The sequence below is a fragment of the Stenotrophomonas sp. ATs4 genome (genome assembly GCF_051861585.1).
In the GTDB taxonomy this organism is placed as follows: domain Bacteria; phylum Pseudomonadota; class Gammaproteobacteria; order Xanthomonadales; family Xanthomonadaceae; genus Stenotrophomonas; species Stenotrophomonas maltophilia_AS.
Genome location: NZ_JBLYPK010000005.1, coordinates 115,344 through 171,289 on the forward strand (window position 1 = coordinate 115,344; position 55,946 = coordinate 171,289).

Genomic DNA, 55,946 nt, shown 5'->3' on the forward strand with positions numbered 1-55,946 from the left:
AGTGCTGCCAACGGTATCGGCGCATCTTCGGCGAGGTGCCAGTACGGATCATCTTCGATCGCCAGCAGGCCTTCGCTTTCCAACACGCGCGCCAGCGCTTCGCGTCGCTGCAGCGGCAGGGTCAGCGCGGTCGGGTTCTGGCAGGTGGGATTGAGGTAGACCAGGCGCGCGCCGCTTTCGCGTGCCTGTCGCAGCAGCGCTTCAGGGCACATGCCGTGTTCGTCACTGTCCACCGGCAGCAACCGCCGGCCCAGTGCGGCCGCCGCCTGCAGCAGGCCCGGATAGACCAGCGTGTCACATAGGATCGCGTCGTCGTCGCGGCCCTGGCTGACCAGGATCGCGGCCAGCGCCACCTGCGCCCCTTCAGTCAGCAGCAGGCAGGCGTCGTCCACCTTTCCCAGCATCGGTTGCAGCCAGCGCGCCGCTGCGTGGCGGTCGGTCGGGTTGCCGCCGCCCAGGTGATAGGTCATCAGGTTCGGCGCGTTGCTGCGTGCAAGCACGGCGGCGGCACCGCGGCGCAGTGTCTCGGCCAGCGCATCGGCGTCGGGCACCGGCGGCACGTTCATGCTCAGGTCCACCGCCTGGTCGAAGCCTGCCTTGGGCGGTGCGATGAAACTGCCTTGTGGTCCGCGTGCTTCGATCAACCCGCGCTTGCGTGCTTCATCGAAGGCGCGGGTGACCGTGGTCAGGTCGATGCCGAGCTGCTGTGCCAACGCGCGTTGCGAGGGCAGGCGCTGGCCCGGCGCGAGGCCGCCGCGGCGCACTGTGCGCTCCAGTGAATTGACGATGCGCAGGTAGATCGGCCCGCTGTGCGCCAGCACGTCCAGCACCCATTCGCGGGCTGCGACATCCGGTCGCGGCATGTACGGAGCATGTCGGGGCGTATCGTTGCTTCCAACGGCGGGAGCCTGTCCATAACCATCGGTCGGTTCGGACAGGTGACCGCCGTTGTTGTTTGCGGCGGCCGCACCGGCCAGCGTCGGTGATGTCATTGCGCGTCCTCAGCGCTTGGCTTGCCAGGGGCAGTAGCAGCCCACGGCAAGCAGTCCTTTCGGGCGTACGGTCTCACCACGCACCAGCTTGTCCAGCAGCGGTTCGACGAAGCTGTTGGCCGAGTTGCAGACCATGCCGATGCTGTACGGGCCGGCGTAGGCCAGGTGGCCCTGGCGATCCCAGATGGCAACGGCGGGGCTGGCCGGGATGTATTCGATGCCATCGATGGTCGGCAGGTTGATCACCTTGTTGCGCAGCGGCTCGGGCAGCTCGCCCTGGGTACCCGGGCGACGGATCGCATAGAAGTCGATGCCGGCGCGGCGGTACATGCTGATCAGGTAGCTCAGGTGCGCACCGGTCTCGCGGTTGCAGACCGCACACGCCGGGTCCCAGAAATGCACCACGCGGATGCGGCCGGTATCACCGGCCAGATCGGCCGGCAGTCGCAGTTGCGAGTCGTCGAAGACGATGGCCTGTTCGGTGAAGGTGGACTGCGCGCTGTAGCCGAAGTACTGCCACAGCGCAGCCGCCACGCCGGCCATGAACAGGCAGGCGAGGGCGATCATCGTCGGCAGCAGCCAGCGGCGACGCGGCGCGGCTGCGCCCATCAGGACGCTTCTCCACCGAACTTGTGCACGTACTGCTTGCGCATCTCGCGACAGGAATCAGCCTGCGCGCGGCGCTGGATCTCGCTGCGTGACGGATCCTCGCTGCGCTGCACGCATTGCTCGATGGCGTGGCGCTCGGCGGCCTGCACGTCCACGGTCTGCGGCTGCAGGCAGACCCAGGCCAGCGCGGCCAGCATCAGCAGCACAAAGCCGCCGCACCCGGCCATCACCAGGTGGAACTTCAGTTTCTCGGCGCGCATCGATGCACATCCCTTCATCCATACATTGCATACAAAATATCATCTTGTATGGATAAGGCGCCATGCACCCGGTTCAGACGATGGCGTTGTGCCGGGCCTCCGGGGCTTCGGACAGGATCTCGTTCAGCTTGGCCAGCGCCCCGGCCAGTGCGCCCTGGTCGACCGCGCCGCCCAGCGACAGGCGGATCGCGTTGCCCGGCGGCGGCTCCTCCACGCTGAAGGCATCCGAGCTGGCGATGCCCAGGCCCTGTTCCTGTGCGGCCTGGATCAGCCGGTACTGGTCCAGCCGTGGCGGCAGCGGCAGCCACACATGCAGGCCGGCCGGATGCGCCTGTGCGCGGGACGGCAGGTACTGCGCGGCAATCGCCTGGCGCTCGCGCAGCTCCTGCTGGAAGCGCTGCACCATGTCCCGGGCCTGGCCGCTGCGGATCCACTGCGAGGCCACCGCCACCATCGACTGGGTCGGCATCAGCGCGATCGCGCGCAGAGCGTCCAGCACCGGTTCCATCGGCTCGCCGGCCGGCACCACCAGGTAGGCGGTGCGCAGGCCCGGGGCCAGGCACTTGGACAGGGTGGAGATGTAGTAGACCGGGCAGCCGGCATCGCGGTGGGCAGCCAGCGGCGGTGCGGCGTCCCCGGCCAGCAACCAGTAGGGATCGTCTTCGATCACGGTCAGATCGTGGCGCTTCGCGACCGCCAACAGGGCCTGCCGGCGCTGCGCCGACATCGTCGCCGTGGTCGGGTTCTGGATGGTCGGTACCAGGTACAACAGGCGCGGACGGCGCAGCTGGCAGGCCTCCTCCAGCGCCTCCGGCAGCATGCCTTCGGCGTCCATTGCCACCGGCACCACGCCCCGCTGCAGCACGCGCGCGGCCGCCAGCAGGCCCGGATAGGTCAGCTGTTCGGCGGCGATCAGCTCGCCCGGCTGGGTGCGGGCCAGGATCAGCGCACACAGCGCGGTCTGTGCGCCGGGGCAGATCACCACCTGGTCGGCACCCACCGTGCCCAGCATCGGCGCCAGCCACTGCACGGCGGCGGCGCGGTCCTCGCGGGTGCCGGCGCCGACGTGGTAGCTCATCAGTTCGCCCTGGCCCAGCTGCTGGCCCACGTGCTGGAGGCCAGCCTCCATGCCCTGTGCGAACGGCGCGCTGCCCAGCAGCGGCGGGATGTTCATGCTCAGGTCCACCGAGGTGCTGCGGTTGCCGGCCGACAGCGCGATGAAGGTGCCGCCAGCGCCCTGCGCATCCAGCAGGCCGGCCTGGCGCAGCTCGGCGAAGGCACGGGTAACGGTAGTCAGGTCCACGCCCACCTGCTGGGCCAGGTCGCGCTGCGGCGGAAGGCGGTCGCCTGGGCGCAGCACGCCGTCATCCACCGCCTCGCGCACCTGCTGGGCAATCTGCAGGTACAGCGGGCCGGCGCCCTCGCGGAAGGGGCGAACCCAGGTGCGATTGGGGTGTTTCAGGCGGCGGCCGGCGGCAGGTGGCGTCATCGGTCAGTTTTTTCCATACGTGCAGATGCACAAGTCCATACAATGCTGTATCTTGTATGGGCTTGATTGGAGTGGTTCGCCTGCTTGTAGGCGACCTCGTACCCACAGTGTAGCCGCTCCACGCCCGGGCGCTGCGCGCAGGCGAGCCGGTCAAGCGCGCTTCTTCAACAGGGTTGACCTCCAATGAATATCTGCTGGAACCGCATCCGCCTGGCGCTGGTCGCCCTGGCCTGCGTCGGCCTGTCGGGCTGTGACTGGGTGCTGCTGGATTCGAAGGGTATGGTCGGGATCGCACAGCGCGACCTGATCCTGATCTGCATCGGCGTGATGCTGATCGTGGTGATACCGGCCATCGTGCTGACCTTCGTGTTCGCCTGGCGCTTCCGTGCCGGCAACACCAAAGCGAAATACACGCCGGACTGGTCGCACTCCACCAAGGTGGAGATTGTGGTCTGGGGCGTGCCGCTGCTGATCATTGCCGGCCTGGCGGTGATCGTGTGGAAGTCGACCCACGAGCTGGACCCGTACAAGCCGCTGGACGTGGCCGGTGAACCGCTGCACGTGGACGTGATCGCCACCGACTGGAAGTGGGTGTTCGTGTACCCGGACCTGGGCATCGCCACGGTCAACCAGCTCAACTTCCCGGCCAACCGCCCGCTGGCGTTCAACATCACCTCCAACTCGACGATGAATACCTTCTTCATCCCGCAGCTGGGTGGGCAGATCTATGCGATGGCCGGCATGCGCACGCAGCTGCACCTGATCGCCAACGAGCCCGGCCAGTTCCGTGGCATGTCCGGCAACTACAGCGGGCACGGCTTCTCGAACATGAAGTTCATTGCCACCGCCAGCAGCAACGAAGAGTTCGATCGCTGGGTGGCCGAGGTGCGCAGCGCGCCGGACGCGCTCAGCTTCACGCAGTTCAAGGCGCTGGCAGCGCCGTCGAAGAACGCGCCGGTGCAGCACTTCTCCAGTGTTGAACCGCTGCTGTTCAAGAAGGTCATCGACCAGTTCATCGGCGTCGGTGAGAACACCGCTGCTGCTACCCCGGCGGGCGCTGCCGGCGGTGCCCAGGTTTCCCAGGAGTAACGAACATGTTGGGTAAATTGACGTGGGAGGCCGTGCCGCTGCACGAGCCGATCGTCGTGGTCACATTGGCGGCCATGGTGCTGGGCGGCCTCGCGCTGCTCGGCGCGGTGAGCTACTTCAAGTTGTGGGGCGTGCTCTGGCGCGACTGGTTCACCACCGTGGACCACAAGAAGATCGGCATCATGTACGTGGTGGTGGCGCTGGTCATGCTGGTGCGCGGCTTCGCCGATGCGCTGATGATGCGCGCGCAGCTGGCGGCGGCCGGGCCGGGCAGTGATGGCTTCCTGCCACCGGAGCACTACGACCAGATCTTCACCGCACACGGGGTGATCATGATCTTCTTCGTGGCCACCCCGTTCGTGGTCGGCCTGATGAACATCATCGTGCCGCTGCAGATCGGCGCGCGCGACATGGCGTTCCCGTTCCTCAACGCCTTCAGCTTCTGGATCTTCGTGGTCGGCGCAGCGCTGATGATGATCTCGCTCGGCGTTGGCGAGTTCGCCATGACCGGCTGGGTCGCCTATCCGCCGCTGTCAGGCATCGAGTTCAGTCCCGGCGTGGGCGTGGACTACTACATCTGGGCATTGCAGGCGTCGGGCATCGGCACGTTGCTGACCGGCGTCAACCTGTTCATCACCATCCTGCGCATGCGTGCGCCGGGCATGACCCTGATGAAGATGCCGGTGTTCACCTGGACCGTGCTGGTCACCAGCGTGATCATCATCGCCGCCTTCCCGATCCTGACCGTCGCCCTGGGTGCGCTCACCCTGGACCGCTACCTGGACTTCAACTTCTACACCAACACGTTGGGTGGCAACCCGATGATGTACGTGAACCTGGTGTGGGCCTGGGGCCATCCGGAGGTGTACATCCTGGTGCTGCCGGCGTTCGGCATCTTCTCTGAAGTCACCGCCACGTTCTCGCGCAAGAAACTGTTCGGCTACAAATCGATGGTCGGTGCCACGCTGGCGATCGGCATCCTGTCGTTCATCGTCTGGCTGCACCACTTCTTCACCATGGGCTCGGGTGCCAGCGTCAATGCCTTCTTCGGCATCATGACGATGATCATCGCCATTCCCACCGGCGTGAAGATCTTCACCTGGCTGTTCACCATGTACGGCGGCCGCGTGGAGTTCAGCGTGCCGATGCTGTGGACCATCGCGTTCCTGGTCACCTTCACCATCGGTGGCATGACCGGCGTGCTGCTGGCCATTCCGGGCGCGGACTTCCTGCTGCACAACAGCCTGTTCCTGGTTGCCCACTTCCACAACACCATCATTGGTGGCGCGCTGTTCGGCTACCTGGCCGGCTTCGTCTACTGGTTCCCGAAGGTGTTCGGCTTCACCCTCAACGAGCGCCTGGGCAAGTGGTCGTTCGCCTGCTGGGTGATCGGCTTCTACCTGGCCTTCATGCCGCTGTACATGCTCGGCTTCATGGGCATGACCCGTCGCATGAACCAGTACGACAACCCGGCGTGGACGCCGTACCTGATCGCCGCCTTCATCGGTGCACTGTTCGTGTTCGCGGGCATCATCCTGATGCTGGTGCAGATCTACGTGAGCGTGCGCGACCGCAAGCGCAACCTGGACCTCACCGGCGACCCGTGGAACGCACGCACGCTGGAGTGGGCCACGCCGTCGCCGCCGCCGTTCTACAACTTCGCCGTGGTGCCCAAGGCTGATGAGCTGGACGCCTTCCACGAAGCGAAGAAGCGTGGCCTGCCGCCGCCGCCGAAGAAGTACGCACCGATTCACATGCCGAAGAACACCGGCGTGCCGCTGATCCTCAACATCTGGATCCTGGTGCTGTGCTTCGCCCTGGTCTGGCACATCTGGTGGATGGCCGCGGCCAGCTTCATCGCGATGATCGTGACCCTGATCGTGCGGTCCTACGACGAGGACGTGGACTACCACGTCAGTTCCGAAGAGGTGGCGCGCACCGAAGCGGCCAGCCTGGCCAAGTTGAAGGAGGTACGCGCATGAACCTGTTGACCCGCCCCGAGCTGGCCAGCGACACACAGGCGCACGAGGACCACCACGAGCACGACCACGGCCACGAACAGGGCGGCATGAAAGTGTTCGGCATGTGGGTCTACCTCATGTCCGACCTGGTGCTGTTCGGTTCGCTGTTCGCCTCGTACGCGGTGCTCAGCACCGCCTACGCCGGCGGCCCCACCGGCAAGGACCTGTTCTCGCTGCCGTTCGTGATGGCCGAGACCTTCCTGCTGCTGGTCTCCAGCATCACCTATGGCCAGGCCGTACTGGCGATGCATCGTCACGATGCCTCGGCGGTGCTGCGCTGGCTGGGCGTGACCTTCGTGCTCGGTGCCTCGTTCATCGGCATGGAGATCTACGAGTTCTCGCACCTGATCCACGAAGGTGCGGGCCCGAGCACCAGTGCCTACCTGTCGGCGTTCTTCGCCCTGGTGGCCACCCACGGCCTGCACGTGGCCAGCGGCCTGATCTGGATGGCGGTGGTCATGCACCAGGTCTACAGCCGTGGCCTGACCCCGACCAACATCACCCGCGTGTCGTGCCTGAGCCTGTTCTGGCACTTCCTGGACCTGGTGTGGATCTGCGTCTTCACCTTCGTCTACCTGATCGGAGCCTTCTGACATGGCCCACGTCGAAACGTCGCGCGCCGGCAATGCGCACGGCTCCACCAAGTCCTACCTGATCGGCTTCGTGCTGTGCGCGCTGCTGACCGTGGTGCCGTTCGCGCTGGTGATGAACCCGGTACTGTCGCGGCCGCTCACGCTGTTCCTGCTGGTTGGCTTCGCGGTGGCGCAGATCCTGGTGCAGCTGGTCTATTTCCTGCACATGGATCGCAAGTCCGAAGGTGGCTGGAACCTGGCCAGCTTCGTGTTCACCCTGGTGATCCTGTTCATCGTCGTCGCGCTGTCGGTGTGGATCATCTGGAGCATGCACTACCACATGATGATCAACTGACCGTGGCCGGGGTGATCGGCACGGACCGCGCGATCACCCCGGCACCTCCGTCCTCTTTCCCCCAAGGGCAGGCCTGACCGAGACCCCGCCCGCGTCTGCGTTGGTGGTACCCGTGAAGCGTCCTGCTGCTGTTGTCCGTTCGTTGTTCTCTCCCCGTTTCCGCCTGCCGCTGCTGGCAGGCCTGGCCGTCGGCCTGCTGGCCGGCTGCAGCGCGCAGTCGCGCATGGACTTCTATTCCAAGGACATCGCCTGCGAAGCGCTTGGCCAGCAGTGGTCGATGCCCGACAGCCACGGCACCGTGCGCGGCCCGAAGGACCTGCAGGGGCAGGTGACCTATCTGTTCTTCGGTTTCACCAGCTGCCCTGATGTGTGCCCGACCACCATGGTCGAGCTGAGCCAGGTCAAGCACCTGATGGGCAAGGATGCCGACCAGCTGCAGGTGGTGTTCGTCAGCGTCGACCCGGCCCGCGACACACCAGAGGTTGCGCGCACCTATGTGGAAGCCTTCGACCCCAAGGCGATTGCACTGGTCGGCAACGAAGCACAACTGGCCGCGATGGCCAGCGACTTCAAGGCGTTCTACGAGAAGGAACCCGGCCAGGTGCCGGAGACCTACACCATGAGCCATATCGCGGGCGGCTACGTGTTCGACCGCCAGGGCCGCCTGCGCCTGTTCGCGCCCTATGGCATGCCGGTGGAGAAGCTGTTCTCCGACGTGCAGCGGCTGCTGCTGGAACCGGCCCATCCGGCCGCCGGCAACGACGCACTGGCCAGCTGCAGCCTCAAGCACAGCGACACGCTCGCCGCCCGGTAGGTGTCGACATCAGCAATCCGGTGGGTGCCGACCGTTGGTCGGCACATCCCCCAATACCAATCCCCCGGCCGGCCAGGAGAGCCAACCGGCCGGGGGCACCACTCAACGCCTTACTTGGTCTCTTCCCACTGCACCACGTCCGGCTCGGTAGCGCGGATACCGGCGGTGGACAGCAGCTTGGTGCTCGCATCCAGTGCCGCGTTCACCGACGGGTACTCCACGATGGCCTGGCCCGAAGCCTTGGATACCTTCACCACGGTACCGCCGGTAGCGGTTGCCGCGCGCTGGGCAGATGCTGTATCGGTGAAGAACACCTTGACCCGCGAGGTCGCTACCACCGGCGCTCCGTCACGTGAGACCGCCGCCGCGAACTTGCCGGTGCCGGCATCAGCAGGCGCTGCCGCTGCGCCATCCAGCGAACGCTTCGTACGGGAGCTGGTGGTCGCCGCCGCCTGCGGGGTGATCGTGAACTGACCGCCGCTGGCCTGCTTCACGGTGGTCGAGGGAGACAGCTGGAAGCGTGTGCCGCCCACGTCGAACGAGCGGCCGGTAGCGGACGCCTTCAATTCCTGCGCATCCACGGTCGACAGGGTCCTTGCCGGAGGAGTCTGCCCCGAGCTCTGTGCCCAGGCAGGGGAGGTCATCGCCGCGAAGGCGAGCGTGCTCAACAGAATGGTCGTCTTCATCATCAGTGCCCCAGAACGCGGATCTTGAAGAATTCGAGGTTGCCGCGCGATGCAGCGTTCGCGGCCTGCCCCATGTCGGTGACTTCCAGCGTCCAGGTGCCGCTGGCATTCTCATCCAGGAAGGCATTGCTGGACAGCAGGTCCCAGCTGGTGAAGTTGCTCTGCGCACCGCCCGTGCCCGAACCGATCGCGGTGAACGCCGGTTGCACTACGCTGCGGGTGCCGCTGGGCGAGACCAGCACGAACTGCAGCTGGCGCGTGTTGCGGTGGTTGACCCGCAAGCCCAACTGCACGCTTTCGATGTTGCGCGCGCCGTTGGCCAACTGGAAGGTCAGGCGTGCGGCGGCGGCCGAGGTGTTGCCGATGGCCACGGTACGCGTCGTGTTGCGCCAGCCGCTGTCGACCAGCGGTCCCAGCGACTGGAAGTTCTCGGCGACCTCTACTGCACGGGCGGCGTTGACCACACCGAAACCGTACCAGTTGCTGTAGGCACGGTTGGCGGCGTTCACCGTCCAGCCCGGCACCAGCGTGCGCCCGTCGGCCAGCGTCACCGCCGGCTGGTTCGGGTGGTTGCGGGTGGCGGTGGTGGCCAGGATGTACTTCACATCGCGATAGGACAGGTTCGGATTGGCTTCCAGCACCAATGCCGCCACGCCCGACACCATCGGTGCCGATGCCGAGGTGCCGTTCATCTTGGCGGTGTAGTTGCAGGTGCTGTCGATGGCCGACAGGTTGCTGTCCAGTGTGTTCTGGCGGTTGGTGTTCTTGTTGCTGCCCTGCGCGCACCCGGTCACGTCGGTGGTGACGATGGCCGGGTCGTACGCGCGTGCCACCAGGCCGGGGGCGTACTGGGCCTGCAGGCCGTATTCACCGCCGAAGGCCGAGACCCACAGGGCCGAGCCGGTGGAGGAGTACGACGAGCGCACGCCATCGGCGCGCACCGCCGCCACGGTGATCACGTTGAACAGGTTGTTGCGCGGATCGCGGCCGGCCGGCACGCAGCCGGTATTGCGGTTCTTGGTGTCGGTGGTGCAGACATCCTGGGTCTGGCTGATCGAGGCGTTGTTGAAGTTGTTGCCGGCCGATTTCACGTAGATGCCGCCGCGGCCACCGCGCGTACCCGACAGCGCCTGCTCATACGAACGTATCGTGTTCTCGCTGTACGCCAACGGCAGGTTCGGATTGCCCGGGCCGGCGCCCCAGCTGTTGTTGAACACCTGCACGTCGGCCGATTCTGCGCCGTCCCACCAGGCGTACTCGATGTTGCTCTGCTGGCTGCCCTGCGCCGTGCGCGAAATCGGGTTGAAGCCTTTCAGCGTTGCCGCCGGCGCCACACCACGCACGCCCAGGTTGTTGGCACCCACCGCACCGGCGATGCCGCCGACCATGGTGCCGTGATTGTCGACGTCCGGATTGGACGGGGTGGGGTTGTTCGAGCCATTGGCGAAGTTCTTGCCGGCCACTGCCGCCACGTTGGCCGCCAGGTCCGGATGCGCGATCTGCAGGCCGTCATCGACGATGCCGATGATCACGCCCTGGCCGCGGATGCCGTTGCGGTACAGGCCATCCACGTTCAGATCGTTGCCGGCTACTGGCAGCGTATCGGCCGGGACCGTCTGCCCGGTGTTGAGCAGATGCCACTGGATTCCCGCCAGTGGATCGGCCTGCTGGGCCTGGGCGGTGACGGCCAGGCTGCCCAGTACCAGGGCAGTAGCAAGGGCCAGGCGCGCGGAGCGCGGTGGCGCGGAGCGTTGCGTGTGTCGCTTCATACACGAATCCTTCTGTTGTGAATCGGCATGGCAGGACGGCGGGGCGGATCTGCCCCATCGCAACGAGCCAAACGCGACACAACGAACAACCCCCTACCTCTTCACGCCCGCAATGTGCAGATGTGCCGATTGCGTCACAAACACTTATGCCGTGGGGTAATGACGACTGCCTTGCCCCGCATCTGGTGGATGCCAACCTTGGCTGGCACCCGTATCCACGCATGGCGTGGATCTACTGGCGCCATGGCCGGCATCTGGTGGATGCCAACCTTGGTTGGCATGCCTATCCACGCATGGCGTGGATCAACCAGGTGTCATCGCGCGCCCTCACATCCCGCTGTGCTACTAAACCCCTCTGCACCCTTCCGCATCGGAGCACGATGATGGTCAACCCTCTGGCCCAGGCCCATCGCGGCCTCGGCACCACGCTGTTCAGCCTGTTGAACCCGATACCCTTCGGCTTCTTCGTCGGCGCACTGATCTTCGACGCGATCTACCTCAACAGCGCCGAGGTGATGTGGGGCAAGGCCGCGGCCTGGCTGATCACCTTCGGCCTGCTGATCGCCATCATTCCGCGCTTGATCAACCTGTTCACGGTCTGGCGCCGCAATGGCACGGCCACCCGTATCGATCGCATCGACTTCTTCCTCAACCTGATCGCAGTGGTGCTGGCCATCTGGAACGCTTTCGTGCACAGCCGCGATGCGTACGCCGTTGCGGTGCCGGGCACGATCCTGTCGGCGCTGACCGTGGCCCTGATCGCACTGGGCCTGATCTTGCTGTCACTGCAGCCGCCGGTGCTGCAGGGAGGTCGTCATGGCTAAGCACATCCTGCCCACCGTGGCCGCGCTGGCACTGGCCGTCACCCTGTCGGCCTGCGCGGGCAAGGCCGAATACCACCCCACCGACCAGTCCGGTGCGAAGCCGCCGCTGCCGGCACCGAAGAACTTCCTGATGCCACCGATGCAGGTGCCGCGCGGCGTGGGCTGGGCCGATGGCCAGTCACCCACGGTGGCCGAGGGCCTGAAGATCGAGCGCATCGCCGCCAATCTGCAGCATCCGCGGCGCCTGCTGACCCTGCCCAATGGCGATGTACTGGTGGTGGAAGGCAATGGCCCCGGCGAAGAACCGATCACCACGCCCAAGCAGTGGATTGCCGGCAAGGTGAAGGCGCGCTCGGGCAAGGCCGGAAAGGGCGGCAACCGGGTCACCCTGTTGCGCCGCACGCCGGGAACGAACACCTGGACCCAGCACGTCTACATCGAAGGCCTGCATTCGCCGTTCGGCATCCAGCTGATCGGTGACACGCTGTACGTGGCCAACACCGGCAACATCATGCAGTACCGCTACGTGCCCGGCGAAACCCGCATGTCCGACAAGGGCCGCGAGTTCACCGACCTGCCCAGCACCATCAACCACCACTGGACCAAGGAACTGCTGGCCAGTCGCGATGGCAGCAAGCTGTACGTGGGCGTGGGTTCCAACAGCAACATCACCGAAAATGGCCTGGCCGTCGAATACCGCCGTGCGGTGGTACTGGAAGTGGACGTGGCCACGCGTGGCAGTCGCATCTACGCGTCTGGCATCCGCAACCCGACCGGGCTGGACTGGGAGCCGAGCACCGGGAAGCTGTGGGCGGTGGCGAACGAACGCGACGAGATCGGTGCCGACCTGGTGCCTGATTACCTCACCTCGGTGAAGGAAGATGGCTTCTACGGCTGGCCCTACAGCTACTACGGCCAGCACGTGGACGAGCGCGTGCAGCCGCAGCGACCGGATCTGGTGGCCAAGGCGATCGTGCCGGACTACGCCATCGGCTCGCACGTGGCGCCGCTGGGCCTGCTGTTCTACACCGGCCAGGCATTGCCGGCGCAGTACCACGGTGGCGCCTTCATCGGCGAGCACGGCAGCTGGGACCGCTCACCGCTGAGCGGCTACGAAGTGGTGTATGTACCGTTCAAGGACGGCAAACCGACCGGGCGGCCGCAGACTGTGGTCAGTGGCTTTGCCTCGAAGGACGAGAAGACGCTGATGGGTGCGCCGGTGGGTATGGCGATGGATGCCGAGGGCGCATTGCTGGTGGCTGATGACGTGGGCGACGTGGTGTGGCGGGTGTCAGCCAAGTAATTCTGTAGAGCCGAGCCCATGCTCGGCTGCTCTTCGTTCGGTGCACGGAAACCCGCGCGGTGCGCGCGTAAGCCGAGCATGGGCTCGGCTCTACAGTTCCGCGGTACTGCTGCGGAACCCGCTGAACACCGACTCGGCAGCAAACCCCACGCCACCCAGCAGTACGCCGAAATACACCACCGTGGCCACCACGAAACCATATCCGGCTGCCACCGCAGCACCATCGCGCTGGATGAAGCCGATCGCAAAGGACATCAGCGCCAGCGCGGGCAGCGTGTTGCTGAAGGGAATCGGCCCGGCCGGCGCCATCAGCAGCAGGGTTGCAAACACCAGCATCAGGTTGTTCAGATGCATCATCTTCTTCGAGCGCACCATCACCGCCAGCCGCATCGGCCGCGACAGCCGCTCCATGCGGTGCACCCACTTCAGCGCACGGCCGAGGTTGGCCTTCAGCTTGTCGGTGGCGATCTCGCGGTGTGCCAGCTTCTGCGGCACCCACAGCGGGCGGTTGCGCACCCGGCTCAGGCCGATCAACAGGATCGAGGCGCCAAACACCGTACTCAGCCCGGGAATCGACACCGGAATGATGAAGATGGCCGAGAGCAGGATCACGATCAGCAGCAGGCCCTCATCGCCCAGCGCGCTGAGCAGGGTGCCGACGCTCACCTGGTCGCCGGGCAGCTCGTCGATCATCTGCTCGATCTGCAGGGCCAGGGGCGCGCTGTCATTGGTTTCTGGGGCACGGTAGGTCATGCGTCGCAAGGTTCTCCAGGGAAGGGCGGTCAATGGGCCGTCCTGCGGTGGGGGACGCACAGGCTCCTGCAGTATCCCGGCCAACGTGGGCAAAGAGGTGAACCGGGCATGAGGGGGTAAACTGGCGTGCCCCGCACGAGTTGAACGCAATGGACATGGGCCGCCGGCAATCGACCATCGAACTGGTCGCCATCGACATGGATGGCACCCTGCTGGACCCCACCCACACGCTCACAGCGCGGGCCAAGCAGGCGATCGCACAGGCGCGCGCGCTGGGCGTGCACATCGTGCTGACCAGTGGCCGCCCGGTTCCCGGCCTGGCACCGTTCCTGCACGAGCTGGGCATCACCGGCGACGACGACTACTGCATCGCCTGCAATGGCGGCCTGGTGCAGCGCATCGGCACGCGCGAAACCGTGGTCGAGTATCCGCTCAGCTTCGGTGATTTCCTGTTCTGCGAGCAGGTGGCCCGCGAACTGGGCGTGCACTTCCAGGCGCTGGACAGCCAGCGCATGTACACGCCCAACCAGGACATCAGCTACTACACCGTGGCCGACTCGCATCTTTCGCGGATGCCGCTGTCCTACCGCCGCGTGGCCGACATGGACCCGTCGATGCCCTTCATCAAGCTGATGATGATCGATGAGCCGGAGGTGCTGGACGCCGCCATCGCGCGCCTGCCCAACGAGCTGACCGAGCGCTTCGCGGTGTTGAAGAGCGCGCCCTATTTCCTTGAAGTGTTCGACCACCGCGCCGGCAAGGGCCCGAGTCTGCAGAAGCTGGCCGAGCACCTGGGCATCGACCGCGCCAACGTGATGGCCATCGGTGACCAGGAAAACGACCTGACCATGCTGCAGTACGCCGGTACCAGCGTGGCGATGGGCAACGCCATCGATGCGGTGAAGGCCGTTGCGCGGTTCGAGACCAGCAGCAATGCCGATGAAGGCGTGGCACGGGCGATCGAGCGTTTCGTCCTGCAGTAACCGCGCGTCCCTATGCCCTGGTAGGTGCCAACCTCATCCGCCCCGGTAGGTGCCAACCTTGGTTGGCACACGCAGACGGCAAGCGCCGACCAAGGTCGGCCTCTACCACGCCGGGGCTATACTCACGTATAACCCACCCATCCCCATCGCCATCGGCGCTGTACCACCGCGCAATGGCGAATGCGGCAATGCGATGCAAGAATTTCGCACGTCGAAATCACGCCATCGAATTCTGAGGCAGAGGATCGTCTTCCTCTGCTGCTGACCGGCGCGCACCGCGCCGTTGCTCCCTCAACGCAATCGCACCGCCAGCCAGAGCGCCGACACCGGTGCCGCAACGCGCTGGGCGTGCGCCTGCGCCGCTCTCCCCCTGCACCCTGGATCTGCGCCCATGAATACCCCACCCACGACGCGCCTCGCCCTGGCCATCATCGCTGCCATCGCCGCACCTGCGTATGCTGCAGAAGCGCACGATGCCGCGCACGACTCGCCTACCACCCTCAACGCCCTGCAGGTCATCGCCACACCACGCGGGGCCGCCGTTGCACCGACCCAGGTGGTCGGCCCCAACCGCTACATCATCAAGGCAGAAGACCTCGACGCGATGGTCACCGGCAACAACGGCCTGGCCATGCTGAAGCAGGTGCCCGGTGCCAGCTACACCGCCACCGACGGGCTGGGCCTGGATATCTCGGCCACCAGTCTGTTCGTGCGCGGCTTCCGCATGAATGAAATGGGCATCACCTTCGAGGGTGTGCCGCTGAACGACAACGGCTTCCTCTCGCTTACCGGCACCAGCGTGGTGAACGTGGGCGTGCCCGATGGCATCGGCGCTGTCACGGTCAGCCCCGGCGGCGCACCGGTCAGCGTGTTCTCCAGCAGCGTCAACGGCGGCAGCCTGGAATACCGCCTGCGCGAGCTGCAGGACACGCCCAGCCTGCGCGTGAAGCAGGGCGTGGGCAGCAACAATACGTTGGTCACCACCGTATCCGGGCAGAGCGGCCAGCTCGGCGAGCATGGCCCGAAAGTGCTGGTCGACCTGCAGCGCGTGTCCGCCGACAAGTACCAGGGCGAAGGCACGCAGAACTTCCTGCGCGGCGACTTGAAGCTGCAGCAGGACGTCGCCTGGGGCGATGTCACCGTGTTCCTGTCCGACAGCAAGGCCAAGGTATGGGGCTACAACAACATCTCCTTCGACATGATCCGCAAGCTGGGCTGGAAGGCTGACATCTTCTACCCGGATTATGCGTGGGCCTGGTACGTGGCCTCGCCGGAGAACGCGGACAAGTCCTGCGGCGCGTACACCTGCGGTGAGCTGTCCGAACTGATTCCGTACGACACCGGCCAGACCACCCGCGACCGCGTGTCCTCGATCAACCATCGCTTCCAGATCAGTCCGGCGCTGAGTGGCAACGTGCAGCTGTACAACGCCAACAGCCACACCCAGGCCACGCTGACCGACCCGACCGTACCGTCACCCAATGGCGCACCGTTCTCCGAACAGGTTCAGACGCCGCGCCTCAACCGGCTGGGCGGCATGGTCAACCTGCAGTTCGAGACCGGCGCGCACACCTTCACTGCCGGCTTCTGGCAGGAGAAGAGCAGGGCCGCGGCCAAGACCGAGTGGTACCAGCAGCCGCTGCTGGGCGAGGGCCCACCGCTGAAGGCCACCGGTCCGTTCGATGTGTACGGCCCCGCGTTCAAGACCGACAACGCATCGAGCTGGGTGACCCGCTCGCGCCAGTTCTACCTGCAGGACGACATCGTGCTGAACGATACGCTGAAGCTGGGTGTCGGCTTCAAGGCCGTGGACTTCCGCACCAGCGGTGGTGGCCTCGGTGACGCCAAGGACCGGCCGGTGAACGGCACGCTGCGCGCGAAGAGCAACTTCCTGCCGCATGTCTCGCTGTTCTGGAGCCCGACCGAATCCACCGATGCCTTCATCGACCTGGCCAACACCATGAACGGCTACCGCGTCGCCCAGCGCGGCAACATCGGCTACACCGCCTCTGCGTGGACCATCACCGACCAGGAAGAATTCGACCGCGTGGCCGGCACGTTGCGTCCGGAAAAGAACTGGAACCTCACGGTGGGCGCCTCGCATCGCTTCGATCGGCTGACGATCACCGGCGATGTGTTCTACAACGACATCCGCAACCGCCTGCTGTCGGCCGCCATCGGCACTCAGTTTGCGCAGATCAACACCGTGCGGCTGATGCCGAAGATGCACGTGATCGGCGCCGACCTCGGCATCACCGCCGACCTGACCGACCACCTGCAGTTCTACCAGGGCGTGGCCGTGGCCCGTTCGTACTACGACAGTGACTTCGTGGTGGGCGATACGGTGTACCCGATCAAGGGCAATGCCCAGCCGGGCTACCCGCAGATCTCGCTGGTCAGCGACCTGTCCGCCCACTTCGGTGACTGGCGTTTTGGCGCCACCAGCACCTCCTACCTGCGCCAGCCTTTCACCTACGAGAACGACATCCGCGTGCCAACCTTCTGGCAGGTCAACACCTATGCTGCCTACCGGTTCGGCGCGGACAGCGCCGTGCCCGGCCTGGAGCTGCGGCTGGACGTGAGCAATCTGTTCAACCGACACAACATCGGAACCGCCACCATCGCCGGCTCGTCGTTCTCGGGGGATTACCAGACCCTGCAGCGCAGCGCGCCACGGCAGCTGATGTTCAGCACCTCGATGGCGTTCTGAGGCAATGAGGGGCGGGGTCGGATCCCTTTGCGCAGCAAAGGGCTCTGACCCCGGCAGATCCACGTCATGCGTGGCTGCCATGCCGCCCGCGACCGACCAGTAGATCCACGCCATGCGTGGATGCTCTTCGCGGTTCCCAGGCGAATGCCGTGCCCCCTGCGACCGACCAGTAGATCCACGCCATGCGTGGATGCTCTTCGCGGTTCCCAGGCGAATGCCATGACCCCATCCGCCGTCTGCACAATCAGCACCGATTTTCTGGTACCAGCGCAAGGTTCCCACAATGTTGCTGGGTCATCCTGTTGACATGGCTCAGTACAACCCGCGATCACCGTTGTTCGGCATCCGTGGCCCAGGACGGCCCCGGCAGGCGCTGTCCGTGGCGCCTGTGATCGATCTGCGGGCCGAATACCAGTTCTGGCAGGTCTACGAACGCGTAGTCCGTCCGCTGCCCGGCGGAGGGCTGCGGCAGGCCTGGCTGGTGTGCCAGAAGGTGTACCGGGACCGGTGGCAGCACCCGGACGACAGCGACGAGGCGGCGTTGTCGCGGGTGCTGTTTGGCGGGAACATGACGGCTGACCGGGCGTCGGAGCTGGCGGAGCTGCACGCGCTGGTCAGCCGTCGGGTGGCGTTGCTGGCGAAGCGAGGGCGGGTGGATTCCGCCGCCTGAGGCGCGCCCTTGGTGGGGTCGACTGTTAGTCGACCGCTCTTCGCGCCCAACTGTAGGTAGAAGGCCGTGCGTGGTAGATGTACCTGCCGCATCCACTGCGGCGGATTGCAATGCTTGTCTCCCGTGCGGTAGCGTGGTCAGGTACACCCCGGTACCGTCTCTGTCTGTCTGGGCATGCGGCCGGGGTATTTTTTTTTTCTGATGACCGTAGCTCCAGGGCGAGCCTCGCAATCAGGCTCATGCATTTCCCCGGTCCAATTGCCGGTACCCGATCGCTTCAGCCAGATGCGCGGTCTGGATCACCTCGCAACCCGCCAGATCCGCAATCGTGCGCGCAACCCGCAGAATCCGGTGCATGGCCCGCGCGGAAAGTTGCAGGCGTTCAATCGCCTGCTCCAGCAGATCCTGATCGGCCTCGCTCAGCTTCGTGCACGCCCGCAGCGCCGCCGGGGGCAGATGGGCATTCAGCCCACCACGCGTCAGCTGCCGGGCATGCGCGGCTTCCACACGTGCACGCACCGATGCACTGGGCTCACCCAGCGGCGTGCTCTCCCGCAGCTCCACCGCGTCCATGCGCGTCACGCCGATATGCAGATCAATGCGATCCAGCAACGGGCCGGACACCCGCGCGCGGTAGCGGTTGATGCGTTCATCGCTGCACAGGCAGCGGTTGCTGCGGTCGCCAGCCCAGCCGCAGGGGCAGGGATTCATCGCCGCCACCAGCTGGAAGCGCGCGGGATACTGCACGCTGCGCGCCGCGCGGGCGATGCGGATGTGGCCGGATTCCAGCGGCTCGCGCAGGGTTTCCAGCGCGCTGCGGTTCCACTCCGGCAGCTCATCGAGGAAAAGAACACCGTGATGGGCCAGCGAGATCTCGCCGGGGCAGGGCGGATTGCCGCTGTAAGGTACACTTAACCAAGCTAACCGTGATTCCACTAAGTGCTTGATGTGTAACGAATCGAGTCATCTAAGTCCGCTACACGATTTACACGTATTGACGCAACTGGATTGCCGGAGCATGGCTAATGGCGCTAATGGATAGCAGTATCCCCGCAAGGCTTGTGGGAGTGAGGTCGCGAGGTCTTTCGGGACGGGTAGCGCTGGACCAAGGCTCTGCCGGCTTCGAGTCCAGCCTTGAGCAGGATCTGATTGAGTTGCTGGACTTCGATCCTCGCGTTTCTGAGCTTCTCACTCAGCCATTCTCGATTTACCACCAAGAAGATGGCCGTCGCCGCCGCTATACCCCGGATCTTCGAGCCACCTTTTTCGGCGACCTGCCCGAAGTAATTGTCTACGAGGTGAAGTATCAGGATGAGCTCAGAGCAGACTGGAAGAGGCTCCGCGCTCGCTTTGGCGCTGCTTACCGTCATTGCCGGCAGAACGGATGGCGGTTCAAAGTGCTCACTGAGAAGCACATTCGGACGCCCTATCTGGGCAACGTGAAGTTCCTGCGCAGGTTCATTCGGCTCCCAGAGCAAGAGCTGATCTCTGGCCAGCTCCTCTATGCCCTGAAGGCAACGGGCCCCACGACGGTTCAAGCTCTGCTAAGTGCTGCTTACATGTCATCTGAAGCACGTCTTCGGGCTATTCCAGTGCTGTGGAAGATGGTCGCCGATCGTCGTTTGGGTTGTGACCTAAACGTGCCTCTTACGATGTCCTCGACGATCTGGATGGAAAGCTAAATGGTCGGCATCTCTCGAAAATTTCTCACCGTGGCGCCAGGTGTCGAGGTGACCAGCGAGGGGCGCCGCTACGTGGTTACCAATGTTATGACCCCTAGCAGCGTGCTGGCCAAGGATCTGGGTACGGGTGAGAGCAAGACGCTGCGTGTTGAAGGCCTGTCTCGAATCATTGAGCCGTCAGAAGAAGTAGCTGCAGCTGAGCGCGACTTGGCTCTTTATTCAAGCGAAGAGTGGGCAGAGGGCCAGCGTCGCTTGGCGCTGATCAAGCCCCTGCTGGCCATGCCCTGCCGATCGCGATCTGATGTGGAATCCATCGCCAAAGATGCTGGCGTTCACTTCACCACGCTCTACAAATGGCTCAAAGCCTTCCTTCTGTCTGGTCATGTGTCGTCCTTGGTGCCGAGCAAGGCAGGTCGCCGTACCGGGATGCGCATGCTTGGTCAGGTTCTTGAGGAGGTCATCCGGGCCGTAATTGAAGAAAAGTACCTGTCCGTGGACAGGGGGACGGCGCAGGACGTAGTGGATGAGGTAAGGAAACGCTGCAGGCACATGAAGCTCAAGGCGCCTAGCCACATCACCATCAGGGCGAGAATCAATGACATCCCCAAGTCGTTCGCTCTGCGCAAGCGCGGTCGGCGCGACGATGCTCGTGATCAGTACCAGCCTATCCGCGGCTCGTTCCCCGACGCGAATCACCCCTATAGCGTCATCCAGATCGACCACACGCCAGCAAACGTGATCGTGGTTGACGAGGTGAGTCGCCTTCCCATTGGTCGGCCGTATCTCACGCTTGCGATCGACGTAAGCACCAGACTGGTCGCCGGCCTGTACTTGTCCATGGATCCGCCCTCGTCGGTCGCCGTTGGGCTATGCCTGTCCCAGGCGATCTGTCAGAAGCGCGAATACTTGGCAAATCTGGGCGTTGGGGGCGAGTGGCCGGCCTGGGGTGTGATGAGCAAGGTTCATTGTGACAATGCCAAGGAATTCCGCTCCCGTACGCTCTCCCGTGCCTGCGAGGACTATGGCATCGATCTGCAGTACCGCATGAAGAAGACTCCCCACTATGGCGGTCACATCGAACGGTTGATGGGCACGGCTGCTCGAATTTTCTTGGGCTTGCCAGGTAAGACGTTCTCCAAGCCGGAGCAGCGAAAGGGATATGACTCCGATGCCAAGGCGGCCATGACCCTCAGGGAGCTTGAGGCCTACCTGGTGGACTACATCGTCAATAAGTATCACCGGGCAGTGCACTCGGGTGTAGGGGTGACTCCATTGACCGCCTGGGAGCGCGGGCTGGCTGGTTCTTCCACCGAGCCGGGTATTGGCTTGCTGCCCATCCCAGAAGATCCTCTTCGTGTCCAGCTGGACTTCATGCCTTATGAAGAGCGCACAATTCAGCGCTACGGCTATCAGCTGGACAAGATCCACTACTACGACAGCGTGCTGGATCCCTACATCAACTCTGTCGACCCCGATACCAAGAAGAAGCGTAAGTTCCTGATTCGGCGAGACCCCCGCGACATCAGCGTGACCTACTTCCTGGACCCTCAGGACAACCGTTATTCCGCTGTCAGATATCGAAACGCAGGCTTCCCTGCCATCAGCCTATGGGAGCTTAACGCAGCAAATGAGGTGCTCAAGCAGGATGGTCTGAAGGACGTCGACGAAGACCAGCTGTTTGCGACGGTAGATCGCCTCCGTCAACGTGTGGATGATGCTCTCAACGCGACGAAGAAGGCTAGGTCGGCACGGCGTTCCGCCGCTCGTCGACCGCCAGGCGTTCGACCCAAGCCTTCCGAGCAGCCGAAGCGCACAGTTCCGATCCCCGCCGCGGCCAATGACGAGAGCGTGCATGGGATTAACGCGCGAGTCTCTGAGGCTCTGGACGATGATCCGTTTGCTGAGCCCATCACTCCCTTCCAGGTGTCACTGAAGCGATGAGCACTGAACATCTATTGCCTGAGGTGGCTGAGATTCTGGATGCGGCGAACGAGTACCGCATCGAGTTCTGCCGACAGGATCGCTGGGTGGGCTACACCGCTGCCACCAAGGCGCTTGACGAGCTGGATGATCTCCGTAACTTCCCCAAGAATCTGCGCCCTAACAACATCTTGTTGGTGGGCGGGAGCGGTAATGGCAAAAGCTCCATTCTTGAGTACTTCGCCAATAGGCACCCCATCCTGGCATCCAGTGAGGGCAAGCCGGTAGTCCCAGTTCTCAAGATTGAAATGCCCAGCAAGCCGGACGAGTCCGAGTTCTGGTCACTCATTCTCTGGGCTCTGGGCATTTCCCATCGAGAGGGAGATCGCGCGGCGCACAAGAAGCGTCAAGCCAAGTCGGCGATGGTCAACGCCAATGTTCAGATGCTTGCGCTCGATGAGTTCAACAATGTCGCTGAAGCGGGTCGCGCCACATCAGACCTACTGGCCGCAATAAGAAACCTGAGCAACGAGCTGCGCATCCCGATTGTCGCTGCTGGCACCGACAAGGCGATCAATGCACTGAATCTCGACCCACAGCTCAAGTCCCGCTTTGAACCGATTGGACTGCCTCGCTGGCGCCTCAATCGGGAGTATCTTGGATTCTTGGCTTCGTACGAGCAACTGTTGCCATTGGCCAAGAAGTCCGATCTGGCGCAGCCAGAGGTCGCCAAGGCCCTGTTTGCGATGGCCGGAGATACCGTAGGGCAGAACGTCAAGCTTCTTCGCAGGGCCGCGGCTGCGGCCATCGAAACCGGTAGTGAGCAGATCACCGTAAAGCTGCTTGCCGAGCTCAACTGGACCCGGGCCGATGCTTGGCAAACAATCGCTAAAGCAATCTGATCCATTCCCTTTCCACCGAGGCATCCGCCCCGTGGAGGGGGAGCTTTTGAGTTCCTATCTGCTGCGGTTGGCGGGAGGCCACTGCGCGGATCCTTACCGGTTCTACTCACACCTGCTCCCAGGCGTGCAGGTGTGGAGCCGGGACATTGACCGGCATCCTATTCCAGCAATCACCCAGCTTCTGCACGACCGCTGTGGCATCAGCGCTGATGTCATTGACTCAATGTCCCTCCAGCCCATCCAGCGGGCAATTGACGGGCCCCTTGTTCCTACAGCGAAATGTTGGGGTACGTGGATCAACCGGCTGGGTATGTTCCATCGGCTGCGAACCCTAGGCGGGCTTCAGGTCTGTCCGATCTGTCTATCCGAGGCTGGTGTGTACCTGCGGCTCTGGCGGCTTTCCTTTGTGACCAGCTGTCCAATTCACCTAGTCCCTTTGTACGCGTGCTGTCCTGACTGCCAGGCGCCCATCATCCCCCACCGTCAGCTCAGGGGCGTGAATAGGTGTCATCGCTGCCACGTCGATCATGTGGCGCTCTGCTTGCGACATGTGGGCGGCCGTCCCGCTCCCACTGGCCAACAGGCGCTGGTTGACGCCTTATCTGGCATTCCTGTGCCGACGCTTACTGGAGCAATCTCTCTCGCGGACTTGGCGCGTGGCGTTAATCTGCTCCGCGGCTGGGGTATGTTTCGCCCTCCGGAACAGGTGCGAGGTCACCTGGTTGAATCCCAAGGCCCGCTGCTGCGTTGGCTTTACTTCGATCTGGTGCATGAACTGGCCAGTCAGTGGCCGGAGTCAATGGCCCAGCTTAGGGTTGTGGGTAGAATTTCCACTGCCACGTTTGAACGGGCTCGCCCACCTCCGTGGCTTGAATGCGTCGGAGATCAGTTACGTGCGCCACCACTTGCCCGGAAGCCGGTCTCGCGGACCAGCCTTGCCCAGTGGCTAAAGCAGCTACGGCTCAGTAAGCCAGCCGGGTGGAGGGAGAAGAGGGCGATGGCACTGCTGAAGGCTGCTGGAAAATGATTGCTACGCCTGAAAAAACTGCAGAGCGCTGGTGCGACAACTGCGGCCGAAGCGTCGAGAAGGTGCATCGCTTCCACAAGGGAAAGGGCTACTGCTCGAGCTGCTATGCAACAGAGTTTCTCCCTGTCCCATGTTCAGGCTGCGGTGGCAACGCGCGTATGCATCGCAGGGATAGTGCCGCCCCCCTTTGCGGAGGGTGTCAGCGCGCAGGCCGGGCCTGTGTGCGATGTGGGAGGGCTGTCCCGGTCGCCGGAAAGTGCGTTGGGGAAGCTGCTGTGGCATGCGCCTCCTGTGCTCCGCACTTCCGCGAAGAAGAGTCTTGCTGGAGTTGCACCCGGCTAAGTAGGCGCCTCACCTGGGCAGGGGAGGGAGACCTGCTTTCACGCGTCTGTCCATCATGCAGGAACCAAATCACCCATCGAACCTGCACCTACTGCAGAAGATACAGAATCCTGGCCGGGGCCACGAGTAGCGGGGCTGCATACTGCGCCGATTGTGGCCCCAGCGGTGAGGCTTGGCACGACTGCCCTGGGTGTGCTCGAGTCGTCCGCGGCGCTGGCAACGGGCATTGTAGATCCTGCATCAACCGTCGAATTCTGGAGCAAGAGGGGCGGCTGATCGCCATTACCCTTTCGAGCACCTGGGCGGTGGACCTGTTGAAGGGCTTCGTCGGCTGGCTGCTGGTGCGAGACGGCTACAGTCCCAAGTTGCCGACATTGTTGCGCGCCCATGGGCATTTCTTCAGCCAGCTAGACCAGCGCTTCGGCTCCGCTGAGCAGGTTCAGCCGCAGGCGCTGCTCGATCTGTTCTCGGTGGCGGGACTGCGCAAGCACCATCTTGCAGCTCAATACGTATGCCAGGTGCTCGCGCTGGAGATTTCATCCGAAGCGAAACTGGAACACGTCGAGACGGCCAGAGTACAGGCCATCCTGCAGGAAGCAGAGAGCAACCAACACGGTGAAGAATTGTTTCAGTTCAATCGCTGGCTGATTCAGAAGGGCAGGCCGGTGCGAACCCGGAGGATATACCTTTCGGCAGCGGCCGGTCTCATGCGTTCGGCAGGTATCAGCTCTCTTGTCCAGCTGGATGAGCAGAAGTTACGGCTTCATTTGGACAAGGTGCCAGGTAGCAAGGCCAATCTAAGTTCGTTGATCCGCTTTGCGCGCGAGGAGCTTGATCATCACATAGGGATGCCGCGGTGCCCTCGCAAAAACGCTCCGGAGCCCAAGCCCGTGGTTCAGCTGCGCAGTCTGATGAAGAAGCTCAAGGTGGCTGGAGATGATGCGGCGTTGGAGGATCTTCAGAAGGCTGTCGCTATTGCCTTCCAGATTCCCCTACGGGCGATCAGTTCCGGTGTTTGGTGGCCGGAGAAGAGGGAGGGCCGATGGTGCATCGTCTCGCTGGACGAGGTAGTGAAATGCCCGCCTGCTTTGCGGGAGGCCGTTATACGCTGGCATAGCGCTGTGCGGTCGTCTTCGGAGGCGTCCTGAGCGTTCGTGGCTACGCTCTTGGGGCGAAACTCACTTCCCACTAGTGCTCAGGCGACGCTCCTTTGCAGGGAAGAAGCGTGCGCGGCTCATCTGAGTTGGGCCAACCAGCTTCACGCTGAAGCTTCCTGATCAAGTTCAACCAGCTCGGAGAAGGAGTGCAGCACACCGCTTGGTCGGCAAAGTTCCACCGGCCATAACCCTCCTCGCTGGCGATCGAGGCGGTCTAGCTGGCGCCAGGGCTGGTAGAGGTCGTAGCACGCAGGAACGGCTTCATAGAGCGACGGGTTACTTGTCGCTCCAAGTAGGCACGCTTCTGCTCTCGTTTGCTACAGCAGGACTGATCCCTCAAAGCAGAGTCATACCCACGGAGGGATTGAGCAGGACCGGCAGATCTGAAAGGAGCAAGTGCAGCTAGCTCATTACACCCCCTGCTCCTTGTAGTCTGCCGACCGTAGGGCTCCGGATGCCACCTTGGTCAGGAAGTCGTAAATTCCGTAAATTTCTGATGCAGGTCGTCCATCAACTGCATATTGGAGTAGGCGGGCTTGGTAGTCCAACCGGCGCACCTTAGCTTCGGCATGTTCACGAAGCGCGGCGACGTCAAACTTCCAGCCGACTCCGACAGAGCGGTGGATAAGCGCGACCATTCTTTCGATCGATGCAGCCGCGTGCAGCGACAGTGCACCAGGTTCTGCGAATCCAGGCTTGTTCTTGAATGGAAACACCGCCTTGGTCGGGTTGTTACTCCCAGTGAACTCTTCGGACACCCTGCTCTTTAGTTCGTAGGAAGCCAGCAGCGCGATAAGAAACACGAAGCGAACCTCGGCCCCGCCGTATTGGCAGAAGGCATTCAAGCCGCGCTCTCCCACACTCTGCTTTGCGACGTAGTCCCGCTGCAGCACCCCGCTCAGGGCGACGGCGGTGGCGATATCGGCATGCGTCATCGGTCGTATTCCGTTTTCTGGGTCGACAAGCTCACCAGCTGGTCCAAATTGGTTGGTTAGCCATGTTGCCAGGTGCTCCTCCACATCGACGGCAGGCCGATGCTGGAACTGCTCAGGTACCTGCCCCAACTTCGCTTTGATCAACTGCCCCAGGAGCGTCTCAGCGTCTTGAAGTGCTTTGAGCTCCATATCGCAACGGCTCCACAGTTCATCTGCGCCCCGATTGGCCGAGACTGCGGCGGCAAACCTTAGTGACAAGCTATCGGTGGCGACCTTCTTTGCTCCATGCTGCGCGGCTAAATCGAGCACTTGCTTGATACGTTCGTACGCTTCCTCAGCAATTCTGTCCAACTCAGCGGCAGGTGTGGTTGACCGCTCTTCCGCTGCATGACCCTCCCGCCATACCAGGGTCAAATGATCGATGAGCCCTTGCAGCGTGCCGTCTATCCAGTAGAAAGACGTGCCGAGCGCAGAATCCGCCGCCAGATTCTGCGCACCGCCAGTGGATGGCAACTGAAAGGCGTTGATCGACGTGCGGGCAAAAGCATCTGGATCATCTACCCAGTTGAGCAGCGGCTTGTACTGCTCAACAAGCAGGCACTTCTGAAGCCGAGCACAGAGAACGCGCCGCCCTGCGAGTGCGTTCAACCCGTGCTCCGCGGCTCCATAGGATAGAAAGCCCTGCGTGTGGCTAGCTAATCCCTTGGAGACTAGTCGGCTGCTGGTGTCAGATGTAAAAGGGGCGGCAGTGCGAGACGACTGGGTAGCTCGCTTCCAATGCCGGCTACCCATCCACCCGGACGAGCCGGTGGAGTCTCTTACGCTCATCTGCCTTAGCACGTCGACAACAGCTTCTGCCTCACCGGGGAACCGTTGAAACTGCTCATCCAGTTGCGCCTTAGACTGTGCCGGCAACCCCAGAATGTCGACCATATACGAGCCAAGCGACCGCCGCGTATCAGATTCGACCGCGGAGCCGGGGAGTGAACCGTGCCAGGCCGTCATTGTTCAGAATCCTCGGTGGCGGGCAACTGGGCCATCGAATCTTGAAGGCAGGGCACCGCCGTGAGGGAGTCCGCATGCTTCTTGAGCGCATAGCGGGCCTTCTTGTTGGGTGCGTAGCCTTCTTTCGCATAGCGAATGCGCCGCAGTTCGGCAATTGCTTGCATCAGCGCTTCGTCGGCGTGCTGAGCCTTGCCGTCTGCCATAAGCTGACTCGCGTAGGCAGCGGCATGGGCCAGCTCGCCAAACTCGTTGATGGAACGGATGGCATGGTAGGTATCGTTGCCGGCGGGGAAGATCACCGCGTGCGGAGTAGAAGTCATCTGTTTCATGAATGGGATCCAAGGTGGAGGTGGCGCCATGGTGATCCCCCTCCATGAAGACTTCCAGGCTGAACTTCCCGGGGTGGTACCCCCATGACCTGCTGACCAGGCGCCGCCTTAGGTGACTCTGGGTCTCGGCGCATCCGTAGCCGCGTTGCCATCTTCCAAAGCGCCGGCCCGGCCTAGTGGAGGGAAGAATTGAATCAACGTGAGTCTTCCCATTCAGGGCTTGAGCCATCTCCGCCCGAGCTGGTCCCAGTAGCCCCCCAAGGACCCCGGCTGGGACCATGAGTCGCCCGGCCAGGCTGAATTCGGGCATCAGCCAGTTGCATGGCGGCCATCTCGGTGCTGCAAGCAAGGACTTCGCCATCTTCCAAGGACTACCTGCTGGACTCTCTGCCACACGCCAAGCTATCAGGACGTATCCCTCGTGAGTGATGCGCTGTTAAGGCGGCGTACCCAGCTGTCTGCCGGCTGGGGATCGGTAAATATGGTGTGCAACAGCCGGTAGATCCCAATCAGGTAGCTCAATCGCACCAGCGTCTCGTGCGAGCTGTCATCCGCTACACCGGCCTCCAATGCCAAGAACGCCGAGGCAGCCGGCTGCCCAAGCAGCGCAGATTGCTCCATCTCCGTCAGGCACCATGCTGTGGCGATCTGGTGGAACCCCTGACGTGCCGGCCCTGCAAGCTTGGGATCGTTCTTGGCAAAAGACGTGCGCATGGCGATTGCCTTGAGGTGACCCTCCCAATGCTCCCCCAAGGCGAGGGCTGCCTTACTCTCATCGCCTTGTGCGGTGCATCATTGGGCTTTGGAGGGGGGGGGATCGTGCTCAAGCGGATACTGGGCGCACAATAGAATCTGGGATGGAAGCGCAGCAGCGCAGGCGAGTCTCCAGGTAAGCTGCGCCGTGAGGGGCGGTTGTTGGGTGTCTACGTGGCGGATCCGGTACCCAGCTATCGCTTTCCGCCCTGGCAACTTCGTGCGGATGGCCAGTTCGTAGCCCACTTGAGTGGAATCCTGGGCGTGTTGCGCGAATCGGGCCCTTTCCAGCGAGAGCCGAATGGGCTGCGTCGAACCACCGGCTGGGGCGAAGCTGAGTGGTTTCTCTCGCCGCATGCGTTGCTCGATGGCGCGGCACCAGCTAGCGCGCTGATCGATGATCCGGCGCGGGTTCTTCGGGTCGCACGTGTAGAGTTCGGCGGCGACGCCCTGCAAGCGGAGTTATGAAATGAGCTGAAGGCAAAGCGCATTGCTGCCTTCAGTCTGCTGGGCCATTGTAGGCTGTGTCGCGCCCGCACAACCTCAATGCGATGAAGAGAAATGGGCTTCATCGAAGGCAGTCTCAGTGGGCCGCACTAACATTAGTGACTTTTTAAGTGATTGAACTGGCCGGAGGTGCCATGGAACACCCGCTGCAGAGCATTCTCATCTTGGTCTTGGGCTGGCTGCTTGGGACTTTAAGCCCCGCTATCGTAGATGCAATCAGGTCAAAGCGTGAGGCTGCCCTCAGCAGAGAGGCGGTCGAGAATGAGCTCTTGGAGCTCTCGGCAGTACTCTTGCCTGCTTGCTACAGGACAATGGGGGCAGTCGGAAAGATCGATAGAGCCTACTTGGAGTGGCAGAAGGACAAGCTAGAGAAGGAGCCGGAGAAGGAGAAATTGCTGAGGTTCCTCGGCTTGACCAAACAACTATTGGCCTTCCCCGATGATCAAATACAAGCTGCATCCCAAGCCATGGCAACGGCCGAAACCAAGGCGGCGCTTCTGCAGAAGTACCCCATTCCGTTGGTTGATCATTGTCTTGCCTCGCTGAAGATGTTTGAGGTCGATTTTCAGTCAAAAATTCTACAGGTCCGGCGCAACATTTCGCTGCTTGAGTCCATCGTAGATCAGTCGCGGGAGTTCTACCGGCTGACCTTCGTAGAGCTTTCCGATGCAAACCACAAGATCATTCAAGACAACCTCAAGCAGACATACAGTGAATATGCAGAAAGAGCCAAGATCATCATTGACCAAGTCTATGCGCTGCGGCCCGCGGGCTAATCTATTGCCCGAAGCTAAGTGGAGCCTCATTGCAAACAAGCTGAGGGGCGACAGATGACGGCGTCACATCCAGACCTCTTCCACGCGACCTCAAAATCGCTTTCGGCCGGTCAAATCGTTGCTGCGTCCGCCCCTGGGACATACTATCCGGCGGTGGTGAACGTCCTTGAATCCAAGCGGCCATCGCATCTTCCTTCTCGGAGGGTGTGTGTGTTCGCGTCTGAAAACCCCGCTGCATCGTCACTATTTCTCGCAGGTCAAGGCGTGGCGCCTAGTTGCATTAGGCTGTACCGGGTGGAGATGAGCCACTTCCACAGAGCTCCATTCCGAATCATCCATGAGCTGCAGAAGCGCCTGGATTCTTCGCGGGCGGTAGACAGGCTCGTTGAGGAGTATTGGAGTCCGAAAAAGACCTGGAAATTCTTTGAGTATTTCGGTCCTTCCTTCAGAGTTCTAGAGGAGATCCCCCCGGTTAGCGAAAGTGATCTGGACCTCTTCAGGTATGCGTACCTAGTTGACTCGGACCAAAGCGATACTTTCTAGTTCACTGCATGTGAGATCTGCAGCAGGCTGGCGCAGCGCTTCCGGTGCCAGCCACTGCAACCACATATGTCGAGTTGGGTTGCCTGCTTAAGCAGTTGTCGTGGAAGAGTATGGGACGCTGCCAGCCCGCAGGTCGTGGCAGTCAAAGTACAAACCTCGATCCTTGCCATCACACGTTACGAATCTCTATGGGGTCGGCAGCGGAGCTACGCCCAATAGTTCCCTGTCCTCACTGCTCATTGGGTTCTGAAGGGTTTCCGCCGTCCTACGAGCGCACCACGCATAGAACTCGGGATGATCATTGAGTAGTTGGGCTTGCGCGGTCTGGTCAAGCCATACCCGATAGCAATAGCGCACAGGACCCACTGTGAGAGTTGAATGGAAGCAGGTGGGGGCATGGGTGGTGCTGTTGCCGATCACTAACAATCCGCCGTGAGCTGCGTAGAGACCGGATGCATGGGTCGCCTCCCTGCGTTGGTATCCCACATCATGGTCAACTAGCAAGGTCATCATGTTTCGTGAGCTGGTACCAACGGCGAAATCTGCAAGGCCACTGAGAGGCGGGGCGCCCATCTCCGCAAGATGACAGCACATATGCTTGGCGAAGTGTCTGCAGACATCTGTGTAGAGATGTCCTGAGTTCGGGTTGAATCTTTGCTCACAGAAGACAAGGGATGGCTGCAAGCCTTGGTGGGAGAGGCTGGTAGCTTTTTCATTGAACTCGTCGAACGCTAGGTCCCCGGGGCGCGTCCTGGCACTGTTGCACGGCTCGCAAAGCCGAGAGGTAAAGTGGAAAGCTTTGGATTTCGGACTCTGTGCATGCCTATATGGTCCACCCGGATGGCCGATCAGAGTGCTCTGGCTGCCAAAGATCGATCGGAGAGCAGACGCCTTTATCTTGTGTTCCCCTGAGAGCGTATCGCTCGACCCACACAAGCAACATCTACTGGTGATGGGGGCGGCATACTGTTCCACAGATGACCTTTCCGCTAGGGCGGCGGGTTGCTGTCGGTCGGATCTGTCCACGCTACTTCTAGCGATCGAGTCAGTCAACCATAGGCTCCGTACATAGTCCGCACCAGGATGCTCTACAGGCGATCCCTTGCAGTGGACCCGCGTTGTCATACGGCCAAGAGCCAAGCCGGAGCTAGGAGGTATATGAGTCTGATTGGGGAGGCCGGCGCAACATGCCAGCTGGCCAGAGCATCTTTAGCGGCCATATGGGGGCGTGCGAGAATAGCCCTGGAGTGCCCAACAAGTTGCAGGTGCCGCCTTGATCTATGTTGCCTACGCCGTCGTATTGGGGGCCTCCCTCAGCGGCTTTACGATCGACCCATCGAAGATGTCGCCTCCATCAAGGGTGTATTACGACTGCATGATGAAGCACACCGCGCTCTACGCAAAGAAGAGCCCGAGCGCGGATGAGGTGATCGCTGCCGCAGGGGCCGCGTGCCGAAGCGTGCGCGAACGGAGCATCCTTGAATCAGCCTCTGCTACTTTGAAGGAGATGCGATCAAAGGGCTTGGATCCCGATCCAGCGGTAGTGCTGTCCGGAACACGCGAAGGCGTGGATGACGCCGATGCGATCATGCGGCCGGATCTGATTCGGAATGTGTTGGATTCGAGGTAGATAGCCTTTGTGCCGGGACAGCTTGGACAATGGATTCCTGTAGCTCGCGCGCTAGTCGGTACTCGCTCCGTCCCATGCGGAGTTGATCCCAGGCTGACTGGTTAGGTCACTCATCACCGTTTGCCGGCGGATTTGGGAGAAAGGTGCGAGTCAGGTTGGCTGCACCTATATGGCGTCCTTGGTGCGCTGGTGCGAAGATTGCTTCTTCAGTTCTCGGATTTCCCAATGCCTAGCTACCCATATCGCGTTTTCGTGGATGCCAATGTGTGGATTGGTTGGGGTCAAGGGTTCCGTAAGGCCGAGGCCTCCACTCTGGAGGAGCTGATCGAGCACGAACTGATAAAGCTTGTATGTACCGACTTGACGATCATCGAGGTAGCTAAGCACTTTCGCGACTCTGACCTCGAGCGACTGGAGCCATTGACCAAGTCTGCGCTGAGTCAGTCAGCCAAGCTGTTGCTCGGCATCGATGTGCCCGTCGTGGATAAGGATGAGATTCGCGCTTCTTTCTTCGAGAGGCATAGGAAGTTCGTCACTGCGCACATTCGAGGCCGTATGCGCGCGGAAGTGCTAAGTATCGACAATGTCAAACCCAGTGATGTGCTGAACCAGTACACACACAGCACCGGAATGTTCGCTGAGGGAAAGAAGAATCAGTTCCCGGACGCCTTTATTTTTGGCGCAGTTAGTGATGGGGCCGGTCCGGAAGATCCCCTCATCATCTGGTCCCTGGACGGGGACTTCACCCATGCCTGTGAGCAGAGTGAGCACATCACCCAGGTCAAGAGGATGCCCCAGCTGTTTGAGGCACTTGGCATCATTCCGGAAGGTGAGCAGAAGATGAGTTGGCTTGAGGAGTGCCATGACCTGTTCACTCGAGCGGTGCACGACGCGATCTACGGCGAGCCAGTGCAGGCGCGAGACGAGGACGATGCGGAGATGGAGGTGCTGGGAGTCTTAGACATTGACGAGGTCACCGTAACGTCGCTCTATCGAATCCATGATGAAGCAAGCCAGTACATCGGTTTCGGTCGCTGCGAGCCAAAGATTGAGGTCCGCTACAGCGCACCAGACTGGGACTCGGCGGCCTGGAACAGCGAAGAGAAAGTGCTTGTCCCGCTGCAGCACGTGGACGGGCAGGCTGTAGTGGAACTGGATGAGATTACGTTCAGTTTCCTGGCTGAGATTAGTGGTGAAAAGGTAGTAAGCATTGAGGGGTTGGAACTAAAGGGCATGTGGGGATTGACCGCCGAGCTCGGCAGGGAAGCGCAGTACGACTACAACTGAGCTGCCGCATCGTGATCCGGCGCCTTTCCGACGAGATCTCGCCAGATAGCCTTGGCTATCGCGATCTTGCGAGAACAGCTGATGAGCGTCGCTCGGAGGTTCGTCGCTAGGCTCGTCCGGCCAGCTCAAAGCGCTGTGGCTTGTAAGAGCGCTGCGAAGTGGCGTGCATGTCATTCTTAGGCTTCTCCCACACCGGCCGCACGTAGCAGAACTCGCTTGACGGCACCCAGGTTCAGGCCGGTTATGACCTTGCCTTTGCCCTTTTTGCTCGCTCGTTTCGTGTGCTTGGCGGCCGTGGCGCATGGTTCGGTCGAAACAGAGGCCGATGCAGCTTTATCAGCGACATCGCTGGCTGCGCTTGGTGCACTGACCGTGGGCTGATGCTCATACACGTAGGCGTGCTGGAAAAGGGTCGCATTGGCTGGAGGCGGTTGATCAGCGACAGCGTATCGAGCAATGGACGCAAGGTTGCGGCCCTCCTTCTCGGAGATGTTGCGCAGCATACCGTCGATGATCGAATCAGCTAGCGAATCATGAATGTTCGCTAGGATCGGAGAGCGCATCCCGGCCTCAGATGAACGCAGCTCAATTTCGGTCCAGTAGAGGATGTGTTCGCCCATGACGATGCGCAACACAAGAGCTGCACGTGGCCGGGGGCGCACTCGAGGGTCGACGATGAACCAGCCACGCGTGGGTAGCCTGCCGCTGCGACTTTCGCCCTTACGTAGCTCGTTGGGGAGGAAGTTCCAGCACGAGGCTTCGCCTCGCTCTTGTCGCTGACTCGCGTCGACTGGCCCAAAGATGGTGAAGCTGGTGATGAATTTCTCTTCTTCCAGGTCCTTCAAAGCCTTCTCGATGCGCGCAAAGGATGCGGCACCCGGGTGCACTATCGATCGAACCGTCACTTTCCCAGGGTTGTTGGTCTGTCCGCTATTGGGACCGGTAGAGCCTTGGCTGGACTCATCGCCGTCGTCCGATCCGCTTTTCGGCTCTCCAGTTGGGGAGATGTGGCTAGACTTGGTCTGTGTCCTGACACGGGGCTCCTCCAACCACTCGATTGCGCTTGTATCGAAGCCCTGGAAGCCCTTGTTCGGATCGGCGTCCACCCCGGATTGGATTTGGTGCTGGCTATTGCCGCGGCGCTCAGATCTGCCTCCCCGTGACCGCCCTGGGTCTTGCGTGCCATTCGTGCTCTCGTGACCGCTGTTCTCCCGCTCATCCTCGATATCAGGTGTGCGTTCTGGGAGCGTCCAGCCTGCAATGTGCGTAGCCAGGAACGTTTCGGATCCCTTCATACGGTTGCCCTTGAGAAGGAATCCCCGCAGCTTCATCCGGAACGGCCCCAGTTCGGGATCCCAAGGGATGCGGCCTGACGCATGCCAGGGAGCGAACCGATTCAGGCCCCGCTCCTTAAGAGCTAGGGTGTGGATCAGGTTTGCACTTTCCTGTGCGTAGGGACTATGCGCAAAGAACGCCATCATGGGCGCATGCATCTTCAGTACGTGAGTACGCACGACCACCTTCCACGTCCCTGTCTCCCGACAGATCGCTGTCTCGAGGCCATTGTCCAGCTTTCTGAAGACGATCAGCGCGTCCTTCTGAGCATCCCAGTCGCCCTTGCCGGCGACATTTACCATGTAGGAGTCCGGATAGTAGAAGGACTGCTCGATCAGTGTCCTTGGAATGACAATGTCAAGATCCGTGCCTTTGTGGCGAACTCGCCGCACGATGCACCTTGAGCCGTCATAGGCTCGGAATGGCAGTTCGTACTGGGACGGGTTGAGTAGCCTGAAATTGTACTTGTCCGCCCAACCCGCGGGTTTCTCAAGATTGTCACCTAGTAGTACCTCTTTCATTAGGCCTTCCCCGCCGGGCATGTTCAGCGTCAGGGTGGTCGAGGGTAGGTCACCAACGCGGCGACCGGACTGGTAAACATGTCCGATGCGAATCGCAGGCAGCGAGCTTGCATCCAGCAGCTCGGTGCGGAAGACCGGTGGTGAGTCCTTATCCTTGGCTAGAAGTTGGCCAACATCGACCTGGGACATTCCGCGCACCGACTTCGCGTCTAGCCCCGGCAGCCGCTGCAGGAGTACTTCTACGCTTGCGGATCTGCTGAGCTCATGCATCTGCCGATGCTTGTCGTACCACTTCACTACCCAAAGATGGTCATCGGCTGGAAATCTTAGAAACTGCATTTCTACTGGCTTTAGTGCGCACTGTCGGCCACCTTAACGCAGTAGCATCATTAATTGCAGGACCGCAGTAAGGTTCAAGTTTTTGACGCAACGTCGGCAAATTGACGCTTCGCGTGGGTGCATCGAATGAACAGAAGATCCAAAGGAGGCTGGTTCCATGGAAACTATCTACAACTTCTATCTGTACTTTGACCCCGCTGATCGTTGTGAGCGCGTCGGCTACGTCACGTACGAGCTCACTGGCGATGACGAGGAAGGAGGGCGCTTTCTGCAAAAGCACCTGAAGGGTGACCTCCAGCGCGCTACCAAAGTGAAGCTGTCCACCTCGTTTACCAGGCACGAGTTCAATGCCAGCTGTCGACTGGGCAGTGAGCGCGAGCTCCTCGCTGAAGCGATGGCGCATGCTGGTGCAACTGAGGGCGCTCTGGCGTTGATCACCCCTGTCGTGAATCGCCAAGTCAAGTTCAATCACGCTGCTGTCAGCGGTCAGTTCGATGTTGACAATGCTGCGGCAGCTGCCGGTGAGCACGGTCTAATGGTTGACTGGCTCAGGAAGTACTCGACCCAGGATGGCTTTCGATTCACGGACTTGATTCACGACGACTACTTCATTGCGATCAAGCTGACTTACAACGGCGGGCTGTTCGTGTCGTCGATGAAGCTCTTGTTGAGCTGTATCGACAGCTTGGCCTACGTGGAGTTCGGCGACCTCCGTGAACCGCCGTCCTTCGTGCGTTGGCTGAATGAGTACGTTGATCTAGTGCCGCTAGGGATCACTGCCGAAGAGCTGTGGGAGCTGCGGAATGGACTGCTCCATATGTCCAACATCAATTCGAGCAAAGTCCGGCAGAGAAATGTCCGCTGTGTCTCGTTCCGCGTAGGTCAGTCGCAAGTCAAACTGCCTGATACCGGAAGCATCTTCTATTTCGAGTTCATCGGCCTGATCAACGCCCTCAGCCAGGGATTGGAGCGCTGGGCTCACAGCTATGAACTGGATCGAGAGAAGTTTGCCACGTTCGTCGAACGGTACGACGAGACGGTTTCAGACATTCGGGTTGCCGCCATCCAGATCAAGAACTAGGAACGCCGAAACGAACCGTTGCAGGTAGGAAGGTCCAGAATTGACCGCGAACTCTTAGCTGACGGGGTTTGCGAGCGGTAGCGCCGTTAGCTGTACTGTCGCTAGGTTAGCTGTAATTGACAGCCGCCGCCCACCAGCGCGGCTGCACTCGCGCTGTGATGCGGTGCCCGAAAGGGTCGCTGCCGCCAGCGTCGTGGGTCCAACCCTTCGCCACTCACCGATGCAATCGCGGCCAGCTGCAGCGCCTCAGTCTCTTCGGTATCCGGCAACAAGCTGGGTAGGCGCGAGGCCAACAGCGTCTTGCCGCAGCCAGGACTGCCGATCAACAACAGATGGTGCCCACCGGCGGCGGCCACTTCCAATGCGCGCCGTGCGTGCGCCTGCCCGCGAACGTCGGCCAGATCGGGCAGTGGCAACGGCGTCGTGTCTACGCGCTCCACGGGCGGCAACAGGCGCGGATTGCCCAGCCCGGCGCAGCACTCCAGCAGCGTGCGCGCTACACGCACATCGGCGTGCTCGGCCAAAGCTGCCTCTGCGGCATTCCCTGGCGGTACCACCAGAATGCGCCCGGCTTCGGCGGCTGCAATCGCGGCGGGTAGTGCACCCGCCACCGGCCGCAGTTCACCGGTCAGGCCAAGTTCGCCCAGAAACTCGTATTGAAGCAGCGACTGCGGATCGACCTGGCCGCTGGCCGCGAGAATGCCAAGCGCGATGGCGAGGTCGTAGCGTCCGCCTTCCTTGGGCAGATCGGCAGGCGCCAGATTCAGGGTGATGCGCCGCTGTGGAAAGTCGAAACGCGCGCAGAGCAGGGCGGCCCGCACGCGCTCGCGCGATTCGCGCACGCTGGTTTCGGCCAGGCCCACGATCTGAGTGACAGGCAGGCCGCCGGAGAGATGCACTTCCACCCGCACCAGCGGGGCATCGACCCCGGCGCGGGCGCGGCTGTGGACCAGCGCCAGGCTCATGTGTGGTTTCCTGCAGAGGGATGCTCGATGGTGCGGCAGGCGTTCCGCAGGGCGCCATCGGGCATTGCGGGTGAGACGGCTAGGGGGATTCCGGTCAAGGGCGATCCTTTTCCCTGAACAGATATCGCTGCGCATCAGGAGTCCCTTCGTTGAAGCGCCAGGATCGCGCCTCGATCCCCGATGGATACACCCAACGGGCGGTTGCATAATCAGCGTACGAAGCGGTTCTTGCTTCGGCCTGCGTCTGAGTAGAGAGGATGGAATGAAGATTGTTGCAGCACAGATGCGATCAGCCCCTGGCGACATCGTTGGCAATATCGAACGGCACGTGCACTTCATTGAACTGGCCGCCTCATGTGGCGGTGCAGCGGTCTTCTTTCCAGAGATGTCGCTCACCGGCTATGAGCCGCGGTTGGCCGAACAGCTGGCAATGACGGCAGATGATGCACGTCTGGAGGTATTCCAGTCTCTGAGCGATCGGCACCAGATTCTGGTCGCAGTCGGCGGGCCATATCGCGGCAAAGATGGTCCGGAGATCGGCATGTTCGTCTTCCGCAGCGGTCAGGCACTGGCTGTCTACACCAAGCAGATGCTGCACGCCGACGAACTGCCTTATTTCAAGGCAGGAACCACGCCCCTGTCAGTAACCCTTGGAGACGAAATTCTGGTCCCCGCCATCTGCTTCGAATCGCTACAGATGGAAAGTGCATTGCGGGCCAAGGACGTGGGAGCAACGGTCTACGTTGCCAGTGTTGCAAAGAACATGATCGGTATGGAGCGCGCTCACCGCCATTACGCGACAGTCGCGCTGGAGCTTGGGATGATTGTGTTGGTATGCAACGGCGTGGGCCATGCCGATGGATTCGAGATGGCGGGAGAGTCTGCAGCCTGGGACAACAGTGGTGCGCTCAGATGCAGCGCCGGAACTGAAGACGAGGCATTGGTGGTGTATGACCTTGCAGAACAGAGCGGTAGTACCGTGGCAGTCCCGGCAATGAGCATCGCGGGAGCGCGGGCCAACGCCTGGAAAACTTGACTGGCAAGCGGCTTCAGTAGTTGGCCTTGATCGAACAGAATTTGTTCGATCAGACAGTGTCCTTGAAAACCGGGTGTGCCTGTCACGCGCACGACTTCGTTCAAGAATCCGTTTGAAGGAGCCCTCCATAGATGTGGGCTACTTGGGAAAGTTCGGAGCAACGCAGAAGAGGGTGATGCGATTCGTTCGACTGCCTGCAGGCGTCCGCTGGGTGGACGAAGCAACGAGGAAGGTTCCGACCAAGGGCGGCCTGGGTCCTTGAACACACACCGCTGCTCATCAGACACCGACCTGTAAACGCGCCCAAGCCGCGCCTCAACCCACGATGGCCCCGCATTCTCCACCAGCAACCGCCCCTGGCTCTGGTGGAGATCCAGCCACCGCTCGAAACTGAGACGCAGCCGTTCGATATCCGGTGCCCGCCAGTGGGCATCGGCAGGCATGCGGATCAGCACGCGCGAGGGTGCATTCTCTACGTCCATCACCAGAACCCCCTTGCAGCGGATCTCGAAGGACGTCACCCCGGCATAGCGTGTGTGCAGTGCAAAACCCTCGTGTGCCTTCGCGGTCACGAATCCGAGTGCATCACTGTGCAGCAATCGGTAATCGGCCGGCTGCAGCTTCTGGTAGGCCCATACCTGATCGCCCGCAGGCTCGGGCCACTCCACCCATATCGCGCCGATCACCACGATGCAAACCGCCGCAGCGGCAAGGCCGTGCTTCTTCATTCGTCACCCCGTGCATAGGTAGAAAGCTCCACGCCATAAGCGCGCTCAGTCCTTGGGGCGCACCCGCTCATGGATGAAGGCGGTCAGCGCGAGATCGGCCATCACCAGCCCCTCCATCACCCGGTCGCCCACGTACTGCTCGGACTCGCCGTTCTGGCGCGTGCGTTCGGCCGCCAGCAGGATCTCCTGCACGATGCGTTGGCCGGTGAGCGCGCAGTCTGCGTCGGATAACGCCATCTGCCGGCTGCGTAGATGGTGCCGCTCGGGCCAGGGCTGGCCGTCGGCCGCAGCGCCCGCGCCGATGGCGTGCAGGATGGCGATGAGGCTGTTGGGGTCCGGGGCCGGAGCGGCCGAGGGCGCTTCCTGGATCGAGCGCGGGGGCGGGGAGTGCGGCGTGGTCATGGCGGGCTCCGTGCATGCAGGCAGAAGCCGCCACCGATAAAGGTGGCGGACAGGGCGTGGCTCGAAAACCGGATGTTGGGAACCGGCGGGTACAAGACCCCCACGCCCCGCCCGCCATAGCCGGCAGACGGATTGCCAGCCGGCACCACGTGCGGTGGTGCCGGCTGGCAAGCGCAAACTACTTCCCAACAAAACGGGCTTTCGAGTCCCGACCACCGATGCACGGTGGCGTAGTAACGATTACCTGCTGTTGTTCGGAATGCCAACGGGTAGGGGTCAATGCCGCCAAAACCCGAGACGCTTTTGGCATTGTCGCATAGCACCGGAAGAGGCGAGAGCCTTGGCGTGCTAGGCGCAGCGGCACTTCTGGGACGGAGTCGTCAGAACCTTCCGTCAGAGATGTAAGGCGCGGCAAATGCGACAGCACTCGCCCATCGGACATGTGTGATCGCTCATGCAACCGAACCGCTGCGACACCCGCTAGAGGGTTTAAATGACTTCTTGCCTATTGAACCTACCGAGTGCCGCGCGCAATCTGACTACTGCTGTAGTCACTCAAGATCGTCCTGCCCGCAGTAGGAAGGTTCTGCAGCGTTCGACTGGATTCCACCCACTGGCGCAGGCCAAGCAAGGACCACTGTACGTGTCACGCCGCAGCCGACTGCTTCTCTGCGCGGGTCTGGTCCCGCTTCCGTGGTTCCTGTTCTGGACCAGCGTTGCCACCCTGTTCGCGCCGGGCTACAACCCGGTTGCACAGCACGCCAGTGAGCTGCTTCAGGCACCAACGCTTGCAAGCATCTGCGGCAGGATCGCCGCCATCGGCTCTGGTGTGGGCTTCGTGGCGTTCTCCATCGGGGTATGGCGGGAGTCCGGCCGCCGCATTGCCCTAGGCGCGATCTGCTGGATGATCTTTGGCATCTCCATGCTGACCAATGGGCTCTGGCCCATGGGCCATCCGATGCACGGCTTCTATACCATCGGTATCGCAAACATCATTGCACCGGCGATGTCGCACATCGAATTGAGCGCATGGTCTGCCAACCGACGGGCGTACGCCGTGACCGCTGTGGTGAGCATCGGGGGCATCGTCTATCTCTGGTTGAACGTGGTGGGCGTGGACCCGGACGGCTTCAGAGGGCTGACCCAGCGCCTGTTCTCGTCGATCAACTCGCTCTGGCCGTTCCTGGTTGCGCTGTATCTGCTGCGCCGGGGTTCAAGCGCGCTGAAGGCGCAGGCTGTGCATTGATGGATAGGCATGCAGTTGCATGGATGGCTGTTGAGCGCGTGGCTTTGAGATGGGGATGAAGATCTTTCGTCGTCAGCTGATCTACGTTCAAGTGCACCAGGACCACTTCATCGCGCGCGTGGTGGGTGGAGACAGGACCATCCGTCGCCAGTGTCATGCCCTTGGCAATCGCGGGGGGCCGATCAAGGATTTCTCTGTTCTCCAGCCCCAGTTCAAGGCGATCTTCTCGGAACTCCTGCCTGGGTTCTCTTTCGTCAAGCCGTGGGGGCTTCTGCACTTTGATCCGGTTGAGTATCCGGTCACGAAGGACGAATTGGTCGGATTTCAGAGGGCTGCCATGCAAGGTGGTGTGAGCTTCTGTTTTCTCTCCACGTGGGAGCTGCGGCATGAAGACAGGGATCTGTTGGAAATGTTCAAGTAGGGCCGACCCGATACTTAGTTCTAGGCCAAGCAGATTCGCGGTTGAGCGTGGTTGAAGTATTGCGAGCGTCTGCTTCTGGCCGCTAGAAGACCCGCGGGTTCCCGATGTCGCGATCAGAATGCTAGCGTCCGCTTTCAACCCCAAGCGGACATCTGCACTTCTGCCGGGGCGAGCTTGCGGTAGTCACTGAGCCTACTGCTGGCTCTGGTTATACGCGGCTTGTTAGTCGGACCCAGCCGCCCTAAGATCGAGCTGTACCAAGGGGACGGCCTGCCAGACGGTGCATTGTGGGTAAGTCGTATAACCGGACCCACGGGTCCGTATATTAGGCAGTCAGGGGCAATGATGGGTAGTCGGGTACTCAGTTTTATTTTTCTGATCGTTACGCTATTTTGGCTCCGGCCAGCGCACGCTCAGGATGCTTGTAGCATCCTCAATAGCGCCATAATTGTCGCTCAGGACTCAGGCAACTCGGTGTTGGGCAAGATCACTAACAGCTTCGATACCGACTCAATTTTTAATGAGTTTGGAACCTACGGGAACGAGTTCAGTAGCGAATCGATCTGGAATGAGTTCTCAACCTTCGGAAACAAGTTCAACTCCGACTCCCCATTTAACGAGTTCTCATCCAGTCCGCCCATGATCATCAAGGGCGGAAAAGTAATTGGCTATCTCTCGGCCAACAAGAATATTCGCGGCTCGATATCTCCAAACTTGCTAAAAGCACTGTGTAAAGATGCGCTGTAGCTTGCCCTCCAACAATTCGTTCAAGTCGACGTCGCTTCGCAATGCGGCTCAATTCTTGCATTAGTCCCTATGAGAAGGATCGAGTTGAAACTTGGGGTGTCACTCGCTGCCATGCCGCTTTCGATACAGTTTCTGGGCCTCACCCACAACGCGTTTTTCTTTCTTTCTCTTGTAGCCGGCCTGTTGTCCTCGATTCTTTATTGGCTTGATCTTGCTAGTAGAATTCGCGCCCACCCCATCCCAAGTTGAGCAGGACGCACTCTAGCCGTGCTCATGGGCGTACCACAGGCCTTATTCGGTCTACTCTGTGCCTTTACTGGCTTGGCCGTTGTTCTCTGGGTTCTTTACAACAATTTTGTCGATCGACAGCCCTAATACATCGGTAGCTTAATGACTATCGGCATCGGCCCAACGTTAATTCTGTTTGGAGCCGGCTGGGTGGTTACGGCGTTTCGCCGCGATTCCGGCAAGTCGGATGAGGCCTAACAGTTCATTAAAGCCGAACTCGCTTCGCGGTGCGGCTCAACTCTAGAATTGAGCGTCCGCTGGCGGCCGGCAGCGGACCTGACGTCGATGAGGCGTATGGATTGGAAGTGATTTCGAAAGGACAACTGGATTCCCATGGCAGCATTCGATCATTCCCTGGTGACCCTCCGATTCTTCGGGGACGACCTCCTGCCCGAAGAAGTCAGTGCCTTGCTCGGGGTGACTCCGACCGCTTCACATCACAAGGGCCAGGAATTCAAAGGCAGCCACTCAGGCGCCGTGCGTATCGCCAGGTTCGGAAGCTGGCGACTCAGTGCGGCTCGGCGTGAGCCTGAAGATCTGGAAGCGCAGATCTTCGAGATCCTCGATCAACTCACCGACGATCTCGCGGTATGGCAGTCATTGGCACGCTTCCGGCCTGACCTTTTCTGCGGTCTCTTCATGGGCAGCAGCAACGATGGTGTCTCGCTTTCGCCCCGCGTTCTGCTCGCCCTGGGGGAGCGCGGCATTGAGCTCGGGCTGGACATCTACGATGCCGAGGAAGAAGAGCGCAACGCTCCGCGCCTGGAGGACATCAATTGATGATCTCCCCGCTCCCCGAAGCAACAAACGCCTTCAACTGCCGAACGAACTCCGCGTCATAGAGCTCCCACTCCACAATCTCCCCAACTACCCGCAACGGCTGCGCACTCCGATACGACCGCGTCGGGTTCCCGGGAAACTTCTTGTTGGTGACATTCGGGTCGTCTTCAAACGGCCCGGTCGGCTTCACCACATACACGCGCGGTCGCCCTTCACCCTTGGCCATCTCCGCAGCCAACCCGGCGCCCTTGGCAATCGTGGTGAAGTAGATGTGGTTCATCACCACACTGTCGCGATAGTTGGAGTGGAAGCCCGCGCTCAGCAGTTCGCCCACCGCAAGGTCAGCGCGGGTGCCGTGATAGAACGGCCCGGCGACCTGGTCGCAGGTGTGATGCGAAACCGGTGTCCATTCGGTGTCCTGCGCCATCGGCACTGCCCCTGCGTGTCCTGCCGGATCGACAGGCCGGCGAGTCTAGGGCGCCCGGTGGGCCTTGCTGCAAGGCCCCATCCGGGAAATACTCTGTAGTGGGAGGCGCAGTGCGCCTCCTTTTTTCATTCTGCGGCGCCGCGCCCTTCCAGCTCGCGCACGGCGGTTTCCAGCGCGTCCAGCTTTTCGCGGGTCTTCAGCAGCACGGCGCGCTGCACTTCGAACTCCTCGCGGGTGACCAGGTCCAGCTTGGCCAGGCTGGCCTGCAGCGCGCTCTTGAAGGTGGCCTGCAGTTCCTCGCGCGATTCGCGCAGGCCCGGCGGCACCAGGTCGCTCAAGCGGCGGGCAAGGTCATCGATGTGGTTGAGGTCGATCATGGGGTGCTCCGTGGGGGTGGGCCCGTGCATCCGGCGCGGGCAGGCCGTTCGGGCACAAGGATACTGCTGGCACCCAGTGCCCGGACAGGCTGCAGCGGCTTCGCACGGGCCGTGTTCAGGCGCTATCCTCCACGCCGGAAGACAGGAGATAGACGATGAAGATGGTCATGGCGGTGATCAAGCCGTTCAAGCTCGACGACGTGCGCGAAGCGCTGGCCGAGCGTGGGGTTACCGGCATCACGGTGACGGAAGTGAAGGGCTTTGGTCGCCAGAAGGGCCATACCGAGCTGTACCGCGGCGCGGAGTATGTGGTCGATTTCCTGCCGAAGGTGAAGCTGGAAGTGGCGGTGACCGACGACCAGGTGGAGGTGGTGGTTGAGGCCATCGTGAAGGCCGCCGGCACCGGGAAGATTGGTGACGGCAAGGTGTTCGTGTACGACCTGGGCAGCGTGGTGCGTATTCGTACCGGCGAACTGGACGCGGACGCGTTGTAACCCGTTCGGCGGCATGTTGTAGAGCCGGGCCGATGCCGGCTCTACAGAAGAGCGGTCGAGCAAGCTCGACCCCTACCAAAGCAAAGCATTTACCGGCGCTTGGCCCACTTGTAGAACCGCTTCCAGCCCTGCCGCACGGCAGCAACCCAGCCGGGGTCGGCCACCAGTGCGGCCTGCGCGGCGCTCGGTGCCTGGCCGGTCACGCGCTGGCGGATCTTCAGCAGGTTCTTCATGTCGCTGCGGCGCATCTGCCGGCTCAGTGGGCCGCGGCGCAGCCAGCGGGGTACGCGCCAGGCCGAGGTGAAGTCCAGTAGCACCGGTACGCCGCCGCTGACCACCACGTTGGTGCCATGCAGGTCGTTGTGGGTGATGCCGGCGGCATGCAGGCGGCTGAGGGCGTGCTGCAGCTGCTCGAACACTTCATTGCCGACGGCCTGCGCGGTGCTGAGGGTCTGGCCGGGAATGAATTCCATGCCCAGTGCCAGGCCACCGAGGGTGCCGAGCAGCGCGGGGGCATGCTTCCAACCGCCCAGGCGCTGCAGCATGCGTGCTTCACGGCGCACCATCAGCCGCGCGATCAGTGAAACGGGAGTGCCGCGGTAGCGGGAATAGTCCTTGATGACCGCCTCGCGCCCGTCCAGGCAGGTGCGATAGACGTCGGGGGCCAGGAAGCGTTCGCCGCGCTTGAGCAGCAGCGGGGTGGCGGCGTCGTCGCCGCAGGAGGAGGGGGGCAGAGCAGGAAGATACATGTCGGGGTCTCGGACGACCCGGTGGGTGGCGCAAAGCGTCAAGCGAACCGGTGTTACAGGGAGTTACTAAGTTTTCGTTAATTTTAGTACTCGCCAGTTCGCTATTCCACGATTTGTCGGAGAAATGTCGGGGTCGTGGCTGGAACAGTTCGTCACGTCTAATCGGACAATTACGTCTCACTTTATCGACGGTTCTTTCAGAATCAAGGGGTTGCGACTTACATCGCTTCGTTCATCCGCGGCCCGCTGAACGCCACGCACGTCCAGCTTGACCCCGACGCACGGCCTGCCGACCATAAGCTGTTCATTCGCGACATCGGCGGCCGCCCCTCTCCGGCACGTCCCCGTCCTCTGCCGCGGTCCCCATGGGTGCTAGCCGTCCGGCCTTGCATCGCCCTGTTTCCCGTTCCGGCTGCGGCTGGAGGAAAGTGTTTTGATCATCAAAATCGTCATTGCAGCGCTGTTCGTCGCCTGCGTGCTGTACATCCACTTCCGTGGCAAGGTCCGCGCGCGCTGGTCGCGCCAGCTGCTGGACCACTCCAGTTTCATGGCCCCGATCAACGTGGTCATGTACATGTTCTCGAAGGTGCCGACCACGCCGTTCCTGGACCCGGCCAAGGAATTCCCGCAGCTGGAGCCGCTGCGCCAGAACTGGCAGATGATCCGCGACGAGGCGCTGGCGCTGCGCGATGCGCAGGCGATCGCCGCGTCCAGCACGTTCAACGATGCCGGCTTCAATTCGTTCTTCCGCCGTGGCTGGAAGCGCTTCTACCTGAAGTGGTACGGCCCGTCGCACCCGTCGGCCAAGGCGATGTGCCCGAAGACCACGGCGTTGCTGGAGTCGCTGCCGGATGTGCGTGCGGCGATGTTCGCGCAGCTGCCGTCGGGCAGCGAGCTGCGTCCGCACCGCGACCCGTTCGCCGGTTCGCTGCGCCTGCACCTGGGCCTGGCCACGCCCAACAATGACGGCTGCTACATCGAAGTGGACGGCATCAAGAAGAGCTGGCGCGATGGCGAGTGGATGATGTTCGATGAGACCTACATCCACCACGCACACAACGAGACGCCCGATGATCGCGTGATCCTGTTCTGCGACATCGCCCGCCCGCTGCACTTCGGCCTGCCGGGCCTGTTCAATCGTGCGGTGGCAGCCACGCTCCTGGCCGGCGGTGCCTCGCCGAACCTGCCGGGTGACCCGACCGGTGGCGTCAACAAGGCCTTCGGCAGCGTTTACAAGGTGCGCCTGAAGGCCAAGGCACTGCGCGAGCGCAGCGTGGTGGCCTACCAGGTCATCAAGTGGGGCCTGGTGGTGGCGGTGATCGCGGGTATCTGGGCGCTTTGATCGTTACATGAGGTTGCCGGCCAGCGGCCGGCACTACCGGAACATGAAAAAACCCGCGCTGTCGCCAGCGCGGGTTTTTGCTTTGGTAGGTGCCAACCTTGGTTGGCACGCTTTCCAATCAACCCTTCAGTGCAGCCTGCACGAACGGCGGGGTCACCAGCACGCCGGTGTGCAGCGCGGCGGTGTAGTACAGGGTCTCGAAGGTCTTGGCGGCCGAGTCGGCCTGGCGGAAGTCGAAGCTGCTTTCGCCCTTGCGCGCCAGGGTCACGCTCCACCAGCCGGTGGGGTAGCACGGCTGCGGGAACGGCAGGGTCTTGAACGAACCGAAACCGGCCTTGCCCATTTCGGTGCGCATTTCGTTGATCAGGTCCAGCTGCATCAGCGGCGACTCGGACTGCTGCACCAGGATGCCGTCGTCCTTCAGGGCCTTGAAGCAGCTCGCGTAGAAGGCCTTGTTGAACAGGCCTTCACCCGGGCCGACCGGATCGGTCGAATCGACGATCACCACGTCCACGCTGCCGGCCGGGCAGTTGGCCATGTACGCCACGCCGTCGTCGAACAGCAGTTCGGCGCGGGCGTCGTCGTTGGAATCGCACAGTTCCGGGAAGTGCTTGCGCGCCATCACCGTGACCTGCTCGTCGATATCGCACTGGGTCACGCTCTCCACGCCCTTGTGCTTGAGCACTTCGCGCAGGGTGCCGCAGTCGCCGCCACCGATGATCACCACGCGCTTGGGCGCGGCGTGGGTGAACAGCACCGGGTGGCTGATCATCTCGTGGTAGAAGAAGTTGTCCTTGCTGGTCAGCATGATGGCCCCGTCGATGGTCATCAGGTTGCCCCAGTCGGTGGTCTGGAAGATCTCGATCTTCTGGAACGGCGACTGCACCTCATCCAGCTTGCCGGTGATGCGGTAGCCGATGGCCGAGCCGGTGCGCTCGAAGTGTTCGATGTACCAGTTGTTGCTGTCAGTCATTGAAAACAGTCCTGTTCGGAGGGGTGAAGCCGGGCTGGCGGGCGGGGCCGCGTGGCACAGATGCCACATCCGGACGGATCGGCCTGTTCAGGTTGGAACCTGTCACGGGCGCGGGCGCGCATGATAACGAACCTGTGGGCATATAGGCGTTATCATGCCCCCCCTTTTATTGCCAACAAGGCCGACTGAAATGACCGATTGGTCCCTCGACCAAGCCCGCAAGACCTACTCGATCCCGCATTGGGCGGACGGTTATTTCGACGTGGATCAGGCCGGGCACATGGTGGTGAGACCGACCGGGGCGGACGGCCCGGTGGTGTCGCTGCCCAAGGTGGTCGATGCGGCGCGCGCGGCCGGTGCCAAGCTGCCGCTGCTGGTGCGCTTCCCGGACATCCTCGGCCAGCGCCTGGGCAAGCTGCAGGCGGCCTTCGGCCAGGCCCAGCAGGACTGGGAGTACAGCGGCGGCTACACCGCCGTGTACCCGATTAAGGTCAACCAGACCCGTGGCGTGGCCGGCACCCTGGCCAGCCACCATGGCGAAGGCTTCGGCCTGGAAGCGGGCAGCAAGCCCGAGCTGATGGCGGTGCTGGCGCTGTCGCGCCCGGGTGGCCTGATCGTCTGCAACGGTTACAAGGACCGCGAGTACATCCGCCTGGCCCTGATCGGCCGCAAGCTGGGCCTGCAGACCTTCATCGTCATCGAGAAGCCGTCCGAACTGAAGCTGGTGCTGGAAGAGTCCAAGGCGCTGGACGTGAAGCCGGGCCTGGGCGTGCGCATGCGCCTGGCCTCGCTGGGCGCCGGCAAGTGGCAGAACAGCGGTGGCGACAAAGCCAAGTTCGGCCTGTCGCCGCGCCAGCTGCTGGACCTGTGGAAGTCGCTGCGCGATACCGAGTACGCCGACTGCCTGAGCCTGCTGCATTTCCACATGGGTTCGCAGATCTCCAATGTGCGTGACATCGCCAACGGCATGCGCGAAGCCACCCGCTACTTCGTGGAGCTGTCGCGCCTGGGCGCGAAGATCACCCACGTTGACGTGGGTGGTGGCCTGGGCGTGGATTATGAAGGCACCCGTTCGCGCAGCTTCTGCTCGATCAACTACGGCCTGCATTCCTACGCCAGCAACATCGTGCAGCCGCTGGCCAATGCCTGCGAAGAACACGGCCTGACCCCGCCGCGCATCGTCACCGAGTGCGGCCGCGCGATGACCGCGCACCACGCGGTGCTGATCGCCAACGTGTCGGAAGTGGAAGAGGCGCAGGAAGGCCGCGTGCCGGACCAGCACGACGACGAACCGGCGGCGATCCGCCACCTGCGCGAGATCCACGACGAGCTGGACGTGCGCCCGGCAGTGGAACTGTTCCAGGAAGCGCAGCATTTCCACGCCGAAGGCCTGGCCAGCTATGCGCTGGGCCAGATCGACCTGCCGCAGCGTGCGCGCATCGACGATCTGTTCTACGCCATCGCCCACGGCGTGCGTGCGCGCCTGAGCTATGACGAGAAGAGCCATCGCCCGGTGCTGGACGAACTGAACGAGCGCCTGGTCGACAAGTACTTCGTCAACTTCAGCGTGTTCGAATCGATCCCCGACGTGTGGGCGATCGACCAGGTGTTCCCGATCGTCCCGATCGAGCGCCTGGATGAGACCCCGGACCGTCGCGGCATCATCGCCGACATGACCTGCGACTCGGACGGCATGGTGGAAACCTATGTCGAGAACGAGAGCCTGGACAGCTCGCTGCCGCTGCACAAGATGAAGCCGGGCGAGAGCTACCGCATCGGCTTCTTCATGGTCGGCGCCTACCAGGAAATCCTGGGCGACATCCACAACCTGTTCGGCGATACCGACGCGGTGGAAGTGCTGGCCGATGCCGATGGCTATGCCATCACCCAGCAGCGCCGTGGCGACACCACCGACGTGATGCTGGATTACGTGGGTTACCGCCTGGACGAACTGCGTGCGACCTATGCGCAGCGCGTGGCCGAGGCGCAGCTGTCGCCGGAACGCGCGCAGGAGTTGTCGGAGGCGCTGGAAGCCGGCCTGACCGGTTACACCTACCTGTCTGACGAACCGCTGGTGTGAGGTAAACGGGAACGCCGGGCATGGCCCGGCGCTACCGGTCCTGATGAGCGCGCGCGCGATCTTCCACCTGTTCCTGCATGCCGCCGTGCCAGCGTTGCTGGCATGGCTGTTCTGGCGCAAGCGCTTTGCCTCGGCGTGGTTGCTGATGCTGCTGGGCTGGATCATCGATCTGGACCACCTGCTGGCCGATCCGATCTACGCACCGAACCGCTGCAGCATCGGTTTCCACCCGCTGCACACCGCGCCGGCGATTGCGGTATATGCAGGGTTGTGCGTGCCGAAGAAAACGCGGTTGTTCGGCATCGGTTTGATCATCCACATCGTGCTGGATGCGATTGATTGCTGGTGGATGCATCACCGTTGATGCTTGATGCGTGTCGACCAAGGTCGACACCTACCGGGTGCACGGCGACCGGCGGTAGAGCCGGCCGCTGGCCGGCTTCCGCAGGGCGTTTCCGGTGACCACGTGGTTGCCGGCCAGCGGCCGGCACTACCCACCGTTAGGTTGGCCGCTTCACGCCACCGGCAACCACAACGTGGCACGCAGCCCCGGCCGCGCATTCTCCAACGCCAAGCGCCCGCCATAGCTGGCGGCGATATCGCCGACAATCGCCAGCCCGAGCCCGCTGCTGCCCTCGCGCTCATCCAGCCGCACGCCACGCTGGGTGACCTGTGACAGCGACTCCGCCGCCAGGCCGGGGCCGTCATCACGTACTTCGATGCGCAGCTCCCCGTCGCTGGCTTGCGCTTCGACAGTGACCTGCTGTTGTGCCCACCGCCCCGCGTTGTCCAGCAGGTTGCCCAGCATCTCTTCCAGATCCGCACTGGCACCGGCGAACTGCAGCACCGGATCGATGCTTGCCGCCGTGAACGCAATGCCACGTTCGCCGTGCACGCGCGTCATCAACCGGCACAGCGCCTGTGCGACAGTCGCCACGTCGCTGCGCTGGCGATGGTCGGCGGCCAGTCCGGCGGCCAGGTAACGGTCGACGCTGGCCTGCATGCGGGCACTCTGCTCACGCACGGTCGCCCGCCAGTCCGCGCCGTCGCCGTCGGCTTCGGTGGCCAGCACGCTCAGCGGGGTTTTCAGCGCATGCGCCAGATCCTGTGCGCTGGTGCGCGCACGCGCGACCATGCGTTGCTGGTGCTCCAGCAGCGCGTTGAGTTCTTCGCCCAGCGGCGCGACCTCCGCCCCCAGTCCCTGCGTGTCGATGCGCTGCGCGTCGCCGCGCCGTACCCGTTCCAGCTGCGCACCGAGGCGGTGTAGCGGACGCAAGCCGAAGTGCACCTGGCTGGCCAGCACCGCCAGCCACGCGGCAACCAGCACCCCGAGCGCGATGGCGGTGCGCTGACGGAATGCGGCCACATCCGCATCCAGCGCGCTGCGGTCGGTGGCAACCACCGCCACGAAGGGTTCACTGGCACGTGGCAGGCGCACCTGCTGCACACGTGCGCGCAAGGATTGCTGCAGCGGCCCGGCCAGGTTGCGCGTAGCCGCACCTGTGGCCGTGGCTGGCAGGGTTTCATCCCACAGCGAGCGCGACTGCAGCAGCACGCGGCCATCGGCACCTGCGATCTGCCAGTAGGCTCCGGAAAACACCCGCTGGAAGCGTGCGTCATTGGGTTCCTGGCGCAGGCGCAGCTGTCCTTCCGGGTCCACTTCGGCCTGCGCCAGCAGGGTCAGCATGTCCTGCTGCAGTTCGTGGTCGAGGCGGTCACGCGCGCTGCGTTTGAACAGTTCGCCCAGCAGTGCGCTGGCCAGCAGCGAGACCAGCAGCAGGCCGGCGCCGCCAGCCAGCAGCAGGCGCCGTCGCAGCGAGGGCTGCCGGCTCACGGCGCCGCCAGCCGCCAACCCTGGCCGCGTACGGTCTGGATCAGGTCGGTGCCGAGCTTGCGGCGCACGCGCCCGAGCAGCACATCCAGCGCGTTGGAATCCGGGTCGTGGCCGCCCTCGAACACCTGTTCGCCCAGGCGATCGCGGCCGATCACCTGGCCGCTGTGGTGGATGAAGTAACTGAGCAGGCGGAACTCCTGCGGACTGAGCGACAGCGGTTGGCCGTCCAGCTCGAAACGGCCGGCGTTGACGTCCAGTTGCAGCGGACCGCAGTGCAGGCGTGGGCTGGCGTGGCCATGGCTGCGGCGGATCAGGGCGCGCAGGCGCAGCACCAGTTCGTCGGCCTGGAACGGTTTGGTCAGGTAGTCGTCGGCGCCGGCATCGAAGCCGGCAAGCTTGTCGTGCCAGCGCCCGCGTGCGGTCAGCACCAGCACCGGAAAGCTGCGGCCGTTGCCGCGCCAGCGCTCGATCACGCTCAGTCCATCCAGCCCGGGCAGGCCGAGGTCGACGATGGCCGCCTGCAGGTCTTCGATCTGGCCGATTTCCTCGGCCTCGCGCCCGTCGGCAACCGCGTGCACCACGTAGCCCGCCTGTTCCAGCAGGGGCAGCAGGCGCTGTGCCAGCGCAGCATCGTCTTCGGCCAACAGGATGCGCATCAGTCGTCCAGCTCCGTCTTCAGCAGCTTTCCGCTGCGCGCATCATAGTCCAGCTCCACCACCACGCCGTCGCCGCGCAGGATCTCCACTTCGTAGACGCCGTCGTCCAGCTCTACTTCCAGCAGTTGGCCGGGGTAGCGCTTGAGTGCATCGCGCACCACGCTTTCCAGCGGCACGTAGCGCCCCTGCTGCACCGCGCGGCGCGCGACCTGCTGCGCCGGGTCCTGCACCGGCGCGGCGGCAGTCGGGGCGCTGGCCAGGGCCAGCAGCAGGGGCAGGGTGGCAAGCATGGTGGCGGCGGAAAGGTAAGGGGAACGGGCCTGAGTGTGCCGGTGGTGACTAACCGTTGGCTAACAGGGGCGGCTAAGTCGCTGTTAACCACGGGGCGCATTGTGGCGTTGCCGGGATGGTCCGGCCACGAACACGAACAGGAGAACCCCCATGTTGAAGTCGCTCACCCTCGCCACTGTTGCTCTGCTGGCTATCGCACCGGCCGCCCAGGCCGCGCCGCTGGGCATGGCCCAGGTTGAACAGACCCTGCGCAAGGCCGGCTACACGCAGATCCACGAGATTGAACGCGATGATGGCCTGTGGGAGGCCGACGTGAGCCGCGCCGATGGTCGCTTCAGCGAGGTTTACGTGGACCCGAAGACCGGCGAGATCTTCGACGAGCACAGCAGCCGCGCGCTGTTGACCACCGAGCAGGTGCTGGCACGGGCACAGGCGCATGGCCTGCGCGAGATTCATTCGCTGGAACGCGATGGTGCGACCTGGTCGCTGGAAGCCCGCAATGCCCGCAACCAGAAGGTGGAAGTGCGCCTGAGCGGTTATGACGGCCGCATCCTGCACAGCGAGCGCGATGGCTGGCTGGATTGACGTTGGCTTTGGTGGGCGCCGACCTTGGTCGGCGCGGAGCGCAAAGCGTGTCGACCAAGGTCGACACCCACCGGCACATGCAAGGTCGACACCCACCGGCACATGCGAGGTCGACACCTACCGGACACGTGCACTGGTAGTGGCCGACCTTGGTCGGCCCAGGCCCGACGCGGGGCGTTACCAGCCAAACGGCGGCGGGTAATCCCAATAGCCCGGGCCGCGGCCGTAGTAGCCGTCGTACGGGCCGAAGAAGCCCGGGCCCTTGCCTTCGCTCACGTGGATGTTGACGTTGACCCCGTGGGTCTTGCCCTCATCGGTGGTGTAGTTCTTGCTCAGGTTCAGCGTGGCCGCGTTGTAGTGGCTGTTGCCGCCATTCTTGGAATAACCGATGCCGGTAGTGAAGCTGCCGGACACCTTGACCTTGTCGTCGGTCACGTCGGCGATCCTGGCATCGTTGTGCACGCGCGGGCCACTCTTGTCGCCGTAGTACGTGCCCGGCGGATCCTGTTTCAGGCTCGCATCGTTCAGATAGCGCATCGGTGCTTGCGGCAGCGACAGATCCAGGCCGGTTGCCTGCGGCGCGGTCGCGCCCGCAGCGGACTGGGCCAGCACGGTTCCCGGCAGGGCCAGGCACAGCAACAGGGTCAGGGGGCGGATCATCACGGCGCTCCAGCGGACAGGTGGCCACGCAACACGCGGCGGTACAGGCCGACGCTAGCAGGGGCTGCTTGAATGATGCCTGTCGGCGCCGGATTGGGGTAGAGCCAGGCCGTGCCTGGCTGCGAGCTAGAGCCGCCCGAACCCGAACAGCCCTTGCAGCGGGTGCGTGCGCCGCTCGATCCTGGCCCGCAGCAGCTGCGCGCCGATCATCGAATAGGTGATGCCGTTGCCGCCGTAGGCCATGGCGAAGTGCACCCGTGGGCCCCATTGATCGTGTGGACCGAAGAACGGCAGGCCATCGGCGGTTTCGGCGAAGGTGCCAGCCCAGGAGAACGCCGGCACCGGATCCAGCCGTGGGAACCAGTGCAGCAGCTGTTTCATCAGCTTGTCGGCCTTGCGCTCCACGCGCCGGTCGCGGCGGGCGGGGATGTCGATGGCGTCGTCCAGTCCGCCAACCAGCAAACGGCGATCGCCGGTGGCGCGCAGATACAGATAGGGGCGTGCGCTCTCCCACACCATCGTGTTCCGCAGCCGGCCCAACACGTCCGCGTCGATGGGATCGGTAATGAACGCGTAGCTGCTGCGGTTGCGTGCAACCCGCTGATCGAGCCAGCGCTGGTTGGCATAGCCCATTGCCAGCACCACGTGGCGGGCACGCAGGGTAACGCCGGTTTCGGTCAACGCTGTCACGCCCCGGGCGCTGGCCTGCAGCGTGTGCAGCACCGTGCGGTCATGCACCTGGCCGCCGCGACGGCGCACACGTTGCAGCAACCCATAAGTCAGGCGATAGGGATCGACCCGCGCCGCCTGGCGCGTGAGCAGGGCACCACCGGCGTCCACGTCGAAGCGTTCCTGCAGTGCCTCCGGGCCCAGCCAACGTGCGTCCAGGCCGATGCTGCGCCGGGCCTCACCCTCGGCCATCAGGCTGGGTACGTCGCGGTGGCGGCTGGCCAGGTACAGACTGTCCATGCGCTGGAAATCAACGTCTTTCAGGCCGCGAGCGACCTCTCCCAGGGCCGGAATCGCCTCGGCACACGCCCGGTAGGCAAGCGCGGCGGCGTCCTGGCCATAGCGCTGGGCCAGTTCCAGCAGGTGGGTATCGATCTCGTACTGCAACAGCGCGGTGCTGGCCGCAGTACTGCCCCAACCGATGTCGCGCTGTTCGATCACCGCAACGTCATGGCCATGCTGGGACAGCTCGTCAGCGATCAGCGCACCGGTGATGCCGCCGCCGACTACCAGCACGTCGCAGCGCAGGTCCTGCTGCAGCGGAGGAAAGGCGTGGATCAGGCCGTTGCGTACCGCCCACCACGGGTAACCACTCTTGAGGTCCATGGTCGTGCGTTGCTCAGGCGGTGGGGCGGCCGGTGTGCGGGGTCTGGATCAGTTCGGACAGATCGAAGCCCTGCAGGCGGGCGGCCGCCAGATAATGGTCCTGCACGGTTGCGTCCAGGCGCGGCTCGCGCGCCAGCAGCCACAGATACTTGCGGTCCGGACTGCCGACCAGCGACACGCTGTAGTCCGGAGCGACCTGGATCACCCAGTAGTCACCCTTGGCGAACGGCAACCAGCGCAGGCCCTTGGGCAGGAAGCTCACCTCCAGGCGCGCGCTGTCGTTGTCGACGGCGCAGGCCTCGCCGGTGGCCTCTTCGACTTCGCCATCCATACGGCAGCGGTTGGTGACGCCGACGTTGCCGTTGTCCAGCAGGGCGTAGTGCGCCGACACGTCGGTGCAGCCTTCCGGCTCATGGCGCATCGGCAGGCGCGCGATCTCGTACCAGGTGCCCAGGTAGCGGGGCAGCTTGAGGTCGGCGACGGTTTTCAGCGGCGGGTGCTCGGTCATCGGTGATCGTGGCAGGGGTGGGCCTCCACGATGCCGATGGCCTTGCCATGGGCGGGTGAAGCTGGGGCGACGGCCGTGTCCAGAACGTTCCGTCGCCCCGGCGGAGCGCCCGTTGTCACCGGTGTGGCGGTATCCTGCAGCCAGCGCCGTGTTTTCCTGATCCAGACGAGGTGGAGGTGCCGATGTACCAGATAATCCTGTTGAAGAGTGAATCCGCGTTCGCACGCGAACAGTGGCCGCAGGTCGATGACCTGGTCGACTACGAAGGCGTGGCCTACAGCCTGCGTGCCGGCCCCCGCCAGCCGCTGCCGACCGACCACGACTGGCACCCGGTGGCGGTGTATGCGCCCGATGAGATCACCGAGGAAGAGTTCCAGGACTGGTACGCGCTGCAGCAGCCCGCCGTGGAAGAGCTGCGCCTGAAGTACTGATGCTCGACGCTACCGGGGCCGCCCATCCGCCCTTTACCGCGTCTGCCGTATAGTCGCGCGCAGGCGCGGTGGTCCGCGCGAACCGGTGTGGCTGGCTTGTCTTCTTTCCTGCGATCGATCCGTGCACGGGGCCCTTGGCTGGTCCTGCTGCTGTGCACCGCCTTCCTGCTGTCCGCACCGGTGCTGGCACAGGATGAGGACCTCACGCCAAAGCAGCAGTTGGCGCGGATCGAGTCCAGCCTGAAGGAGATCGACCGCAAGCGCGGCGACGCTGAAGCCATCGAGACGCTGGCGATGCTGTCCGAGGATGCCTCGCAGGCACGGCGTGAGGCTGAGGCGCTGGAAAAGGAGCTGCAACCACAGCTGGTTCGCTTTGACGAACAACTGGCGCAGTTGGGTACGCCTGCCGAGGGCACTGCCGAGCCGCCGGAACTGGCGGCGCAACGGCGCACCATCAACAAGCAGCGCGACGGCCTGGCTGCGTCGGTGGCGCAGGCCAAGACCAGTGCCGTGCGTGCCCAGCAGTTGGCGACCGATATCGACCAGCAGCGCGCCGCGCAACGCACGGAAGAACTGGGGCAGAAGGTCGCCTCGCCGTTGTCGCCCGCGCTGTGGAGCAAG

The 55,946-nt window shown here is 62.8% G+C and carries 53 protein-coding genes and 3 pseudogenes (2 of these 56 cut by a window edge); 31 read left to right on the plus strand and 25 right to left on the minus strand.

From position 1 onward, the window contains the following. The 4 genes from ABR323_RS10460 to ABR323_RS10475 form a co-directional block, all read right to left on the minus strand. A protein-coding gene (locus ABR323_RS10460) for a PLP-dependent aminotransferase family protein (RefSeq protein ID WP_439449253.1) crosses the window boundary here: on the minus strand, nt 1-992 show its 5' portion. The gene continues 523 nt to the left of window position 1, outside the view; 992 of the gene's 1,515 nt are visible here — the first part of the coding sequence; the start codon lies at nt 990-992; the stop codon falls past the left edge of the window. Between the two features lie 9 nt (nt 993-1,001). After that, nucleotides 1,002-1,601, minus strand: coding sequence for a DUF6436 domain-containing protein (locus tag ABR323_RS10465; RefSeq protein WP_439449254.1), 600 nt, complete (start codon nt 1,599-1,601; stop codon nt 1,002-1,004). Next, nucleotides 1,601-1,861 carry a hypothetical protein gene (locus tag ABR323_RS10470; RefSeq protein ID WP_439449255.1) on the minus strand — a complete coding sequence of 87 codons (261 nt, stop codon included), beginning with the start codon at nt 1,859-1,861 and terminating at the stop codon, nt 1,601-1,603. Before ABR323_RS10470 ends, ABR323_RS10465 begins: the two co-directional genes overlap by 1 nt. A gap of 73 nt (nt 1,862-1,934) precedes the next feature. Beyond that, on the minus strand, nt 1,935-3,350 hold the full coding sequence (locus ABR323_RS10475; protein WP_439449256.1) for a PLP-dependent aminotransferase family protein: 1,416 nt from the start codon (nt 3,348-3,350) through the stop codon (nt 1,935-1,937). A 183-nt stretch (nt 3,351-3,533) separates the two neighbouring features. On the opposite strand from ABR323_RS10475, the gene cyoA reads away from it, so the two are divergent. From cyoA to ABR323_RS10500, 5 genes are all read left to right on the plus strand, one after another. Continuing rightward, on the plus strand, nt 3,534-4,439 hold the full coding sequence (cyoA, locus tag ABR323_RS10480; RefSeq protein WP_439449257.1) for a ubiquinol oxidase subunit II: 906 nt from the start codon (nt 3,534-3,536) through the stop codon (nt 4,437-4,439). A gap of 5 nt (nt 4,440-4,444) precedes the next feature. Next, on the plus strand, nt 4,445-6,421 hold the full coding sequence (gene cyoB, locus ABR323_RS10485) for a cytochrome o ubiquinol oxidase subunit I (protein ID WP_439449258.1): 1,977 nt from the start codon (nt 4,445-4,447) through the stop codon (nt 6,419-6,421). After that, nucleotides 6,418-7,053: a cytochrome o ubiquinol oxidase subunit III gene (gene cyoC / locus ABR323_RS10490; protein WP_197615540.1), complete on the plus strand. Its 636-nt coding sequence runs from the start codon at nt 6,418-6,420 to the stop codon at nt 7,051-7,053. Before cyoB ends, cyoC begins: the two co-directional genes overlap by 4 nt. Before the next feature lies 1 nt (nt 7,054). Further along, a complete protein-coding gene (cyoD, locus tag ABR323_RS10495) occupies nt 7,055-7,387 on the plus strand; it encodes a cytochrome o ubiquinol oxidase subunit IV (RefSeq protein ID WP_006399830.1) in 333 nt (110 codons plus the stop codon). 142 nt (nt 7,388-7,529) lie between these two features. Then, complete coding sequence (locus ABR323_RS10500; protein ID WP_439449427.1) at nt 7,530-8,201, plus strand: SCO family protein; 672 nt, start codon at nt 7,530-7,532, stop codon at nt 8,199-8,201. A gap of 110 nt (nt 8,202-8,311) precedes the next feature. Here ABR323_RS10500 and ABR323_RS10505 read toward each other — a convergent pair whose 3' ends face one another. Next, nucleotides 8,312-8,890, minus strand: coding sequence for a DNA breaking-rejoining protein (locus ABR323_RS10505; RefSeq protein WP_439449259.1), 579 nt, complete (start codon nt 8,888-8,890; stop codon nt 8,312-8,314). Further along, the gene (locus tag ABR323_RS10510) at nt 8,890-10,656 is read right to left on the minus strand and encodes a S8 family serine peptidase (protein WP_439449260.1); all 1,767 of its coding nucleotides are present in this window, start codon (nt 10,654-10,656) and stop codon (nt 8,890-8,892) included. Before ABR323_RS10510 ends, ABR323_RS10505 begins: the two co-directional genes overlap by 1 nt. Before the next feature lie 383 nt (nt 10,657-11,039). On the opposite strand from ABR323_RS10510, the gene ABR323_RS10515 reads away from it, so the two are divergent. Together ABR323_RS10515 and ABR323_RS10520 are read left to right on the plus strand one after the other, a co-directional pair. After that, nucleotides 11,040-11,480 carry a DUF2231 domain-containing protein gene (locus ABR323_RS10515; RefSeq protein WP_094001248.1) on the plus strand — a complete coding sequence of 147 codons (441 nt, stop codon included), beginning with the start codon at nt 11,040-11,042 and terminating at the stop codon, nt 11,478-11,480. Continuing rightward, nucleotides 11,473-12,783 (plus strand): PQQ-dependent sugar dehydrogenase, encoded by a 1,311-nt coding sequence (locus ABR323_RS10520; protein ID WP_439449261.1) that lies wholly within the window; start codon nt 11,473-11,475, stop codon nt 12,781-12,783. Before ABR323_RS10515 ends, ABR323_RS10520 begins: the two co-directional genes overlap by 8 nt. 90 nt (nt 12,784-12,873) lie before the next feature. Here ABR323_RS10520 and ABR323_RS10525 read toward each other — a convergent pair whose 3' ends face one another. Further along, a complete protein-coding gene (locus ABR323_RS10525) occupies nt 12,874-13,536 on the minus strand; it encodes an exopolysaccharide biosynthesis protein (protein WP_439449262.1) in 663 nt (220 codons plus the stop codon). 149 nt (nt 13,537-13,685) lie between these two features. Between ABR323_RS10525 and yidA the strand changes: the two genes are divergently transcribed. The 3 genes from yidA to ABR323_RS10540 all read left to right on the plus strand — a co-directional run bounded on the left by yidA (nt 13,686) and on the right by ABR323_RS10540 (nt 17,899). Continuing rightward, a complete protein-coding gene (gene yidA, locus ABR323_RS10530; RefSeq protein ID WP_439449263.1) occupies nt 13,686-14,519 on the plus strand; it encodes a sugar-phosphatase in 834 nt (277 codons plus the stop codon). Between the two features lie 391 nt (nt 14,520-14,910). Continuing rightward, the gene (locus ABR323_RS10535) at nt 14,911-17,229 is read left to right on the plus strand and encodes a TonB-dependent receptor (protein WP_439449264.1); all 2,319 of its coding nucleotides are present in this window, start codon (nt 14,911-14,913) and stop codon (nt 17,227-17,229) included. Between the two features lie 283 nt (nt 17,230-17,512). Next, nucleotides 17,513-17,899, plus strand: coding sequence for a hypothetical protein (locus tag ABR323_RS10540; protein ID WP_439449265.1), 387 nt, complete (start codon nt 17,513-17,515; stop codon nt 17,897-17,899). A 237-nt stretch (nt 17,900-18,136) separates the two neighbouring features. On the opposite strand, the pseudogene ABR323_RS10545 reads toward ABR323_RS10540, so the two are convergent. Then, a pseudogene (locus tag ABR323_RS10545) lies at nt 18,137-18,796 on the minus strand (ATP-binding protein); the annotation flags it as partial. A gap of 137 nt (nt 18,797-18,933) precedes the next feature. Here ABR323_RS10545 and ABR323_RS10550 point away from each other — a divergent pair. The 5 genes from ABR323_RS10550 to ABR323_RS10570 all read left to right on the plus strand — a co-directional run bounded on the left by ABR323_RS10550 (nt 18,934) and on the right by ABR323_RS10570 (nt 24,920). Further along, nucleotides 18,934-19,581 (plus strand): TnsA endonuclease N-terminal domain-containing protein, encoded by a 648-nt coding sequence (locus ABR323_RS10550; RefSeq protein WP_439449266.1) that lies wholly within the window; start codon nt 18,934-18,936, stop codon nt 19,579-19,581. Continuing rightward, nucleotides 19,582-21,522: a Mu transposase C-terminal domain-containing protein gene (locus ABR323_RS10555; RefSeq protein ID WP_439449267.1), complete on the plus strand. Its 1,941-nt coding sequence runs from the start codon at nt 19,582-19,584 to the stop codon at nt 21,520-21,522. Then, nucleotides 21,519-22,403 (plus strand): TniB family NTP-binding protein, encoded by an 885-nt coding sequence (locus ABR323_RS10560; RefSeq protein ID WP_439449268.1) that lies wholly within the window; start codon nt 21,519-21,521, stop codon nt 22,401-22,403. The genes ABR323_RS10555 and ABR323_RS10560 overlap by 4 nt, the downstream gene beginning before the upstream one ends. Next, nucleotides 22,372-23,430 (plus strand): TniQ family protein, encoded by a 1,059-nt coding sequence (locus ABR323_RS10565; RefSeq protein WP_439449269.1) that lies wholly within the window; start codon nt 22,372-22,374, stop codon nt 23,428-23,430. The genes ABR323_RS10560 and ABR323_RS10565 overlap by 32 nt, the downstream gene beginning before the upstream one ends. 647 nt (nt 23,431-24,077) lie before the next feature. Beyond that, on the plus strand, nt 24,078-24,920 hold the full coding sequence (locus ABR323_RS10570) for a hypothetical protein (protein ID WP_439449270.1): 843 nt from the start codon (nt 24,078-24,080) through the stop codon (nt 24,918-24,920). A gap of 419 nt (nt 24,921-25,339) precedes the next feature. Here ABR323_RS10570 and ABR323_RS10575 read toward each other — a convergent pair whose 3' ends face one another. The 3 genes from ABR323_RS10575 to ABR323_RS10585 all read right to left on the minus strand — a co-directional run bounded on the left by ABR323_RS10575 (nt 25,340) and on the right by ABR323_RS10585 (nt 27,912). Next, nucleotides 25,340-26,512 carry a hypothetical protein gene (locus tag ABR323_RS10575; protein ID WP_208043440.1) on the minus strand — a complete coding sequence of 391 codons (1,173 nt, stop codon included), beginning with the start codon at nt 26,510-26,512 and terminating at the stop codon, nt 25,340-25,342. A gap of 353 nt (nt 26,513-26,865) precedes the next feature. After that, nucleotides 26,866-27,198, minus strand: a complete 333-nt coding sequence (locus tag ABR323_RS10580) for a hypothetical protein (RefSeq protein WP_439449271.1) — start codon at nt 27,196-27,198, stop codon at nt 26,866-26,868. A 405-nt stretch (nt 27,199-27,603) separates the two neighbouring features. Beyond that, a complete protein-coding gene (locus ABR323_RS10585) occupies nt 27,604-27,912 on the minus strand; it encodes a hypothetical protein (protein ID WP_208043438.1) in 309 nt (102 codons plus the stop codon). A gap of 680 nt (nt 27,913-28,592) precedes the next feature. On the opposite strand from ABR323_RS10585, the gene ABR323_RS10590 reads away from it, so the two are divergent. From ABR323_RS10590 to ABR323_RS10600, 3 genes are all read left to right on the plus strand, one after another. Beyond that, on the plus strand, nt 28,593-29,234 hold the full coding sequence (locus ABR323_RS10590; protein ID WP_208043437.1) for a hypothetical protein: 642 nt from the start codon (nt 28,593-28,595) through the stop codon (nt 29,232-29,234). Between the two features lie 1,816 nt (nt 29,235-31,050). Continuing rightward, a complete protein-coding gene (locus ABR323_RS10595) occupies nt 31,051-31,407 on the plus strand; it encodes a hypothetical protein (protein WP_208043436.1) in 357 nt (118 codons plus the stop codon). A 198-nt stretch (nt 31,408-31,605) separates the two neighbouring features. Next, complete coding sequence (locus ABR323_RS10600; protein ID WP_439449272.1) at nt 31,606-32,694, plus strand: PIN domain-containing protein; 1,089 nt, start codon at nt 31,606-31,608, stop codon at nt 32,692-32,694. A gap of 176 nt (nt 32,695-32,870) precedes the next feature. Here ABR323_RS10600 and ABR323_RS10605 read toward each other — a convergent pair whose 3' ends face one another. Further along, nucleotides 32,871-34,739, minus strand: a complete 1,869-nt coding sequence (locus tag ABR323_RS10605) for a hypothetical protein (RefSeq protein WP_208043434.1) — start codon at nt 34,737-34,739, stop codon at nt 32,871-32,873. Nucleotides 34,740-35,046: 307 nt separating this feature from the next. Here ABR323_RS10605 and ABR323_RS10610 point away from each other — a divergent pair, with 307 nt between their 5' ends. Then, nucleotides 35,047-35,970, plus strand: a complete 924-nt coding sequence (locus ABR323_RS10610; protein WP_439449273.1) for a hypothetical protein — start codon at nt 35,047-35,049, stop codon at nt 35,968-35,970. Nucleotides 35,971-36,092: 122 nt separating this feature from the next. Here the strand turns inward: ABR323_RS10610 and ABR323_RS10615 are convergent. Continuing rightward, a pseudogene (locus ABR323_RS10615) lies at nt 36,093-36,935 on the minus strand (magnesium chelatase domain-containing protein); the annotation flags it as partial. Nucleotides 36,936-37,197: 262 nt separating this feature from the next. Here ABR323_RS10615 and ABR323_RS10620 point away from each other — a divergent pair. Continuing rightward, a complete protein-coding gene (locus ABR323_RS10620; RefSeq protein WP_439449274.1) occupies nt 37,198-37,971 on the plus strand; it encodes a carbon-nitrogen hydrolase family protein in 774 nt (257 codons plus the stop codon). 245 nt (nt 37,972-38,216) lie between these two features. Here the strand turns inward: ABR323_RS10620 and ABR323_RS10625 are convergent. After that, a pseudogene (locus ABR323_RS10625) lies at nt 38,217-38,699 on the minus strand (cold-shock protein); the annotation flags it as partial. Between the two features lie 45 nt (nt 38,700-38,744). Beyond that, nucleotides 38,745-39,101, minus strand: a complete 357-nt coding sequence (locus ABR323_RS10630) for a hypothetical protein (RefSeq protein WP_439449275.1) — start codon at nt 39,099-39,101, stop codon at nt 38,745-38,747. Nucleotides 39,102-39,744: 643 nt separating this feature from the next. Here ABR323_RS10630 and ABR323_RS10635 point away from each other — a divergent pair. The 4 genes from ABR323_RS10635 (at nt 39,745) to ABR323_RS10650 (ending at nt 42,583) form a co-directional block, all read left to right on the plus strand. Further along, nucleotides 39,745-40,347: a DUF998 domain-containing protein gene (locus tag ABR323_RS10635; RefSeq protein WP_439449276.1), complete on the plus strand. Its 603-nt coding sequence runs from the start codon at nt 39,745-39,747 to the stop codon at nt 40,345-40,347. 55 nt (nt 40,348-40,402) lie between these two features. Next, nucleotides 40,403-40,768 (plus strand): hypothetical protein, encoded by a 366-nt coding sequence (locus ABR323_RS10640; RefSeq protein WP_439449277.1) that lies wholly within the window; start codon nt 40,403-40,405, stop codon nt 40,766-40,768. A gap of 474 nt (nt 40,769-41,242) precedes the next feature. Next, a complete protein-coding gene (locus tag ABR323_RS10645) occupies nt 41,243-41,515 on the plus strand; it encodes a hypothetical protein (RefSeq protein ID WP_439449278.1) in 273 nt (90 codons plus the stop codon). Between the two features lie 621 nt (nt 41,516-42,136). Continuing rightward, on the plus strand, nt 42,137-42,583 hold the full coding sequence (locus ABR323_RS10650; RefSeq protein ID WP_439449279.1) for a DUF4279 domain-containing protein: 447 nt from the start codon (nt 42,137-42,139) through the stop codon (nt 42,581-42,583). On the opposite strand, the gene arr is transcribed toward ABR323_RS10650, so the two are convergent. After that, entirely contained in the window at nt 42,576-43,010 is a 435-nt protein-coding gene (gene arr / locus ABR323_RS10655; RefSeq protein ID WP_439449280.1) for an NAD(+)--rifampin ADP-ribosyltransferase, read from the minus strand. The genes ABR323_RS10650 and arr overlap by 8 nt on opposite strands. A gap of 125 nt (nt 43,011-43,135) precedes the next feature. Next, complete coding sequence (gene ubiK, locus ABR323_RS10660; RefSeq protein ID WP_439449281.1) at nt 43,136-43,387, minus strand: ubiquinone biosynthesis accessory factor UbiK; 252 nt, start codon at nt 43,385-43,387, stop codon at nt 43,136-43,138. 155 nt (nt 43,388-43,542) lie between these two features. Here ubiK and ABR323_RS10665 point away from each other — a divergent pair, with 155 nt between their 5' ends. Then, nucleotides 43,543-43,881, plus strand: a complete 339-nt coding sequence (locus tag ABR323_RS10665; RefSeq protein ID WP_032977217.1) for a P-II family nitrogen regulator — start codon at nt 43,543-43,545, stop codon at nt 43,879-43,881. 89 nt (nt 43,882-43,970) lie between these two features. Here the strand turns inward: ABR323_RS10665 and ABR323_RS10670 are convergent, their stop codons facing one another. Further along, nucleotides 43,971-44,630, minus strand: a complete 660-nt coding sequence (locus tag ABR323_RS10670; RefSeq protein WP_295380051.1) for an RIO1 family regulatory kinase/ATPase domain-containing protein — start codon at nt 44,628-44,630, stop codon at nt 43,971-43,973. 436 nt (nt 44,631-45,066) lie between these two features. Here ABR323_RS10670 and ABR323_RS10675 point away from each other — a divergent pair, with 436 nt between their 5' ends. Continuing rightward, nucleotides 45,067-45,972 (plus strand): aspartyl/asparaginyl beta-hydroxylase domain-containing protein, encoded by a 906-nt coding sequence (locus ABR323_RS10675; protein ID WP_167796846.1) that lies wholly within the window; start codon nt 45,067-45,069, stop codon nt 45,970-45,972. A 118-nt stretch (nt 45,973-46,090) separates the two neighbouring features. Here ABR323_RS10675 and speE read toward each other — a convergent pair whose 3' ends face one another. After that, nucleotides 46,091-46,945, minus strand: coding sequence for a polyamine aminopropyltransferase (speE, locus tag ABR323_RS10680; RefSeq protein ID WP_135275408.1), 855 nt, complete (start codon nt 46,943-46,945; stop codon nt 46,091-46,093). A gap of 190 nt (nt 46,946-47,135) precedes the next feature. On the opposite strand from speE, the gene speA reads away from it, so the two are divergent. Both speA and ABR323_RS10690 read left to right on the plus strand, forming a co-directional pair. Beyond that, nucleotides 47,136-49,025 (plus strand): arginine decarboxylase, encoded by a 1,890-nt coding sequence (speA, locus tag ABR323_RS10685; RefSeq protein WP_135275407.1) that lies wholly within the window; start codon nt 47,136-47,138, stop codon nt 49,023-49,025. 43 nt (nt 49,026-49,068) lie between these two features. Further along, nucleotides 49,069-49,389, plus strand: coding sequence for a DUF6122 family protein (locus ABR323_RS10690; protein ID WP_005411369.1), 321 nt, complete (start codon nt 49,069-49,071; stop codon nt 49,387-49,389). A 150-nt stretch (nt 49,390-49,539) separates the two neighbouring features. Here ABR323_RS10690 and ABR323_RS10695 read toward each other — a convergent pair whose 3' ends face one another. The 3 genes from ABR323_RS10695 to ABR323_RS10705 are packed head-to-tail and all read right to left on the minus strand — an operon-like array spanning nt 49,540 to nt 51,805. Continuing rightward, complete coding sequence (locus ABR323_RS10695) at nt 49,540-50,859, minus strand: sensor histidine kinase (protein WP_439449282.1); 1,320 nt, start codon at nt 50,857-50,859, stop codon at nt 49,540-49,542. Then, nucleotides 50,856-51,515, minus strand: a complete 660-nt coding sequence (locus tag ABR323_RS10700) for a response regulator transcription factor (protein ID WP_439449283.1) — start codon at nt 51,513-51,515, stop codon at nt 50,856-50,858. The genes ABR323_RS10695 and ABR323_RS10700 overlap by 4 nt, the downstream gene beginning before the upstream one ends. Beyond that, complete coding sequence (locus ABR323_RS10705; RefSeq protein ID WP_439449284.1) at nt 51,515-51,805, minus strand: PepSY domain-containing protein; 291 nt, start codon at nt 51,803-51,805, stop codon at nt 51,515-51,517. Before ABR323_RS10705 ends, ABR323_RS10700 begins: the two co-directional genes overlap by 1 nt. Before the next feature lie 151 nt (nt 51,806-51,956). On the opposite strand from ABR323_RS10705, the gene ABR323_RS10710 reads away from it, so the two are divergent. Further along, on the plus strand, nt 51,957-52,391 hold the full coding sequence (locus tag ABR323_RS10710; RefSeq protein ID WP_135275403.1) for a PepSY domain-containing protein: 435 nt from the start codon (nt 51,957-51,959) through the stop codon (nt 52,389-52,391). Nucleotides 52,392-52,568: 177 nt separating this feature from the next. Here the strand turns inward: ABR323_RS10710 and ABR323_RS10715 are convergent, their stop codons facing one another. The 3 genes from ABR323_RS10715 to ABR323_RS10725 form a co-directional block, all read right to left on the minus strand. Continuing rightward, on the minus strand, nt 52,569-53,051 hold the full coding sequence (locus tag ABR323_RS10715) for a hypothetical protein (protein ID WP_439449285.1): 483 nt from the start codon (nt 53,049-53,051) through the stop codon (nt 52,569-52,571). Between the two features lie 126 nt (nt 53,052-53,177). After that, entirely contained in the window at nt 53,178-54,386 is a 1,209-nt protein-coding gene (locus ABR323_RS10720; RefSeq protein WP_439449286.1) for an NAD(P)/FAD-dependent oxidoreductase, read from the minus strand. Between the two features lie 13 nt (nt 54,387-54,399). Beyond that, nucleotides 54,400-54,894, minus strand: a complete 495-nt coding sequence (locus tag ABR323_RS10725) for a lipocalin family protein (protein ID WP_439449287.1) — start codon at nt 54,892-54,894, stop codon at nt 54,400-54,402. Nucleotides 54,895-55,076: 182 nt separating this feature from the next. On the opposite strand from ABR323_RS10725, the gene ABR323_RS10730 reads away from it, so the two are divergent. Further along, on the plus strand, nt 55,077-55,325 hold the full coding sequence (locus ABR323_RS10730) for a hypothetical protein (RefSeq protein WP_135275399.1): 249 nt from the start codon (nt 55,077-55,079) through the stop codon (nt 55,323-55,325). 87 nt (nt 55,326-55,412) lie between these two features. After that, nucleotides 55,413-55,946, plus strand: partial view of a DUF3772 domain-containing protein gene (locus ABR323_RS10735; protein ID WP_439449288.1) — the start only. Its footprint extends 1,896 nt past the window's final position; only the first 534 of its 2,430 coding nucleotides appear in the window; it begins with the start codon at nt 55,413-55,415; its stop codon lies off the right edge, out of view.

Coding starts and splice junctions, on each gene's coding strand:
- ABR323_RS10465 (WP_439449254.1), bottom strand. CDS start 1,601: ATGGGCGCAGCCGCGCCGCGTCGCCGCTGGCTGCTGCCGACGATGATC.
- ABR323_RS10470 (WP_439449255.1), bottom strand. CDS start 1,861: ATGCGCGCCGAGAAACTGAAGTTCCACCTGGTGATGGCCGGGTGCGGC.
- ABR323_RS10475 (WP_439449256.1), bottom strand. CDS start 3,350: ATGACGCCACCTGCCGCCGGCCGCCGCCTGAAACACCCCAATCGCACC.
- cyoA (WP_439449257.1), top strand. CDS start 3,534: ATGAATATCTGCTGGAACCGCATCCGCCTGGCGCTGGTCGCCCTGGCC.
- cyoB (WP_439449258.1), top strand. CDS start 4,445: ATGTTGGGTAAATTGACGTGGGAGGCCGTGCCGCTGCACGAGCCGATC.
- cyoC (WP_197615540.1), top strand. CDS start 6,418: ATGAACCTGTTGACCCGCCCCGAGCTGGCCAGCGACACACAGGCGCAC.
- cyoD (WP_006399830.1), top strand. CDS start 7,055: ATGGCCCACGTCGAAACGTCGCGCGCCGGCAATGCGCACGGCTCCACC.
- ABR323_RS10505 (WP_439449259.1), bottom strand. CDS start 8,890: ATGATGAAGACGACCATTCTGTTGAGCACGCTCGCCTTCGCGGCGATG.
- ABR323_RS10510 (WP_439449260.1), bottom strand. CDS start 10,656: ATGAAGCGACACACGCAACGCTCCGCGCCACCGCGCTCCGCGCGCCTG.
- ABR323_RS10515 (WP_094001248.1), top strand. CDS start 11,040: ATGGTCAACCCTCTGGCCCAGGCCCATCGCGGCCTCGGCACCACGCTG.
- ABR323_RS10520 (WP_439449261.1), top strand. CDS start 11,473: ATGGCTAAGCACATCCTGCCCACCGTGGCCGCGCTGGCACTGGCCGTC.
- ABR323_RS10525 (WP_439449262.1), bottom strand. CDS start 13,536: ATGACCTACCGTGCCCCAGAAACCAATGACAGCGCGCCCCTGGCCCTG.
- yidA (WP_439449263.1), top strand. CDS start 13,686: ATGGACATGGGCCGCCGGCAATCGACCATCGAACTGGTCGCCATCGAC.
- ABR323_RS10535 (WP_439449264.1), top strand. CDS start 14,911: ATGAATACCCCACCCACGACGCGCCTCGCCCTGGCCATCATCGCTGCC.
- ABR323_RS10540 (WP_439449265.1), top strand. CDS start 17,513: ATGTTGCTGGGTCATCCTGTTGACATGGCTCAGTACAACCCGCGATCA.
- ABR323_RS10550 (WP_439449266.1), top strand. CDS start 18,934: ATGGATAGCAGTATCCCCGCAAGGCTTGTGGGAGTGAGGTCGCGAGGT.
- ABR323_RS10555 (WP_439449267.1), top strand. CDS start 19,582: ATGGTCGGCATCTCTCGAAAATTTCTCACCGTGGCGCCAGGTGTCGAG.
- ABR323_RS10560 (WP_439449268.1), top strand. CDS start 21,519: ATGAGCACTGAACATCTATTGCCTGAGGTGGCTGAGATTCTGGATGCG.
- ABR323_RS10565 (WP_439449269.1), top strand. CDS start 22,372: ATGCTTGGCAAACAATCGCTAAAGCAATCTGATCCATTCCCTTTCCAC.
- ABR323_RS10580 (WP_439449271.1), bottom strand. CDS start 27,198: ATGAAACAGATGACTTCTACTCCGCACGCGGTGATCTTCCCCGCCGGC.
- ABR323_RS10585 (WP_208043438.1), bottom strand. CDS start 27,912: ATGCGCACGTCTTTTGCCAAGAACGATCCCAAGCTTGCAGGGCCGGCA.
- ABR323_RS10590 (WP_208043437.1), top strand. CDS start 28,593: ATGGAACACCCGCTGCAGAGCATTCTCATCTTGGTCTTGGGCTGGCTG.
- ABR323_RS10605 (WP_208043434.1), bottom strand. CDS start 34,739: ATGTCCCAGGTCGATGTTGGCCAACTTCTAGCCAAGGATAAGGACTCA.
- ABR323_RS10610 (WP_439449273.1), top strand. CDS start 35,047: ATGGAAACTATCTACAACTTCTATCTGTACTTTGACCCCGCTGATCGT.
- ABR323_RS10620 (WP_439449274.1), top strand. CDS start 37,198: ATGAAGATTGTTGCAGCACAGATGCGATCAGCCCCTGGCGACATCGTT.
- ABR323_RS10630 (WP_439449275.1), bottom strand. CDS start 39,101: ATGACCACGCCGCACTCCCCGCCCCCGCGCTCGATCCAGGAAGCGCCC.
- ABR323_RS10640 (WP_439449277.1), top strand. CDS start 40,403: ATGAAGATCTTTCGTCGTCAGCTGATCTACGTTCAAGTGCACCAGGAC.
- ABR323_RS10650 (WP_439449279.1), top strand. CDS start 42,137: ATGGCAGCATTCGATCATTCCCTGGTGACCCTCCGATTCTTCGGGGAC.
- arr (WP_439449280.1), bottom strand. CDS start 43,010: ATGGCGCAGGACACCGAATGGACACCGGTTTCGCATCACACCTGCGAC.
- ubiK (WP_439449281.1), bottom strand. CDS start 43,387: ATGATCGACCTCAACCACATCGATGACCTTGCCCGCCGCTTGAGCGAC.
- ABR323_RS10665 (WP_032977217.1), top strand. CDS start 43,543: ATGAAGATGGTCATGGCGGTGATCAAGCCGTTCAAGCTCGACGACGTG.
- ABR323_RS10670 (WP_295380051.1), bottom strand. CDS start 44,630: ATGTATCTTCCTGCTCTGCCCCCCTCCTCCTGCGGCGACGACGCCGCC.
- speE (WP_135275408.1), bottom strand. CDS start 46,945: ATGACTGACAGCAACAACTGGTACATCGAACACTTCGAGCGCACCGGC.
- speA (WP_135275407.1), top strand. CDS start 47,136: ATGACCGATTGGTCCCTCGACCAAGCCCGCAAGACCTACTCGATCCCG.
- ABR323_RS10690 (WP_005411369.1), top strand. CDS start 49,069: ATGAGCGCGCGCGCGATCTTCCACCTGTTCCTGCATGCCGCCGTGCCA.
- ABR323_RS10700 (WP_439449283.1), bottom strand. CDS start 51,515: ATGCGCATCCTGTTGGCCGAAGACGATGCTGCGCTGGCACAGCGCCTG.
- ABR323_RS10705 (WP_439449284.1), bottom strand. CDS start 51,805: ATGCTTGCCACCCTGCCCCTGCTGCTGGCCCTGGCCAGCGCCCCGACT.
- ABR323_RS10710 (WP_135275403.1), top strand. CDS start 51,957: ATGTTGAAGTCGCTCACCCTCGCCACTGTTGCTCTGCTGGCTATCGCA.
- ABR323_RS10715 (WP_439449285.1), bottom strand. CDS start 53,051: ATGATCCGCCCCCTGACCCTGTTGCTGTGCCTGGCCCTGCCGGGAACC.
- ABR323_RS10720 (WP_439449286.1), bottom strand. CDS start 54,386: ATGGACCTCAAGAGTGGTTACCCGTGGTGGGCGGTACGCAACGGCCTG.
- ABR323_RS10725 (WP_439449287.1), bottom strand. CDS start 54,894: ATGACCGAGCACCCGCCGCTGAAAACCGTCGCCGACCTCAAGCTGCCC.
- ABR323_RS10730 (WP_135275399.1), top strand. CDS start 55,077: ATGTACCAGATAATCCTGTTGAAGAGTGAATCCGCGTTCGCACGCGAA.